The organism is Dyadobacter sp. CY312 (assembly GCF_021390535.1).
Classification (GTDB): domain Bacteria; phylum Bacteroidota; class Bacteroidia; order Cytophagales; family Spirosomataceae; genus Dyadobacter.
The window spans coordinates 230,685-288,355 of sequence record NZ_JAJUXG010000007.1; the positions used below are offsets into that span (position 1 = coordinate 230,685).

At 42.9% G+C, this 57,671-nt stretch carries 45 protein-coding genes and 1 riboswitch (2 of these 46 cut by a window edge); of the genes, 33 read left to right on the forward strand and 12 right to left on the reverse strand.

Translation table 11 applies throughout. The features are described from left to right. Positions 1-954, forward strand: the 3' portion of a protein-coding gene (locus LZG71_RS10685; RefSeq protein WP_233820257.1) for an aminotransferase class I/II-fold pyridoxal phosphate-dependent enzyme. The gene continues 69 nt to the left of window position 1, outside the view; the window shows 954 of its 1,023 coding nt (coding positions 70-1,023); its start codon lies beyond the left edge, outside the window; it ends in the stop codon at positions 952-954. Continuing rightward, the gene (gene cbiB, locus LZG71_RS10690) at positions 933-1,895 is read left to right on the forward strand and encodes an adenosylcobinamide-phosphate synthase CbiB (RefSeq protein ID WP_233820263.1); all 963 of its coding nucleotides are present in this window, start codon (positions 933-935) and stop codon (positions 1,893-1,895) included. Before LZG71_RS10685 ends, cbiB begins: the two co-directional genes overlap by 22 nt. Here the strand turns inward: cbiB and LZG71_RS10695 are convergent. Then, entirely contained in the window at positions 1,864-2,064 is a 201-nt protein-coding gene (locus LZG71_RS10695; RefSeq protein WP_233820265.1) for a hypothetical protein, read from the reverse strand. The two genes, cbiB and LZG71_RS10695, sit on opposite strands and share 32 nt — an antisense overlap. 173 nt (positions 2,065-2,237) lie before the next feature. Here LZG71_RS10695 and LZG71_RS10700 point away from each other — a divergent pair, with 173 nt between their 5' ends. The 7 genes from LZG71_RS10700 to cobC all read left to right on the forward strand — a co-directional run bounded on the left by LZG71_RS10700 (position 2,238) and on the right by cobC (position 8,133). Further along, complete coding sequence (locus LZG71_RS10700; RefSeq protein ID WP_233820266.1) at positions 2,238-2,777, forward strand: AAA family ATPase; 540 nt, start codon at positions 2,238-2,240, stop codon at positions 2,775-2,777. Between the two features lie 242 nt (positions 2,778-3,019). Further along, a riboswitch (cobalamin riboswitch) is annotated at positions 3,020-3,298 on the forward strand. Between the two features lie 26 nt (positions 3,299-3,324). Continuing rightward, positions 3,325-4,530 (forward strand): ABC transporter substrate-binding protein, encoded by a 1,206-nt coding sequence (locus LZG71_RS10705; RefSeq protein ID WP_233820268.1) that lies wholly within the window; start codon positions 3,325-3,327, stop codon positions 4,528-4,530. 77 nt (positions 4,531-4,607) lie between these two features. After that, positions 4,608-5,192 (forward strand): cob(I)yrinic acid a,c-diamide adenosyltransferase, encoded by a 585-nt coding sequence (locus LZG71_RS10710; RefSeq protein ID WP_233820270.1) that lies wholly within the window; start codon positions 4,608-4,610, stop codon positions 5,190-5,192. Further along, on the forward strand, positions 5,189-5,692 hold the full coding sequence (locus tag LZG71_RS10715) for a bifunctional adenosylcobinamide kinase/adenosylcobinamide-phosphate guanylyltransferase (protein WP_233820272.1): 504 nt from the start codon (positions 5,189-5,191) through the stop codon (positions 5,690-5,692). The genes LZG71_RS10710 and LZG71_RS10715 overlap by 4 nt, the downstream gene beginning before the upstream one ends. Before the next feature lie 124 nt (positions 5,693-5,816). Then, positions 5,817-6,839 (forward strand): nicotinate-nucleotide--dimethylbenzimidazole phosphoribosyltransferase, encoded by a 1,023-nt coding sequence (gene cobT / locus LZG71_RS10720; RefSeq protein ID WP_233820275.1) that lies wholly within the window; start codon positions 5,817-5,819, stop codon positions 6,837-6,839. Beyond that, the gene (locus LZG71_RS10725; RefSeq protein ID WP_233820277.1) at positions 6,836-7,627 is read left to right on the forward strand and encodes an adenosylcobinamide-GDP ribazoletransferase; all 792 of its coding nucleotides are present in this window, start codon (positions 6,836-6,838) and stop codon (positions 7,625-7,627) included. The genes cobT and LZG71_RS10725 overlap by 4 nt, the downstream gene beginning before the upstream one ends. Continuing rightward, positions 7,612-8,133, forward strand: coding sequence for an alpha-ribazole phosphatase (gene cobC / locus LZG71_RS10730; protein WP_233820279.1), 522 nt, complete (start codon positions 7,612-7,614; stop codon positions 8,131-8,133). Before LZG71_RS10725 ends, cobC begins: the two co-directional genes overlap by 16 nt. A 27-nt stretch (positions 8,134-8,160) precedes the next feature. On the opposite strand, the gene LZG71_RS10735 is transcribed toward cobC, so the two are convergent. Then, positions 8,161-9,042 (reverse strand): SDR family oxidoreductase, encoded by an 882-nt coding sequence (locus LZG71_RS10735; protein WP_233820281.1) that lies wholly within the window; start codon positions 9,040-9,042, stop codon positions 8,161-8,163. 107 nt (positions 9,043-9,149) lie between these two features. Between LZG71_RS10735 and LZG71_RS10740 the strand changes: the two genes are divergently transcribed. The 3 genes from LZG71_RS10740 to LZG71_RS10750 all read left to right on the forward strand — a co-directional run bounded on the left by LZG71_RS10740 (position 9,150) and on the right by LZG71_RS10750 (position 12,045). After that, a complete protein-coding gene (locus LZG71_RS10740; RefSeq protein WP_233820283.1) occupies positions 9,150-9,992 on the forward strand; it encodes a helix-turn-helix domain-containing protein in 843 nt (280 codons plus the stop codon). Positions 9,993-10,074: 82 nt separating this feature from the next. Beyond that, a complete protein-coding gene (locus LZG71_RS10745; RefSeq protein WP_233820285.1) occupies positions 10,075-11,493 on the forward strand; it encodes an enolase C-terminal domain-like protein in 1,419 nt (472 codons plus the stop codon). A gap of 108 nt (positions 11,494-11,601) precedes the next feature. Then, positions 11,602-12,045: a hypothetical protein gene (locus LZG71_RS10750; RefSeq protein WP_233820287.1), complete on the forward strand. Its 444-nt coding sequence runs from the start codon at positions 11,602-11,604 to the stop codon at positions 12,043-12,045. A 190-nt stretch (positions 12,046-12,235) separates the two neighbouring features. Here the strand turns inward: LZG71_RS10750 and LZG71_RS10755 are convergent, their stop codons facing one another. Next, complete coding sequence (locus tag LZG71_RS10755) at positions 12,236-14,689, reverse strand: outer membrane beta-barrel protein (RefSeq protein ID WP_233820290.1); 2,454 nt, start codon at positions 14,687-14,689, stop codon at positions 12,236-12,238. 1,002 nt (positions 14,690-15,691) lie between these two features. Here LZG71_RS10755 and LZG71_RS10760 point away from each other — a divergent pair. Together LZG71_RS10760 and LZG71_RS10765 are read left to right on the forward strand one after the other, a co-directional pair. Next, positions 15,692-18,961 (forward strand): SusC/RagA family TonB-linked outer membrane protein, encoded by a 3,270-nt coding sequence (locus LZG71_RS10760; protein WP_233820291.1) that lies wholly within the window; start codon positions 15,692-15,694, stop codon positions 18,959-18,961. A gap of 28 nt (positions 18,962-18,989) precedes the next feature. Next, positions 18,990-20,489: a SusD/RagB family nutrient-binding outer membrane lipoprotein gene (locus LZG71_RS10765; protein ID WP_233820292.1), complete on the forward strand. Its 1,500-nt coding sequence runs from the start codon at positions 18,990-18,992 to the stop codon at positions 20,487-20,489. Between the two features lie 159 nt (positions 20,490-20,648). Here LZG71_RS10765 and LZG71_RS10770 read toward each other — a convergent pair whose 3' ends face one another. The 3 genes from LZG71_RS10770 to LZG71_RS10780 form a co-directional block, all read right to left on the reverse strand. Next, positions 20,649-20,915, reverse strand: a complete 267-nt coding sequence (locus LZG71_RS10770; RefSeq protein ID WP_233820294.1) for a helix-turn-helix domain-containing protein — start codon at positions 20,913-20,915, stop codon at positions 20,649-20,651. A gap of 349 nt (positions 20,916-21,264) precedes the next feature. Beyond that, positions 21,265-21,675 carry a hypothetical protein gene (locus tag LZG71_RS10775; protein WP_233820295.1) on the reverse strand — a complete coding sequence of 137 codons (411 nt, stop codon included), beginning with the start codon at positions 21,673-21,675 and terminating at the stop codon, positions 21,265-21,267. 410 nt (positions 21,676-22,085) lie between these two features. Further along, positions 22,086-23,924, reverse strand: a complete 1,839-nt coding sequence (locus tag LZG71_RS10780) for a MutS-related protein (protein ID WP_233820296.1) — start codon at positions 23,922-23,924, stop codon at positions 22,086-22,088. Positions 23,925-24,183: 259 nt separating this feature from the next. Between LZG71_RS10780 and LZG71_RS10785 the strand changes: the two genes are divergently transcribed. Together LZG71_RS10785 and LZG71_RS10790 are read left to right on the forward strand one after the other, a co-directional pair. Beyond that, entirely contained in the window at positions 24,184-25,647 is a 1,464-nt protein-coding gene (locus tag LZG71_RS10785) for a nicotinate phosphoribosyltransferase (RefSeq protein ID WP_233820297.1), read from the forward strand. Positions 25,648-25,692: 45 nt separating this feature from the next. After that, positions 25,693-25,929, forward strand: a complete 237-nt coding sequence (locus LZG71_RS10790) for a DUF3820 family protein (protein ID WP_233820298.1) — start codon at positions 25,693-25,695, stop codon at positions 25,927-25,929. Between the two features lie 71 nt (positions 25,930-26,000). Here LZG71_RS10790 and LZG71_RS10795 read toward each other — a convergent pair whose 3' ends face one another. The 3 genes from LZG71_RS10795 to LZG71_RS10805 form a co-directional block, all read right to left on the reverse strand. Further along, positions 26,001-26,837, reverse strand: a complete 837-nt coding sequence (locus LZG71_RS10795; RefSeq protein ID WP_233820299.1) for a hypothetical protein — start codon at positions 26,835-26,837, stop codon at positions 26,001-26,003. A 604-nt stretch (positions 26,838-27,441) separates the two neighbouring features. Further along, entirely contained in the window at positions 27,442-28,479 is a 1,038-nt protein-coding gene (locus LZG71_RS10800) for a Gfo/Idh/MocA family oxidoreductase (protein WP_233820301.1), read from the reverse strand. Between the two features lie 107 nt (positions 28,480-28,586). Next, complete coding sequence (locus tag LZG71_RS10805) at positions 28,587-29,540, reverse strand: sugar phosphate isomerase/epimerase (protein WP_233820302.1); 954 nt, start codon at positions 29,538-29,540, stop codon at positions 28,587-28,589. A gap of 220 nt (positions 29,541-29,760) precedes the next feature. Between LZG71_RS10805 and LZG71_RS10810 the strand changes: the two genes are divergently transcribed. The 12 genes from LZG71_RS10810 to LZG71_RS10865 all read left to right on the forward strand — a co-directional run bounded on the left by LZG71_RS10810 (position 29,761) and on the right by LZG71_RS10865 (position 47,321). After that, positions 29,761-31,053 carry a Gfo/Idh/MocA family protein gene (locus LZG71_RS10810; protein ID WP_233820303.1) on the forward strand — a complete coding sequence of 431 codons (1,293 nt, stop codon included), beginning with the start codon at positions 29,761-29,763 and terminating at the stop codon, positions 31,051-31,053. 273 nt (positions 31,054-31,326) lie between these two features. Next, positions 31,327-31,770, forward strand: coding sequence for a tRNA (adenosine(37)-N6)-threonylcarbamoyltransferase complex ATPase subunit type 1 TsaE (gene tsaE / locus LZG71_RS10815; RefSeq protein WP_233820305.1), 444 nt, complete (start codon positions 31,327-31,329; stop codon positions 31,768-31,770). A gap of 54 nt (positions 31,771-31,824) precedes the next feature. Then, positions 31,825-33,051: an alanine dehydrogenase gene (locus LZG71_RS10820; RefSeq protein ID WP_233820306.1), complete on the forward strand. Its 1,227-nt coding sequence runs from the start codon at positions 31,825-31,827 to the stop codon at positions 33,049-33,051. Between the two features lie 128 nt (positions 33,052-33,179). Further along, positions 33,180-33,584, forward strand: a complete 405-nt coding sequence (locus tag LZG71_RS10825; protein WP_233820307.1) for a hypothetical protein — start codon at positions 33,180-33,182, stop codon at positions 33,582-33,584. Between the two features lie 100 nt (positions 33,585-33,684). After that, positions 33,685-34,122: a hypothetical protein gene (locus tag LZG71_RS10830; protein WP_233820308.1), complete on the forward strand. Its 438-nt coding sequence runs from the start codon at positions 33,685-33,687 to the stop codon at positions 34,120-34,122. A gap of 216 nt (positions 34,123-34,338) precedes the next feature. Then, positions 34,339-35,253 carry an ABC transporter ATP-binding protein gene (locus LZG71_RS10835; RefSeq protein WP_233820311.1) on the forward strand — a complete coding sequence of 305 codons (915 nt, stop codon included), beginning with the start codon at positions 34,339-34,341 and terminating at the stop codon, positions 35,251-35,253. 109 nt (positions 35,254-35,362) lie between these two features. Beyond that, the gene (locus tag LZG71_RS10840; RefSeq protein WP_233820312.1) at positions 35,363-36,676 is read left to right on the forward strand and encodes an ABC transporter permease; all 1,314 of its coding nucleotides are present in this window, start codon (positions 35,363-35,365) and stop codon (positions 36,674-36,676) included. Between the two features lie 502 nt (positions 36,677-37,178). Beyond that, complete coding sequence (locus LZG71_RS10845) at positions 37,179-40,151, forward strand: DUF2723 domain-containing protein (RefSeq protein WP_233820313.1); 2,973 nt, start codon at positions 37,179-37,181, stop codon at positions 40,149-40,151. Between the two features lie 269 nt (positions 40,152-40,420). Next, complete coding sequence (porV, locus tag LZG71_RS10850; RefSeq protein WP_233820315.1) at positions 40,421-41,566, forward strand: type IX secretion system outer membrane channel protein PorV; 1,146 nt, start codon at positions 40,421-40,423, stop codon at positions 41,564-41,566. A gap of 236 nt (positions 41,567-41,802) precedes the next feature. Continuing rightward, complete coding sequence (locus tag LZG71_RS10855; protein ID WP_233820316.1) at positions 41,803-44,880, forward strand: SusC/RagA family TonB-linked outer membrane protein; 3,078 nt, start codon at positions 41,803-41,805, stop codon at positions 44,878-44,880. Positions 44,881-44,922: 42 nt separating this feature from the next. Next, positions 44,923-46,551, forward strand: coding sequence for a SusD/RagB family nutrient-binding outer membrane lipoprotein (locus LZG71_RS10860; RefSeq protein ID WP_233820317.1), 1,629 nt, complete (start codon positions 44,923-44,925; stop codon positions 46,549-46,551). Between the two features lie 227 nt (positions 46,552-46,778). After that, positions 46,779-47,321 carry a GNAT family N-acetyltransferase gene (locus LZG71_RS10865; protein WP_233820318.1) on the forward strand — a complete coding sequence of 181 codons (543 nt, stop codon included), beginning with the start codon at positions 46,779-46,781 and terminating at the stop codon, positions 47,319-47,321. A 72-nt stretch (positions 47,322-47,393) separates the two neighbouring features. Here the strand turns inward: LZG71_RS10865 and LZG71_RS10870 are convergent, their stop codons facing one another. From LZG71_RS10870 to LZG71_RS10880, 3 genes are all read right to left on the reverse strand, one after another. Further along, entirely contained in the window at positions 47,394-48,575 is a 1,182-nt protein-coding gene (locus LZG71_RS10870) for an endonuclease/exonuclease/phosphatase family protein (RefSeq protein ID WP_233820319.1), read from the reverse strand. Between the two features lie 150 nt (positions 48,576-48,725). Then, positions 48,726-49,892, reverse strand: a complete 1,167-nt coding sequence (gene dnaJ / locus LZG71_RS10875) for a molecular chaperone DnaJ (protein WP_233820320.1) — start codon at positions 49,890-49,892, stop codon at positions 48,726-48,728. A 112-nt stretch (positions 49,893-50,004) separates the two neighbouring features. Next, positions 50,005-50,625 (reverse strand): nucleotide exchange factor GrpE, encoded by a 621-nt coding sequence (locus tag LZG71_RS10880; RefSeq protein ID WP_233820321.1) that lies wholly within the window; start codon positions 50,623-50,625, stop codon positions 50,005-50,007. A 112-nt stretch (positions 50,626-50,737) separates the two neighbouring features. On the opposite strand from LZG71_RS10880, the gene queG reads away from it, so the two are divergent. From queG to LZG71_RS10905, 5 genes are all read left to right on the forward strand, one after another. Continuing rightward, the gene (gene queG, locus LZG71_RS10885; protein WP_233820322.1) at positions 50,738-51,685 is read left to right on the forward strand and encodes a tRNA epoxyqueuosine(34) reductase QueG; all 948 of its coding nucleotides are present in this window, start codon (positions 50,738-50,740) and stop codon (positions 51,683-51,685) included. 77 nt (positions 51,686-51,762) lie between these two features. Beyond that, positions 51,763-52,176: a DUF1761 domain-containing protein gene (locus LZG71_RS10890; RefSeq protein WP_233820323.1), complete on the forward strand. Its 414-nt coding sequence runs from the start codon at positions 51,763-51,765 to the stop codon at positions 52,174-52,176. 136 nt (positions 52,177-52,312) lie between these two features. Then, on the forward strand, positions 52,313-53,251 hold the full coding sequence (locus LZG71_RS10895) for a hypothetical protein (protein ID WP_233820324.1): 939 nt from the start codon (positions 52,313-52,315) through the stop codon (positions 53,249-53,251). Positions 53,252-53,564: 313 nt separating this feature from the next. Beyond that, entirely contained in the window at positions 53,565-54,440 is an 876-nt protein-coding gene (locus LZG71_RS10900) for a ThuA domain-containing protein (protein WP_233820326.1), read from the forward strand. An 82-nt stretch (positions 54,441-54,522) separates the two neighbouring features. Then, on the forward strand, positions 54,523-57,671 hold the 5' portion of the coding sequence (locus LZG71_RS10905) for a PVC-type heme-binding CxxCH protein (RefSeq protein ID WP_233820327.1). It continues 22 nt past the right edge of the window; 3,149 of the gene's 3,171 nt are visible here — the first part of the coding sequence; its start codon is at positions 54,523-54,525; the stop codon falls past the right edge of the window.

Sequence of the window (57,671 nt, forward strand, 5' to 3'; positions counted from 1 at the left end):
GTTTGGTATGGCGGAGAACCTGCGGGGTTAAAGGAACATGTTTTCGAACATTGGGAAAAAATTAACCGTTATCCGGAGGTAATCGGGGAGAGTCTCCGTGTTAAAATTGCGAATCACGAGCAACTTCCTGCTGAACAGATATTGGTAAGCAGCGGAACTACTGAAAGCATTTATCTGATTGCACAATTGTTTGCCGGAAAAAGAACAACAATTGTAACGCCTGCTTTTTCAGAATATGAAGATGCCTGCAACATGTACGATCATCAGCTTTCATTTTTATCGTGGCAGGAAGCGCTGGAACAACCACGCCTGAAAAGTGATCTGGTTTTTATTTGTTCCCCCAACAACCCTACTGGAAAAACTTTCCCGGATCTGGAATTCTGGATGCGGCTAAACCGGCAATGTGTATTTGTAATAGATGAAGCGTTTATTGATTTTACGCTAACTGCGTCATCCTATATTTCGCTGATCGAGCAATTTTCAAATCTGATCATCATGCGTTCACTGACCAAAGCGTATGCCATTCCCGGATTGCGGCTTGGCTTTATGGCTGGTCATTCAGATATGATGGAAAGGTTGATCAGCATCAAACAACCCTGGACAGTAAACACAATTGCACTTGCCGCAGGGGAATTTATTTATGATCATTATGAGAAAAATCAATTGCCTTTACAGCAGTTATTGGCTGACAAAATTGATTTTGTTGAAAAATTGAAATTGAACGAAGTCATTCAAATAGAAGAAAGTGAAACGCATTTTTTTCTTGCCAAAACATTGATCCGCAATGCTGCGCAGCTTAAACTTTTTCTGATCGAAAATCATGGGATTCTGATCCGCGATGCAAGCAATTTTCGAAATCTCACCCGTCAGCATTTTCGGCTGGCTACGCTTAGTCCGGATAAAAATCAATTACTGATAAACGCCCTTGAAGAATGGAAAAAGCTATACTACTGATAGCACCATTGCTGATAGGGTATGTTCTGGATTTACTGATTGGCGATCCGGACAACTGGCCGCATCCCGTTCGGGTTTTCGGGAATCTGATTGCGTATTTTGAAAAGAAGCTGAATCGTAACTCCGGCCGTTTCATGAAAGGAGCAGTACTTGCTATTGCGCTTGTGTTGGTTGTTTTTTCTTTTTTTACACTTATAAATCTTTGGCTGATAAACTTAGAATGGCCTTTTATGATTGTCAATGGCGTTTTTGTCTGGTACGGTCTGGCCAACAAAAGCTTGATTACTGAAGGCAAAAATGTATTTCTTGCATTGGAAAGTGGAGGGATAGAGGCAGGGCGAAAACGGCTTTCAAGAATCGTAGGGCGGGATACCTCGCAACTCACTCCACAGCAAATCCATATAGCAGTTCTGGAAACCATGTCAGAAAACCTGAGTGATGGTGTGATCGCCCCGTTGTTTTTTTTCGCGATCGGTGGGGTTCCCGGAATGATGGCTTACAAGATGATCAATACAATGGATTCCATGCTCGGTTATAGAAACGAACGTTATGAAAAATTTGGCAAATTCGCTGCGAGACTGGATGACGTAGCAAATTTTATCCCATCAAGATTGACCGCATTTTTAATGGTTTTAGTAACGTTTAGCAGGAAGGGATTTCAATTCATATTTCGTTACGGACACAAACATAAAAGTCCGAATGCCGGTTATCCGGAAGCAGCTTTGGCAGGCATTTTAGGCTGCCGTTTCGGCGGACCAAATATTTATCACGGAGTTGTTGTCGACAAACCGTTTATCGGTGAAACTGATCGGGATATAAAACCGGACGAAATACGTCAGGTAATTTCTATTAATCACAAGGTGTGTTTTGTGATGGTAATTATCTTAGTGATCAGCTTTTGCTGCTATGTTAAAATTCCATTTTGGATTTTACCTCTGTGACAAAATCTTCCGAGACACCTACCAAGTCTGCAATTTTCTCGATAGAAAAATTTGTGTGTTTTAATAGAGATTGCGTGAAGGCTATATTTTTTTTCACTTTCTCTTCTTTTGCACCTTTTTCAATACCTTGTTTCTCTGCCCTATCCAGCAAAAACTCTTCCAGTCCCATTGTTTGTTTATTTTGTGTGATGAAATCTAACTCTTTTTCAAATTTAACTCCCGTTTCACTGTTTTCAAAACGAATATAGAGTGGCGGAGGGAGCTCTTATTTGTCCAAAATAATAGAGAAAGTCTGTTTTGGAATTAGGTTTGCATCTTTGACGTGATGAAATACAAAATGTAATGCAAAAAATAATTATCACTGGCGGACCCGGCTCCGGGAAATCGACATTGCTGGATGCGTTGGCTGCGAATGGATACCATTGTGTACCAGAGGTTTCGAGATCGTTAATTCAGGAACAAGTTGCCGCCGAAAGCGATTGCCTTCCCTGGAAAGACTTGAATTGCTTTGCAACCCTGGCTTTGGATAGAATGCTTGCAGATTACAAGCAGGCAATAGGTAATAATCAAACTTCATTTTTTGACCGTGGAATTCCGGACATTATAGCCTATCTGAAAGTGGGTGGATTGGAAGTGAATTCTCGATTTTACAGTATAGCAAATGAGCATCGTTACGCTAAGGATGTTTTCATTACACCACCCTGGAAGGAAATTTATGTCAATGATACCGAGCGCTGGCAAACCTTCGATGAAGCCTGTGTTTTACATGAGACGCTGGTTTCTGTTTATTCAGATTTAGGCTATAATTTGAAGTTTGTCCCTTGTCTTTCAGTGCAGGATCGGGTTGATTATATTGTTAGAGAATTGAGTGAGGGAATTTAACTTGAGAATGGGGGAGGATATTTCGGTGCGCTGCACCTGTTTAGCGGTAATTTTTAAGGATTGGTAAAAGTTGTGGCCGCCAGTTTTGACTTTGTTATGATATATATCAGGTGCGGATAACCGAAATATTTGTAGAACAATGGTGTGCGCACATACCAAGGTGCATCGCACCGAAATAAAAATAATGCCTGTTTTTCCTTCAAATAAAAGCTTCTACAAACACTTCACACACCAAATCTTCGTACTTTCGTACCACATAAGGTTCGCGCCCTGGCGTGATTAAAAGGGAATACCGGTGTAAATCCGGAACAGTCTCCGCTGCTGTAAGTTCAGAAAAAAAGTTTTGGCAAAAAGCCACTGGGAAGGGAATTAGAGAATGATAGACCGGGTCGCCGGTGCGATGATAGAATATCCATCCAAATGGTATTCACTCATTCACCAATTCGCTCATTCAAAATTACCTCCGGGAAGGCGTCAGAATTGGACGAGTCAGAAGACCTGCCTTCAAACATAATCCTATGGCTTTCGGAAGAAAAGCCCAAGACCAATGATTCTGAAACAAACCACTTCTGGTGGTAAACAGGCATCCTGTTTACTCCTTTCCATTTTGCTGCTCTGCTGGTTGCTAATCTCATGCAGCAGCTCGTCTTCTCTTTACGATAAAACCGAATCTCAGTTTACGGGTAAGGCTCTTTTCAACGACAAAGTTAAAATAAGGCACGCCAAAGGCTTCACGATTGATTATTACGATCACTATAAAGTGGTTAAAATATTAAGTCCCTTCGAAAAGAGTACTGATACGATGAGCTACGTGTTGTTGCAGCGCGGTACGCCACGGCCGAAAGAGTTCGCTGAAAATCAGGTGATTGAAATACCGATACGCAGTCTGGTTGTGATGTCATCTTTGCATATTGGCCTGGTTGGTTTTCTCGAAGCGGAGGATATTCTTACCGGAATGGGAAATCTGAAATATGTCTCTTCTCCAAAAGTAATTGAAAGAATCAAATCAGGTAAAATCGCTGAAGTTGGTAAAGATCAGGGTATTAATGAGGAGTTACTCATCACCATGCGCCCCGACCTTATGATGGCTATTGGTAGTCCTGTTTCTAAAATAAATCGCTACCAGTCGCTTCGGCAGGCAGGAATTCCGGTGATGATCAATTCGGAATGGATTGAGACAACACCACTTGCCAGAGCGGAATGGGTGAAGCTGATGGGCGCATTGCTCAACAAAGAGGAGCTTGTAAACAGGAAATTTCAGGTGGTTGAAGAGCAGTACAACAGACTCGCCGGATTGGCTAAAAAGGCGAAGAGTAAGCCGAGTGTCATCACCGGGATGAACTCGAAAGATTCCTGGTTTGTGCCTAATGGGAATAGCTATGTAAGCAAGTTTTTGCAAGATGCAGGAGGTTCATATCATTGGATTAATACGAAGTCTACTGGCAGTTTGCCACTGAGTTTTGAAGCTGTTTATCCCGTAGCGCTAAAAGCTGATTACTGGCTCAATGTGAGTATTACCAACGTCAAGTCCAGAGAAAATATTCTGTCAAAGGATATTCGTTATGCTGACTTTGAGTCATTTAAATCCGGACAAATTTACAGCTACAATAAACGTTTCAACAGCAATGGCGCCAACGACTATTGGGAATCGGGAGCGGTAAATCCGGACAAAGTTCTTGCCGATTTGATCCGGATTCTTCATCCTGAATTGCTTCCGGATCATGATCTGGTTTATTACAAGAAAATTAATTGAAAATTTAATAAGTATCTATTAGTCAAAGTATTATAAAATATAAATGCTAGTAGCCAACAGCTATAAGCTCAAAAAAGATGAAAATATATACCAAAAAAGGAGACAAGGGAACAACAGGTTTGTTTGGAGGAAGTCGGGTTGATAAGGACGACGTGCGTATTGAATGCATCGGTACGTTGGACGAGGCGAATTCTACAATCGGTTTGCTGCGGGTGAAACTTGGTACAGACCATGAGTGGCAGCCGAATTTGCATAAAATACAGAAAGATCTGATGGATATGATGTCGCATCTGGCCAGACCGTCTGACGCAAAAAAAGAAAATAAAAACCCGATGCCCGTTGATGGAGCGCTATTCTGTGAAGAGTGGATTGATGCGCTGGAAACTGCCATGACTTCGCCTTCAGACTATTTTTTGCTTCCCGGAGGAAATGAAGTTTCGGCGTTGTGTCATGTTGCACGTACACAGATGCGGAGAGGTGAGCGGCGACTGGTTTCGTTGATCAAAACGGATGAGGTGCATGAAGCCGTTCCGGCCTATATCAACCGTTTGTCTGACTTGTTTTTTACACTCGCCCGTGCCGAAATGGACAAAGCCGGTGTCGCCGAGGAGAAATGGCAACTGTTTTTATACAAACGTTTTAAGGCTCCCGAAGAGAAATGATCATATACATTTCAGGTGGCACGAGAAGCGGGAAAAGCAGTTACGCACAGAAATTGACGCTGGAAAAATCTGATAGTCCGGTTTATGTGGCGACTGCAAAGATTTGGGACGAAGATTTTGCTGCACGTGTGGAAAGACATAAGGCAGAACGCGGACCGGAATGGAGGTTGTTTGAAAGTGAAACAAATATTCATCTCCTTCCCATTGAAAACGAAGTGGTTGTGGTTGATTGTGTCACGCTTTGGCTAACGAACATTTTTATGGAGTATCGAGAAGATATTGAAAAATCGTTAAATGCTTTTAAAATGCAAGTGGACGAATTGCGGCGCAAAGATGGAACTTTCATTATTATTTCAAATGAGATCGGAATGGGCCTGCATGCTGAAACTTCTTTGGGGAGAAAATTTACGGATCTGCAAGGTTGGGCGAATCAATATGTAGCCTCAATTGCTGATGAAGCCATTTTTATGGTGTCGGGATTGGCCTTGCGGTTGAAATAATTTCTCACGCAAAGTATAGAAGTTAAAGAGCAGAGATCGCAAATGAAAACTTAGTGCTCCTTGCAAATATCTTACCTGCTTTGCGCGGTAGGCGTTCCGATGAAACCTAAATTTTAAGAACAAAATGAATACCCCACTTTACCAACAAATTCAAGACAAAATCAACAACAAAACCAAGCCGCTCGGCGCATTGGGATTGTTGGAAAAACTTGCTTTTCAAGTTGCTTCCATTCAAAACACACTTACTCCCGAGCTCGTAAAACCTAATATCATAGTTTTTGCAGGAAGTCATGGGATTGCGAGTGATGGCGTAAGCGCTTATCCGTCAGAAGTGACGCCACAGATGGTTTTGAATTTTATCAATGGCGGTGCGGCTATTAATGTTTTCACCCGACAAAATCAGATTGAACTTTTGCTGGTGGATGCAGGGGTGGATTACGCATTTGAACCAAATGAAAAACTCATTGATGCCAAAGTAAATCATGGTACCAAAAGTTTTCTGCGGGAATCTGCGATGACGGAATTAGAATACAAAACCTGTATGGAAAAAGGCGCATCACTGGTTCGTGAAGTAAAAACAGGTGGCTGTAATGTGATTGGTTTTGGTGAAATGGGGATCGGAAATACATCTTCGGCATCCGTGATTATGAGTAAGTTGTTGAATCTTCCAATTGAAGTCTGTGTAGGGAAGGGGACCGGATTGGATGATAATCAATTGATTAAAAAGATTGAAATACTGCAAAAGGCATTGCAAAACCATAATAATGTAAATGATAATCCGGAAGTTGTTATGCAGACTTTCGGAGGATTTGAAATGGGCATGATGTGTGGTGCGATGCTCGAAGCAGCCAGGCAGGAAATGATTATTTTGGTTGACGGCTTTATTGCTTCTGTGGTTTATTTGTGTGCTTTGAAGATTGATAAAACAGTAAAAGACTTTGCGATTTTCTGTCATCAGTCTGGTGAAAAAGGACATAAATTACTTCTGAAATATCTGGAAGCTGAGCCATTGTTGCAATTGGAAATGCGGCTGGGTGAGGGGACGGGCTGCGCTGTTGCTTATCCTTTGCTGCAAAGTGCAGTGGCTTTTATGAATGAAATGGCAAGTTTTGAAAGTGCAGGAGTGAGCCAAAAAAATGAGCTATGAAGCAACAAGCCAACCTTTTCTTTACTGCATTGCAATTTTACACCCGCTTCCCCGCACCGAAATGGCTGGAATACAAGCCTGAAAATCTCAGTCTTGCCACAAAATATTTACCTCTAATAGGCTGGATCGTGGGTCTGATTGTCGGTCTGGTTTGGGTGGGTGGAATATATCTGACGGATGTTCCAATCGGGTTGTTACTTTCAATTGGTGCTGGAATTCTCACTACCGGAGCCTTTCATGAAGATGGTTTTGCGGATGTTTGCGACGGCTTCGGCGGAGGTTGGTCCAGGGAGAAAATCCTGGAAATTATGAAGGATAGCCGCGTCGGAACATACGGTTCGGTGGGACTGATAGTTATCCTGGCTTTTAAATTCTACCTTCTACAATACCTGGCCAATTTTGCAAATGCAGATATACTGACTTTGATTCTCGTATTGATAACAGGTCATTCCGTTAGCCGTTTTATGCCTGTTTTGGTCATTGCTACTCAAAATTATGCTCGCGACACAAACGACAGTAAAGCCAAACCCGTTGCTGAGAAAACAGATTTTAGCACAGCAATCTGGGCTTTTGTGTTTGCCATAATTCCACTTTTGGTTCTGATTTATCTTGTCAAACAACCACTATTGATTTTTTCAATCGCCTTTCTATTACTACTAACTTTTTTCCTGAACAGGTATTTTAACAAATGGATCGGCGGCTACACAGGTGATTGTCTGGGTGCCATTCAACAGGTTTGTGAAGTTGGTTTTTACTTTTATCTGGCGATATTATGGAAGTTTATCTGATTCGTCATACCACACCGCATTTTGAAAAAGGTCTCATTTACGGACAGTTAGATTTAAATCTGGCAGATTCTTTTCCGGAAGAATTTGAATTGATCAAACAAAAGCTTCCCGGAAAGTTTGATAAAGTATATTCCAGTCCCTCCAAACGCTGTACCCAATTGGCTCATTTTTTGAACCCATCTTTTGAAACAGACTCACGTTTGATGGAGCTCAATTTTGGTGAATGGGAAGGCAAAACCTGGGATACAGTGGATCAGGATCAGTTGCAAATCTGGATGGATGATTTTGTAAATATCCTTGTTCCGGGTGGTGAAAGTATGTTGCAAATGTCTGAGCGTGTGAAGGAGTTTTGGCAGGAAATGTCACTTTTGTCAGTTGAAAAAATCGCTATCGTCACACATGCGGGCGTGATCCGAATCATACTTGGCATTGTCAGAAAATTGGAATTGAATACTTTGTTTGAGATAAAAGTGGAGTATGGCGAATTGGTGGTGGTGCGTTTGTGAGCAGTTGTCGCAACTTGATTGATCCTTTTAGATTTTTACCCCAAATAATTCGGCATGATCCTTTGCAAAATCTGCAAAATTGCGTGCAGGTTTGCCAGTCAGTTTTTCTACATCGGGTGAGATTTCCGAAGCTTCGCCCAGCTTGTAATGTGCATAGTCCTCAACCAAACCTTTTGCCTGCCATTCGGGAAAACCGACACCAAGCAACATGTTTTGCAACATTTCAGATGTAACATCTACAAAAGTGATTTGACGGCCCAATTCAGACGATAGCATTTCGGCCATTTCATAGTGCGAAATTGATTCCGGACCAGTGATGTTGTAAAATTTATTTTTGTGACCGCCTTCTGTCATTGAAACTACTGCTACCTCCGCAATGTCACGAATGTCAACAATACTTATTTGTGAATCACCCACTGCGCCAAAGAATTGGTTTTGTTTAATAATCGTTTCACGAAAGCCCAACAATCCCTGCATGAATAGGTTTGGACGTAGAAAGGTGTACTCTATTCCTGATTCTTTGATGAAATTTTCGACTACGGCATGGTATTTCAGAAAACGAACGGGAGAATGGACATCAGCAGCCCATTGCGAAAGTTTGACAATGTGTTTAACACCAGCTTTTTTGGCTGCTTTTACAAAATTAATTTGTTGTATTTCGGCATTTTCTGATGAATTTGTTAGCAAAAAGGCTTTCTCAATCCCTATTAGAGTATTTTCAACGGAAGCGACATTGTCGAAGTTTCCTTCAATTAATTCTGCTTGAGGCAATCTCGCCAGTTCCTTAGCAGCGTCAATAGATCTTACCATGGCTCGAAACGGAACGTTCTTTTCTGCCAGGTGTTTGGTTAATTCTTTGCCAATCGTTCCGGTAGCTCCGGTAATCAGTATATTAGGTGAAAGTGACATGTTATTAAGATGTTTTGTTCTGAGATCAATTGTCTGTTACAAAAGTATTGTCCAGGATTTTTAGGAAATTGTAAGAAAACGAAATGGCTAATTAAGGTATCGTATCAATGGAATCAATTGGAAAGCATTTTGAAGTCTCTGCGCCTTTGGATGAAATAATCAGGCATTTTTACTGCATTCGAACTTCTCCGGATTTTGAAAAAATTGATAAGCATTTGTTGCCGAATCTTGAAATGATGTTGGTCTTCAATTTTGGAAAATCTTTAAGGTTGTCTTTTGCGGATCAGCCTTATGACGGCTTTTACGTAAACAACGTGGCAGTGATTGGACCTTTAAGGAAAATGTTGAATTATGAAGTGCTCCCAGACGCTGATTTGATCATAGCTGAATTTAATGTGGATGGGTTTTATCGTTTGTTTCAGTTGCCGATGAGCGAAAGGGCTGGTGAGGAAATTTGGAATCCGGATGAAATTTTAAAAGCGGGGTTTCACGAATTGTGGGATACGCTGAAAGATATTCCTTTGCAAACGGAACGGCTTGAGTTGTTAAAAGATTTCATGTTGGCTATTATTCAGGATTCGGATGATTGCTTGAAACCTCTGTTTAACGGCATTTCATATTTGAACAATCCATTGATTCAACCTGTACGGGCAATGGCGCTGGATTCTGAATTCTCAGAACGAACGATACAGAACAGGTTTAAAAAGTACCTGGGTTATTCTCCGAAAGAGCTTTTACGGTTTCTCCGTTTCAAACAGGTCATAGCCGCTATACAACAACAGGAACGCCTGGAAGTGGATTGGTACAGGCTTATTGAAGAATTTGGCTATCATGATCAAAGCCATTTAATTAAAGATTTTCATCATTATCTGGGCATCACGCCCAAGAAATTTGTGAAGGAAATTATCGGTAAGAAATTTTGCGTGAGCAAGCCTGGTAAATTTTATTAATGGAATCCTGACGATAGATAGGATAGAAGTAAACCACTTTGACCTTATAAATGCGTAGTTGTTTAATTTTTTTCTATAGCAGATGAATAACCAGTCAACCGGAACTAGCGGATTAGATCGTCGTGAATTTGTCAAGTATTCAGGCGCCATTATTGCTTTGGGCATGACAGGTTTGAGTACAAAAGCATCAGAAATTTCGCAGCAAAATAGGAAGCCATCCCCCATCCGCATCAAAAACGTCAGCTCCAATTTTGAGCGTGAAGAATTGAACCCGTATCGTTTCAAAGGCAGTCAGATCACCGATAGCTGGCAAACTGCGGCTTTACTTGAATCAGAATCGGGAATTAAAAAAGTTGGCCTGGCAACACAGGGTGTTCTTTGGTCTGACTCCCGCGTTGCTGCTGGCCATTCGCAAAGTGCAGGAAATGCGCTGATGTATGCCATGAGTGAGCGGGCGTTGCAGATCATGAAGGGCAATTCATTCAAGGATCCTATAACTTTATTGGACGACCTGTTGCCAGAGGTTTTGGCCTACGGGAAAAAAATCACAGGCATCCCGGACCTGCGCGAAACGTTTGCTTTAAATGCACTTGTGGGTGTTGATAACGCCGCCTGGCTGTTGTACGCCGCCGAAAATAAAATGAAGAATTTTGATGAAATGATCCCCGCTGCTTATAAGCCCAGCTTGTCTTACAAACATGATAAAGTCGCAAGTATTCCCTCTTTTCCGGTTGGGACGGATCTTGCCAAAATAAAAACAGCGGCGGACGAAGGTTATTTTATCATGAAGTTGAAAACCGGATCGGCAGGCTCGCAATCGGAAATGCTGGAAAAAGACATGGCATTTATGACTGCCGTTCACAAAACGATCGGACATTATGAAACGCCGTACACAACCAATGGGAAAATTCCCTATTACATTGACCCGAACGGACGATACGAAAAGAAGGAGACGCTTTTGCGGTTTATCGATCATGTTAAAAAAATAGGTGCACTGGACCAGATCGCGGTTATTGAAGAACCATTGGGAGAAGATAACGAAGCTTTTGTAGGGGACGTAGGTGTGAGAATAGGAGCGGACGAAAGTGCGCATACCGTGGCAGACGCAGCGAAAAGGATTGAGCAGGGATATTCGGTCATGATCGTAAAGGCGATTGCCAAAACACTGAGCATGACGATGAAAATCACCCAACTTGCACATGAAAAGAAGATTCCATGTTTCTGTGCCGATCTGACTGTAAATCCAATTCTCGTAGACTGGAATAAATCTGTGGCCGCCCGACTTGCACCATTTCCAAATGTTTCCATCGGTTTGCAGGAAACGAATGGCCATCAATATTATAAGAATTGGGACCGGCTGATGTCATATCATCCAAGAGCAGGAGCCAGTTGGACAAAGACACAAAAGGGCGTTTACCTGACAGATCGGTCGTTTTTTGAGCAGAGCGGCGGGATTATGGAGTCTTCTGTGCATTATGATGGGCTGTTTGAGGAAAAGTAATTCTACATTATGCGAGGGAAGGTCACAATTCACATGCTTAAAGGCATTTTGGCGACGGCATGGTTTTTGCGTATATAGATTTAATTGTTTCACTAAGTCATTTCAAACATGAAAAAGTATTGGATTATAAATACCCTGGCAATCATGCTGTTGTCTTTAACAGTTTCAGCACAGGTTGTCTCGAAAGATTCTATCAACAATTTAAAACAGGAAAAAAGCACGCTGGAACTCAGTAAGAAGCTGAACGACAACAAACTTGAACTTGCTAAACTTGAAAATGAATTAGCTGCTAAAACGGCAGACGTTGCTAAAACGGCAGAACGTGCACAAAAGTCGGCTGACGAAAATGGTAAGGCTGCTGCCAAGCTGGCAAATGATGCGCAGGATAAAAGCTTATCAAAAAAAGCCAGCAAGGCTGCCAGCAGAGCTAGAAAAGATGCCAAAAGTGCACGGAAAGCGTCTGACAATCTGGATAAGCTGAACAAAAACATTGAATCGCTTAAAAAGAAAATAGCTGACGACGAATCGAAACTGGGTGTGAACCAGGGTTAAAATTCGGTTATTGGAAGAGCATGAACGAGGACTTGTACCATTCAATTTGGTGCAAGTCTTTTTTATTGGCAAAGAAGAAATTGAAGTTTTGCACCAAATAAGAAATCCACCACGCAAAGGCGTGGTGGATTTTCTGCATAACAAACCTAACTAATTTATGAATAAAGCCCATGCGGACTGGTATTCCTTCTTAATTGCCGCCACTAGCCCGTTTCTGAAGATCGTCAGAGCCGGTATTGCGCTGGCGGGCGCCTTTTACATTCTGGTTACCAAAGCTGTATGTGAATGTAAGTCTTGCCTGTCTGCTTGGCCATTCTGACCGTACCCGGAAGTCAATGTCTTTGTAAAGAGCTGTTCCGCGGAAGCGGTTTGTCCAGAACAAGTCGTTCACATTGAGACGAATCGTACCTTTTTTGTTCCAGATACTTTTCTGAATTCCCACATTTACCATTCCCATTGGTTTGGCTGCATATAGGCCATAAAATGCACGGCTGTTGTACCAACCTGAAAGTTCTGCTGACCAACCCTTTTTTAGTGTAAACTGGTTGTTGGCGTACATGTTCCAGGATGCTTGCTTGATCTCCAGCTTCTCCTCCAGGTAGATCGAATTGTAATGGTTGTACACACCGGTAAAGTTGGTTTGCAGGTTCCACCACTTTCTGATCGGAATTGGTACAGAAATTGTTAAACTGAAATTGTCCTGATTGTCAAGGTTATCAGACGTTACAAATGTTTTGTTCTCCGATGCGATCTGCTGCGGAAGTTCGTCAGCGATCATATCCTTGATCCGGCTATAGGCAAGTGTTGTATTCAGGAAATTTTTGTAAACGTGAACCAGTTGGAACGAGTTGGTATACTGTGGTTTAAGGTTCGGATTTCCTCTTTGGAATGTATATGGATCCAGATAAAATTCAAACGGGTTCAGCGACTGATAATTAGGTCGGTCTATCCGACGGCTGTATGAAAGATTGACTACGTTGTTGGTATCGAGCTGATTGGATAAAAACACACTTGGGAAAACGTTTACATAGTTGCGATCACGTTTCTGATTCAGGGTAACTGAGTTGCCGATCGAATGGGTATGTTCACCGCGAAGACCAACCTGATATTTTACTTTTTTTGAAATATTTCCTGCATAATTCAGATACGCAGCATTCACGTTTTCGGTGTATTTAAACTGGTTGGAGCGTAGTGGATCCAGCGTCCATTCATCGATCTTGGTTTCAAAAACCATATTATTATCCGAAGCCACGTAACTGGCTTTCAGTCCTGTCTCAAACTTTCCTTTCCAGAGAGTCTGAGTATAATCAAGTTTGGCTACGCCAATATTGATCTCCGAAGGCATGTTATTGCGAACCAGTTCCGGGTTTCCGTCGGGTGTGCCGTTCGGATTGCTGTAAAGCGTGTTGAGCTCACTTCTGTTTTTACCACTATATCTTACATAATCTGCATCCACAGTTAATTCTTTACCCTTGTCGTCAAACTGATGTTTAAAGTTAAGGTTGGTGCTGACATTGTTCATTTTCCCTCCGTTGAAAACATCGGTGCGGAATGTACGTTGCAGGCTGAGGTCTTCATTTAAAATCCGGGTATTGGTCTGCCCGAATGGATTGCTGTAATCATTTTTAAAACCTGATACCAGGATTCCAAATGTCGATTTATCTGTTGCGAAGTAATCGAGACCTGCACGCACATTGTGATATTGCGACTTGTTTATGCGCTCCGTTTTTTGGTCAAAAATGGTCACTTTATCCTCAAATGGGATGACACGGTAAATGTCATTATTGTTGAAACCTTTATTCCAGAAAGTTCCTGCACTCACAAAAGTGCTGATCTTACCTGCGCGGTGATTAATGGTGCCGGTTGCATTGGCACGGCCATATTTTGCATAGGCAGTACCAAGGTTGATGTTCCCGTTGGTGCCATAATTCTTATTGCGCTTCATCTTTATGTTGATGATCCCGGAGTTTCCGGCAGCGTCATATTTGGCAGAAGGATTGGTGATCAGTTCAATTTTTTCAATGTTGTCGCTCGGAGTGTTTCGAAGCAAGGTCATGAGTTCCTGCTGGGACAGAAACGTCTGCTTTCCATCAATCTGAACCACAACACCTTCTTTACCACGCAGTTTAAGCTGATCGTTTTGTTGATCAACGGTTACTCCGGGAGCGCGTTCCAAAACTTCCAGAGCAGTAGCTCCGGCGGAAACAATGCTATTTTCAACATTGAGCACAGTGCGGTCTATTTGTTGCTCAATGAAAGGTTTTTTTGCTACGACCGTCACTTCGTTTAATGATTTCGTGTCCGGTTTCAGAGTCGTTGCCGGAAGTGCAACCAGTGCGTTGGTAACTTTAAATACTTTGCTGTATTCTTTCTGATAGCCAACCATCGAAACCATGGTCATATACTGGCCTTCTGAAATTTGTTCGAAGAGAAATTTTCCGTTGTCATCAGAAGCAAGGCCTTTCACGAGCACGGAATCTTTTGCATTCAAAAGAAGAACATTGACAAACGGAAAGGGCTGCGCCTTTTCGTCAAGAATCTCTCCTGAGACTTTCCCGGTAGCGGGAATTGAACTGGAAGTTTGGGCGTATGCAAAGCTTGCGCTAAGCACGAGTGCCGCTGTTAGGTTTGTTAAGAATTTCATGGCTAATAGATATTTTGGGTTGTTCTAAAAAGTTTGAAGAATGATGCAAAACGAATTTTGTAACTGACTTCTTAACTTCTAGTACATTGCAAAGATAAGTACTTGGTATAACATAGAACCATTATTATTATGAATGGTTTTTATCTGTGTTGAATGGAAGTGGCCTCTTTGCAGTCCCGAATCATAGATGCAAAGAGAATCAAGAATGTTGCACGAAGCCAGAAAAAAAGTTTGAGCGGCAGAAATGGGGAGGTGAGTGAATGGAGGAATGAGGCATAGTGCTGGCTCTGACTTGGATCATGTTGTGCCGTGGTTTGGGTCCTCACAAACGACATACACCTCCCAATCGATCCAGATTATTGTTCTTAAAGCGTTTGAAACAATAACCTCTCAGAGATCCGTTTGTGGAGACACAAACGGAGGCGGTGCAATTGACCGACACCTATTCTCTGCCGTGGTTTGTGTCCTCACAAACGACATACACCCCCCAATCGATCCAGATTATTGTTTTAAAGCGCTTGCAACAATGCTTTCTCAGAGAGCCGTTTGTGGAGACACAAACGGAGGCGGTGCAATTGACCGACACCTATTCTCTGCCGTCGTTTGTGTCTTCACAAGCGACATACACCTCAAAATCGATCCAGATTATTGTTTTAAAGCGCTTGCAACAATAACCTCTCTGAGATCCGTTTGTGGAGACACAAACGGAGGCGGTGCAATTGACCGACACCTATTCTCTGCCGTGGTTTGTGTCCTCACAAACGACATACACCTCCCAATCGATCTAGATTATTGTTTTAAAGCGCTTGCAACAATGCTTTCTCAGAGATCCGTTTGTAGAGACACAAACGGAGGCGGCTTGTAAACTTCTACAAAAGTTCTCGTCATGTAACCGTAACTTATTTACATACCCTATGTACCTTTAGGACGGCAAGTTTTGAAAGAATTCACGTTACTTTGCCAGGTAAATTTTAACCACTTATTATCAAAATCACACCAATTATGAGGAAGAATTACTGTTCAGTATTTTTCCGGAAGATGGCATTTGTTATTGTGCTGTGTTGTCTTGCCGGAATCACTTATGCGCAACAGACCGTTAGGGGAACTGTTGTGGATGCCAAAGGCGAGGCGCTCATTGGCGTCAGCGTGTTGGTGAAAGGTACCACCAGAGGGAGTGCGACGGATGTTGCCGGTAAGTATGAAATTGAAGCAGAAGGAGCCAGCGCTACATTGGTTTTTTCGTTTGTTGGTTATGTACGTAAGGAAGTGGCGGTAGGAAATCAGTCGGAGATCAATGTTACACTAGCTGAGGATACGCAAAATTTATCGGAAGTGGTGGTTACCGCACTTGGTATCAAACGCGATAAACGGGCTTTGGGTTACTCGGTGCAGGAGATTGGCGGAGAAGCCATTTCTACTGCTAAGGAAGCCAATCTTGCCAATTCTCTCGCAGGGAAAATGGCGGGCGTTCAGGTCACGCGTTCGGCGAATGGTGCCGGTGGTTCTTCCCGCGTAGTAATCCGCGGATCCAATTCATTGGTAGGCAACAGCCAGCCATTATATGTGATCGATGGCATTCCGATGGACAATAGCAACCCAAACTCGCCGGGAAGCAGCGGTGGTATTGATTATGGTGATGGTATTTCCAACATCAATCCGGAAGATATCGAATCGATGTCGGTTTTGAAAGGACCGAATGCTGCGGCACTATACGGTCAGCGTGGTAGCAATGGCGTGGTTTTGATCACGACCAAATCAGGAAAATCGCGTAAGGGGATTGGTATAAAGTATGGTATCGATTACTCATCGGGAAATGCATTGGTGTTACCAGATTTTCAGGATGAATATGGTCAGGGTTTGGACGGAACATTCACCCATTTGAAAGGAAATGATGGCAAGATTTATACCTGGGCAGCGGCTCAGGCAGGTAACGTACAAGGTATTCCTAAAACCAGCGGTGGCCGTGACCGTTTCACACGTTCGAGCTGGGGAGCTAAAATGGAAGGACAACAGTATGAAGATCAATGGGGTAACATGCTTAATTTTTCACCTCAGCCAAACACTTTTCAAAAGTATTTCAATTCCGAAAAACAGGTGATCAATAACATCAGCCTGGAAGGCGGAAACGATAACATCAATTACCGTTTGTCATATGGAAACACATATATTGACGGGTACACTCCAGGAAATACACTGAAACGTAACAACGTCAACCTGAGAACCATTGCAAAACTGACCAGCAAACTGGAACTGGACGTGAAAGCGAACTACATTGGTCAGGCAGGTAAAAACAGACCTACTGTATCGGATGCAAGTGATAATCCTGCGTATATATTTATCAGTCAGCCACGTAGCATTCCAATGAGTATATTGGCCAACTCGGCATGGACAGCGGAGGACATCAGCAAGCAGCTCGGCTATGGTACAGTGCCGACTGTTGGTATGGAAAAAACCTACGCAACCAATTCTTCAACAGCGAATCCGTACTGGACAAAAGACCACACTCTTAATTCTGACGATCGCCAGCGCTTGTTGGGACTTATCAAATTGAGTTATCAGTTCAACGACTGGATCCGCCTGACTGCCAAAACCGGTACCGACTTCTATACCGACCAGCGTTTCCGTTACCGTGAAAAAGGAACCTATCAGAGCGCAAACCGCAATGGGGATTTGACAGAACAAGTGACACGCGTACGTGAAGACAATAGCGACATTTTGCTCTCTTTAACACCACAAATCACAAAAGACATTTCATTGGGGCTGAATTTTGGAGCAAACCATCAGAAGTTTTTCTCCCGAACCACAGGTAATGCAGGCAGCGAATTTATCGCGCCAAATCTGTATACCATAACAAATACACTTACACAGTCATCTGTTTTTGGATTGACAGAATCATCGATTAATTCGGTGTATTTGTCCGGACAGGTGGGTTACAAAGAGTTTTTGTTCCTTGATTTTTCTGCAAGAAATGACTGGTCGTCGACACTTTCTCCAGCTAACAATTCCTTTTTCTACCCGGCTGTTAGCGCGAGTTTTGTAGTTACCGATGCACTTAATATCCAGAGCGATGTGCTTAGCTTCCTGAAACTGAGAGCTTCTGTGGCGCAGGCAGGAAGTTCGGGTTCGCCATATCAGTTAACTGGAAATTATTCCATTGATGCAATTTCACATGGTGGAATACCTTTGGCGACATATACTTCCACCATTCCTGACCCAAACCTTAAAAATGAACTGACCACTTCCTCCGAATTTGGTGTTGAAGCCCGTTTCTTTAAGAATCGTGCAGGACTTGCTTTCTCATATTATAATGCTGCAACCCGTAATCAGATATTGGACGTTCCGTTGCCGCCGTCAAGCACATTTGCTTCACGTCGTATCAATGCTGGTGAAATCCGCAACCATGGTATAGAGTTGACTTTGAACGGAACGCCAGTTAAAACGGACGGAGGTTTTACCTGGGATGCGACATTCAATTTTTCAAGAAACCGTAATGAAGTTGTTTCCCTTGCCGAAGGTGTTGACCTGTATACTTTGGGAACTGACCGGGGTGTTAACGTAATTGCTTCACCGGGAAAACCTTTCGGAACAATCATCGGGAATGGTTTCCAGTGGCTGCGCGACGATGCAGGTAACAGGCTTATTGATCCTGTAACTGGTTTACCTTTAAAGTCGAATGGTAAAGTGCTTTACGAACTTGGAAATGCATTGCCAAAGTGGATAGGAGGATTTAATAACACTTTCCGTTACAAAGGAATTTCTCTTTCAGGGCTGGTTGACATCAGTCAGGGAGGGAAAATATATTCACAAAGTATGCGTGAAGAACTTGTGTACGGTACAATCAAGAAGACTTTACCAGGACGTGATGGTACTTATGTTGCAGAAGGTGTAGTAGCTTCCAAATCCGCTGATGGAACGTGGACAGGCACAGGACAGGCAAATACAAAACAGGTTCGTGCGCAGGATTACTGGAACGTGGTAGCGCCGGATAAAGACAACGTGATTCCGGAAGAAATGCTTAATGATGCGAGCTACGTCATGTTCCGCGAGCTGACTTTGAACTATTCACTTCCTGCAAAATTGGTCAGCCGTACTCCGTTCAAAGGAATGCGTGCCGGTGTGTATGGACGTAACCTGTTTTACCTGCAACGCAAAACAGAAGGTTTTGCTCCGGAAGCATCTTCATTCAACGTGAGCAATTCATCGCTTGGACTTGAATCTACCGCCTTGCCTTTGATGCGCTATTTCGGTGTGAGCTTAAATGTGGAGTTGTAATTGTATCAAACAGACATTATTTATCAAAATGAAACATATATTTAAATCAATCGTATTAACGGGCGCGGTTTGCTTCCTTCAGGCTTGTACAGGCGACTTCGAAAAACTGAATACGCCGCCAAACTCCGTTACAACTATCGACCCGGGACTATTGCTGTCAAGAGTTCAGAGAGATGGCGCTTTTGTGGAAGGCGTGGAATACCCCAACAATCAATACGGATCCTGGATACAGCAATGGGCAGGTGGGGTACTTATTTCGAGTTCACGCTATATTGAACAGGCTGACAACAGTACCTGGGAATCGCATTACAACCTGATCAAAAACGTCAGCCAGATCAGAAACGAGATATTGAAAGGGCAGGAAAACGATCCGGCAGCAAGAACCAAACTCGCTATTGCGCGCGTGGTAGAAATTGCTGTTTGGCAACGCCTTACAGATCTTTTTGGTGATGTTCCGTATTCGCAAAGCGCAATGGGACCTACTCAGGTTACCAACAAGCCGGTGTTTGACACCCAGGAATCCATCTACAAGTCGCTTATCAATGATATTGATGTTGCCATTTCACAGCTAACAGTTGGTGACGCGAGTTACGGAACTGCGGATTTTTATTACAAAGGTGATGTAGCCAAATGGAAGAAATATGCCAATTCGCTAAAACTTCGCCTGGGAATGCGTATTCGTTATGCTGATCCTGCTTTGGCACAAAAGACTGTAACAGCTGCAATGGGACAACCTTTGCTGGAAAGTAATGCGGACAATGCAACGGTTCCGACTTTCAACAATGCGACCAATGCCAACGTGCATCCGATATTGAACCACTTCCTGGCCGGAAGCCCGGATCTGAAATATCTTGCAGATGCTTTTGTAAATCAGTTGGTTTCAACCAATGATCCAAGGTTGCCGCGTATTGCTCAGCCAAGCGTGAATTCTGTTAAAGCTGGAACGCCCGCCTACAAAGGAATCGGGGTAGCACTTACCGACGAAATCCTGAAAACCATCATCAAAGATGATTATTCAACTGCTTCAACGGCTACATTCTTCAACCGTGCTTACAGTCCTGCAATTCCGTGCATCGTGATGTCGTTCTCCGATGTTTCGTTTTATAAAGCTGAGGCAGCTTTGGAGGGTTGGGGTGCAACAGCGGATCAGGCCGAAGGATTTTACAAGGCTGGTGTTCAGGCTGCTCTTGCCCAAGATCCCTACAATGTAACCACGGTTCCTGCCAACTTTGCAGATCAGTTGTCTTTCACCGGATTGACCAAAGAGCAAAAGCTTGAGAAAATCGGTACACAAAAATGGATTCAGCTTTTTGGCCGTTCTTATGAAGCATTTATTGAATGGAGAAGAATGGGATATCCGACTTTGAAAGCAGGACCGTTTGCCGGTTCAACCAACGGGACTATTCCTCGTCGTACCATTTATTCGTCGAGAGAGGCATTGTTAAATGAAGACAACTATAAGGCTGCTGCTGCAAGGCTTTCTAATGGAGATACTTATATTTCCAAGGTTTGGTGGGATAAGCGATAGTCTGATTTGATTGATATGTAAAAGGGCGGAAATCACCGGGTTGGTTTTCGCCCTTTTACGTTTTTCAAAACACCGGCTTGTTTGCGTCAGAGGAGGGAAGGACAGACGCCGGAAACGTGTCGTGTGCCCCATAAACCGAAAGGGAGGATTACGAAAATCTTAGTTCTTAACCTGGCTTGTATGGAGGCGTACCAGATCTTCACTGGTGCTGGTGAGCAGGTCAATAGCGTCTACCTCGAGTATGTGCGATATCTGTATCAAACGCTCTACGGTGATGCGGGTGTAAGCGAGCTCTATTTTACTGTAAGCATTCTGAGAAATCCCAAGTTTCATTGCCAGATATTCCTGTGTGTAGTCTCTGAACTCCCTTATTTTCCTGATATTGGATGCCACCGTTCTGATTCTCTCTTCTATGTTTTCAGTCATACGCGTATTCAATTTTAGACAGTAACAATATAAAATTGACTTTATATACGGTAAAGTTTGTCCTTGAGATTTATCCGTTAGAATAAAAAATGATTACTCCCAGAGTTGACCTTCATTCGGTAAGCATAAGGTGTGTAGTAACCGGTTTGGTGAACTGTTTTCCGATTGCCAGCGGGATAAAAATTCTCGGACGTTGCCCAATGGGTATGAAGGCAAACTTAAAAAGGTAATGACCTTGCAGGCCGGAATTCGAGCCCGATAAGATCGTTGCAATTTGTCAGAAGCCTGATAATATGAAATTTCTTGAAAACCTTCCCAGCAGTTTCCGGCTCTTGAAAGTGTGAATTAGTTATCTGATATAAGGTCGCGCGGCCAACGGGGAAAATGGCCAGGGAATGGCAATGAAAATGATGATCAGCGCAATGGTAAACCAAACCAACATGGTTCCGAACTTCTCAGGATCGGCAACTTTTCTTTTTGACAAAGCGGATCCAATTGTGATTATCATAATGGCGGTAAACATCAATGTGATGTGAACGAGGCCGAAAAAGGAGACATTTACGTCGCTGAGCGCTTCCTTAAAATTGCCCCAAAAATATTTGATAAGAGGGCTTTGGAAGTAGATAACCATACCGATCGTTAACTGAATGTGTGCAATTGTTGTAGTCCAATATCTTACAGCATTGTCGGTTTTGGTAAAAGGGGATTTGGAAGTATATCCTTTGTAAGCTCTGAAAATGGCATACAGTAAACTGACCAAGACAAGCCAGCGAAAAATTGTGTGACAAATTAATAGTGACGAATACATGGCCTAAAATTACGTCGCAAAAATACCAAAAACATATAAATAATCGGATTAACGTTTGTGAGGACACAAACGGAGGCGATCCGGCTAACAAAGCCCATTTCTGGCATTAAGCCATTGTTTGTGTCCTCACAATCAATTCGTCCTTAGCAACGAACCTAAATTCTAACAACTATGATTCCGGCAAACCAATCGGATTCCGTTTGTGGGGACACAAACGGAGGCGGCTAAGGTTCCATTTATTGGATATCGGACAAAGAGTAATATCGTTATGTCGCGTAAGCAAAAGTGAGTATCCTGGAAAGACACACCTTCTTACTGGTATTTTATTGCAAAATTGTTTTACTCCGTTTAAGCATCCTTTTTCAAATAATTTTGATTCCACTTTTCTTCATCAGTTCACTTGCATTAAAGTCAGTACAGATCCCTTCGGTCAGTTTATAATTAAAGATAATTTCACCTTCCTGAATAATACTATTGAAACTAAAATTGGCGACAGAGCCAGTGTCCACAGTCAAATTCGCAAGTTCCAGATCATGCGTTGAAATAATCCCGAATGCATTCAGTTCATTCAATTGTTTGATAAGCGAGGCGCCACCCCGGTAACGGTCCTGTGAATTGGTTCCTTTGAACATTTCGTCCAGCAAAAAGAAAATCTGTTCGCCGCTTTCGATCAGTTTTAAAAGTTGTTCTATTCTCTTTAATTCTGCATAAAAAGAAGAAATTCCTTCTTCCAGATTGTCCTGCGTCCGCATGCTCGTAAATATCTTCATATGTGATACCCGTCCATGAGCCGCACAACATGGCGCGCCCATTAAAGCAAGCACCAGGTTCACGCCTACGGTTCTGAGAAAGGTACTTTTTCCGGCCATGTTGGAACCTGTGATCATCGCTATCTCACCTCTTCCGGTTAAATTAAAATCATTGGACACTCTCCTTTGCGTACTGATCAACGGATGCCCGAGTTCGCGAAAATCAATCACATAAGGTTCATCTACAATTTCAGGAAAAGTGAACGTAGAATTTGCATAGGAGAATCCGGCCAAACTGCTCAATTCTTCCACTTCACTGATTGCCGAAACCCAGGATTTGAGATATTGACTATTCTTGTTTTTCCATTTTTCCGTCAGGATGATCAGATGGATATCGAATAGCCAGAAATTGTTAAAAATGGGGTAAAATTGATGCTTGAAATTACCTTTTGTGCCACGGTTCTGAAATATCTCCAAAATTCTTTTCAGAACATTGATCTCACCCGACGCTGAGTAACTGCCATTACGGAATACAGATTGTAGTGTTTTAAGTATTTCTGATTCAAATGGTTCGGATTCAATTTTTGCTATCAGCGAGTAATATCCTGCCAAAATTTTCACATTGTGCTGGGTATCCCGTACGGTTTCTTCTGCAATGGATCTTACTGTTTTAAGAAACCGGGAATTGACAATTAAACTGACAGCCAGTGGCAGCATTGACCAAAAAGAATAATTCTGATTAAAACGCAAAACTTCCACAAGATGCTTTCCATAATAAATAAGACTAGCCGTGGAAATCGCCGACAGGATAATGGAAATGATCAGATATTTGGATTGCCTTGGAAGCAGATCCACAGGTTTTTCAATCCAGGCTAAAAGTTTGTTGTAATCACTCTTTGCATTCTGATGGTGCATTCCGGATGCTTGAAAATTCTGTCTCCAATCCAGTTTCGCTGACAGTTCTTTTATGGCTTTTTGCCTTTCAAGAATCACAGTTTCAGGCGCAGGTTCCGACAGCCATCTTGCAAGAAGCTGGTCAGCCGATTCCGTGGTACTTCGGTTAATCAACTGAAAAAGAGAATGCGATCCGAATATGTCAAAATCAGAGGCGTAGTCATGATTTCGATCGATGAATCTCTCGCCGGTTGGAAAGCCGGAGAATTTATTTTGCTGTCGCAGCAGTTCATTCTCATTGATTTGCTTTAAAAATTCAATGTGTTTTTTCTGAAAAGAAAGCTTTTGAAAATATTTGATAAGCCATGTGAAGCCTAGCAAAAATAGTGGAATGAGTAGCAAAACCGGAACCACGAATCTCTTATTGGCGAGGAAAACGACTAGGCCAAAAGAGAGGATAAAAACGATCAATCGTATCAAAGAAAGTTTGGACAAAACGCTGCCCAGCTTTGCGAGCTCTGAACCGTACTTCTCAATCTTATTCTGAAAAATGTGCATTTAAGAATTTCTTTTTGTGGAGGTTTTCAATCACCGATTAACTCTGCTCACCCCGATTTGAAATCGGATTGTCGCTTGTTGAGCGTTTGTAACGCCACACCCCGGCAAAATGCATCGTGAATCAAAAGCTATACAACCTAACGAATGACTGCCAATTGTAAATTGGAGTGGGCAAGTTATCGAAATCTACACCTTCGTGATTCGAAATAGCCGGGAATTTTTAGTAAATAGGCACTTTGTTTATTCTAATTCATAACACATGATCAACCGGCTTTACGATACTTCTCTTGGTTTACTGACCGACCTTTACCAGCTTACAATGGCTTATGGTTACTGGAAATCGGGCAAAGCAGAACAGGAAGCCGTATTTAATCTTTATTTTCGAAAACATCCTTTTGAGGGAGGTTTCACTATTGCCTGCGGTTTGAGCAGTGTGATTGACTATCTGAATGAATATCGTTTCGACGAGGATGATCTCGAATACATAGCTTCGCTCACAGGCAATGACGGCGAAAAATTGTTTGAGCCTGAGTTCCTGGATTACCTCCGGAAAATGGAATTGAAATGCAGTGTAGACGCGGTACCCGAAGGTACTGTTGTATTCCCCAACGAGCCACTTCTCAGGATTCAGGGACCGATTTTACAGTGTCAGTTGCTCGAAACTCCGCTTCTGACCCTGATCAATTTCCAGTCACTTATTGCTACAAAAGCGGCCCGCATGCGTTTGGTAGCCAAGGAAGACACATTACTGGAGTTTGGTTTAAGACGTGCGCAGGGCCCCGATGGTGGAATGACCGCCAGCCGCGCTGCTTACATAGGAGGTTGCGATGCGACTTCAAATGTGCTGGCGGGAAAACTGTACGGTATTCCGGTGAAAGGAACCCATGCCCACAGCTGGGTGATGTCGTTTGACAGCGAGCTGGAAGCCTTCGAAACCTACGCCAGATATATGCCCAATAATGTGACGCTACTGGTCGACACCTATGATTCATTGGAAGGTGTAGAACATGCCATTGTAGTCGGGAATCAGCTGCGGGAGCGTGGATATGATCTTGGGGCAATTCGTCTGGATTCGGGCGATTTGGCTTACCTGAGTATTGAAGCACGCAAACTTCTGGATGAAGCTGGTTTTGAAAAAACAGGTATCGTAGCCAGTAACGACCTGGATGAATACATCATGGATAGTTTAAAAATCCAGGGAGCGCGCATCAATATCTGGGGAATTGGCACCAAACTGGTTACTGCATTTGATCAGCCTGCATTGGGTGGCGTTTTTAAACTGGCGGCAATCAAAAATGAAGCTGATGAATGGGACTATAAATTGAAGCTTTCGGAGCAAGCTATTAAGGTTTCCACGCCGGGTATACAGCAGGTGCGCCGTTACAAAGATGGTAAGGGATATATCTCCGATATGATTTTTAACATTGAAACGCCGCTGGTTGGAAAGTCGACGATGGTGGATCCGTATGATTTTACCAGAAACCGATCCTTTTCGGACACAGCATCCTATGAGGATTTGCTGGTACCGGTTTTTGCTGACGGACAGTTGATTTATACCCTTCCTTCGATTCACGAAACGAGAGATCGTGTTCAGGAGCAATTGTCTCATTTTCATAAAGGTACCAAGCGATTTGTAAATCCCCACACTTATCCTGTCGGTCTGGAAAAACAATTGTTTGATCTGAAAACGGAGCTCATTGTGAAGCTAAGAGCAGGGGAGTAACACGGGTCTGACTACCTTTGTAAATATTTTGAAATCAAACATTGAATGAACAATATACCACCGGTTAATTCCGAAATATTAAAAGAGTTGATCACCTACCGAATGCCTTTTGGAAAACACAAAGGCCAACTGATTATCGACCTACCGGTTTCGTATCTGGAATGGTTTGAGCGGGAAGGTTTGCCTCAGGGAAAACTGGGGATTATGCTCAATACGATGTACGAAATCCGTCTGAATGACCTCATGTTTTTGGTCGACGGTTTGAAGGAGCGATTTCGCTGAACGCACAAATCCACCACAAAAAAGCACACTGTTTACTTTTAGTAAATGTCTTTTGTGGTGGATTTTTTTACTTAAAATTTAAAGATTACACCCGCATTTGCATTTGCCTGTGCAAAAAAGAAATGCTGTGAGGCACGGTCGCCTTCAAAATTGGTGGTCAGGATATCGGGCATGTTTATGTAGCCGCCTTTTACTTCACCCTGTATAAAAAAGTGCTTGAAGAATGTAAAATTCAAGCCAGCAATCAGGTTTACGCCGTAACCGGCTACATGCCACTGGTCGTTCCTATCGTAATTCATCAGTTTTACATCCGACTTGGGATACATGAGCCCCGCGCCAATTCCTTCCACAAAGTTGACGTCAATATTTTTAATCCTCAGTACTCTTTGATCCAGAATGTTATCCATTCTTCGTATTTCAAGATTGAGGTAATTGAGACCATTGGTATGTTCCAGTTGCAGGAAATCGTTGGTGAGCTGTATCGGATCGTTGTCATAAACACCATCGTGAATCGCATTATTACCCGCTATGGTTCCGCTTATTTTGACCGTCTGATCCTGCTGCATAACATACTTCATGTGATCAAAACCAAATGAAATACTGTATTTGGGATTGAAGAAATATCCTATTCTGAAATTGTACTGCGGAATTGTCATTTTCGTAGGATTAAAATACCGCATCGTGAACGGTGTCTGGCGGTCTTTTGCTATTACACTTTTTAATTTAAAGTTGTATTCCTCACCCTTAAAACTGATGTCGGATTTGGTGTAAGCAGCCCGGTTCCATCCCCAGGATACAAATATTTTGCCTTTGTTATTGTGTGCAGGATTGGTACTAATAATTTGAGAGAAACCGCTGGTAACCTGGATAGCCATGAGGATACCAAGCAATAGTGCTTTAATTTTCATGTTGATGAAGCTTTGTAATCATGAGCGGAATCAGTGCCGCCAGAATGGTAATTTAATAAATGAATATGTAGACTGATCTCTAAAAAAGGGCTTCTTAAATGGCAGGAGCGGTGTATTTAGATAAACAGGATTCATTTAATAGGTGCAACAAGTCCCAATTTGTTCCCGAAATTAGAATAATTATACTATTCGGTCAGGAATTTATACATGTCACGGAAAACTATATACGGAAAAAGCGATAGACGGGAATTGTGCTCCCAAGTCTATCGCTTTCAGGATATGATTTTGACTCTATATGAAATATGGTCGGTGAAGAAATTTTAAGTCTATTTTTTTTCAAGACCGGCCTTATGCAGATTAGGGAATTGGATTGTTCAGAGCCCATAAAAACAAAAAACTGTTTGACGACGCCAGGAGGAGTTTTTTTTGTTTGGGCTCTGGATGATTCAATTCCCGTTAAGATCTGCGTACAGCCTTGACTTTTTTTGTTACTTTTTTGTGTTAAGACAAAAAAGTAAAATACCCGTTCGAGCCGGAAAGTCGCTTGATTTACAGACTTTAAGTTACACCCTACAAATCATATGGAACCATAAGTATTTTATTTTCAATAAGTCATTACCGCTTTTTTACTACTACTTTCGAAAGCAAGATCAATAACACGACACGTTCTCAGGATTTCCTCCGGTTTCACGGCAAGTTCAGCTCCGTTTGTAATTGCGTCGTATACATTTTGGTAAAATGGCGCATAATCACCTGCTTCACTTTCTATGATTCCACTGAAATCCTCGCTGTACAATTTGCCCCAACGATCTTCCGGTTCACGCCCCCAAGGCTGAGTGGTTGGCAATACGTTCTTGCGCAAAGTTTCTTCCTGAGGATCCAGTCCGCCTTTTATGAACGAGCCTTTTGTACCGTGTAGATTATACCGAAGGAAATTTTCGTAAACCATCAGGCTGGATTTTACAATAACCAGCTTGTCTGCGTATCCCAGTCTTACATCAAAATAATCATCTATTTCACTATTTGGTCTCACTGAGCGTATTTCAGCAGTAACGGTTTCCGGTTCACCAAAAAGAACAAGTGCCTGATCGATCAAATGCGGCCCTAGGTTGTACAGGTTTCCACCTACCGGAACGCTTTTTTCTTTCCATGATTCTGTCGGAACCACGGGTCTGAAACGATCGTAGCGGCATTCATATTCAACAATATCGCCAAGTTTGTCTTCGGTAATCAGTTTTTGAATGGTCAGAAAGTCAGAATCCCAGCGTCGGTTCTGGTATGCGGTCAATATCAGACCTTTTTCTTTGGCGAGTGCAACGAGCTGCTTTGCTTCTGCTTCTGTTGCGGAAAAAGGTTTCTCTATCACCACATGTTTGCCATTTTCCAAAGCATCCATGGCGTAGGAAAAATGGGTATCATTAGGCGTACATATAAATACAAGGTCAATAGCAGGATCACTCAAAAGCTCATCCACCGACCGGGCATTTTCGATTGTAGGATCAAATTCCTGAGCTTCATTTTTACTTCTTTCTACAACGGTTTTAAGCTTGAAGTTTGGATTTGTAGAGAGAAACGGAGAATGAAAATATCTTCCGGAAAGTCCGAATCCTATTAAACCGACATTGAGAATTTTTGATGACATGTGATAATAAAAATGATGAACAATTATTTTGAAATCTTATAAAGGTATATCAAAAGGCTGTTTTGAACGCGATAATATGTCCTGAGGTTATTTTCAGGACAACATCATCAGGCTTTTTCCCAGAGTTCTTTTGCTTTTGCCAAATCTCGCTTCATAGCGTCGAAAACAACTTTTTTGTCAATTGTCAAAGTTTTAGCGCCTTGGTCTGCTCCGCCAAGAGGATATTCGAGATGCAGGCAAACCGGTACCTGAATATTGTTTTGTTTTATGAATTTGAAGTAGGTGTCGAAGTCGACCATCCCCTGGCCAAGCGGTACATTGTGTAGCGTACATTTGCCATTTTTGTTTTCCCAGGTGGTGTCTTTTAGCACAATGGTTTTAATGTGTGGCTGTATCAGGTTAAGCCCGGTCTGCCAGGAGAGCCCTCCTTCCACCGTCGCATGGCGAATGTCATATTGTGTTCCCATATGCTTCAAATCAGCTTTTTGAAGTATTTGCCATATTTCAAACATGGAAGCTCCCACCATCTTCCCTGCATGGTTTTGGTAACATCCGGTTAGTCCCAGTTTTTTATTCAGCTGACTCAGTCCTGCCATTTTGTTAGTGAATTCATCCAGTGCCTTTGGAATGGATTTGGGGTCGTTGTATCGGTACCAGTTCATGCGGTAATACTGAAAACCCAGTTTGGCAGCCGTTTCAAGCAGTTTTTTATCTACAGAATTGGTCGCGTCTTCCACAGCTGTGCAAAAAAGCGACGGCGAAAAGCCTACCTTTTTCATTGCTTCCACTGCCAATGGTAAATCGTTTTCTACTTTCTCCGGCAACACATGTCCCTGTGGGCGAATCGTCAGGTCGATACCATCAAAACCCAACTCTTTAGCAACCTCCGACATATCCTGATAATTAAGGAAATGCAGATGTTTGGAGAAAATATGGATTTTAGGAAATTTCATATCCGAACCTGCCGTTTGGGCAAAAGAACCGGCAGAAACAAAAGGAAGTATGCTTCCGGTAACTGCTGTATGACGCAGGAAATCGCGCCGGGAAATTGGTTCAGGCATATTGCTGACTGTTTATATTTTTATTTAATGACGAGTTATACCGCTCAATAACCTGATTAATTGAATTACGGATTTTGAAAATCAGAATATGAGGTTTTATATAAAGAGAAATGTTTCCGCTGATTTACTTGGAATATGTAAAATCAAAAGCTGGAACTGAAAGTAGAATTGAGATGCCGGTTCTTTATAATCATCAGAATATGAACTCTTAATCAACCCTATGGAATCTTTGGTAAAAATAAAAAGGCGGGATTTTCTGAAAGCAGGTGCCGTCATTTCTTCGTTTTTTATTGTACCCCGACATGTGCTGGGAGGGCCCGGATATCTGGCTCCCAGTGATAAAATCAGTTTGGGATTTATAGGATGCGGGCGTCAAAGCGGTGGTTTGCGAAACCGTTTTCTGGATACGAAGGAAGCACAAATCGTTGCTGCTTCGGACGTCTATCGGATCAAACAGGAAACTTTCGTAAATGCAACAAACAAATGGTACGCCGATAAAGCTGAAAAAGGAAGCTATAAATCTGCTGTTGGTATTGAAGATTTTCGTGAGTTGCTGAATAGTAAAGATATAGATGCAGTCGTCATTGCTTCGCCGGATCATTGGCACGCGGCTATGGCGGTGCGTGCGGCGGAGGCGGGGAAGGATATATACTGCGAAAAACCGCTTTCACTGACTGTGAAAGAAGGTAGAGCGATGGTGAATGCAACCAGAAAGCACAACCGCGTCTTTCAGACGGGAAGTATGCAACGGTCTGCGAAGGAGTTCCGGCAGGCCGTGGAGCTGGTAAGAAGCGGGGCGATTGGTGAGGTGAAAACGGTTTATGTAAATGTGGGTGGTCCTCCAAAGGAATGGGATTTACAGGAGGAAACGCTGCCAGACGGACTTAAATGGGATCTGTGGATGGGACCTAACAGCGGGCGGCCATACAACAACGAACTTGCGCCGGCAATGAATGCTACCTTTTGGCCGAAGTGGAGAAATTACCGAGAATTTGGCGGGGGCGGTATGACAGACTGGGGCGCTCATATGTTTGACATTGCGCAATGGGGATTGGACATGGATAGCAGCGGACCTGTGGAGCTGGTATATTCAGAGCCGGGAAAGGGTTTGGTTTATAAATACGCGAACGGGATTGAGGTCGTTCACCGGCCTATGGAAGGCAGCAAGCAGCATTGTCATTTTGTGGGTACGAATGGGGAAGTGTGGGTTGCACGTGGAGAGCTTAAAACGACGCCCGAGTCTCTGAAAGATAAAGTTTTTAAGGATGGATCTTCAAATGTATATGCCAGCGACAATCATTACGCCGACTTTCTGAATGCCATTAAAACCAGAAAACCGCCGATCTGCGATGTAGAAACAGGTCATCGTACTGCATCCGTTTGTAACATTGGAAATATAGCCTATCAGTTGCAGCGGTCGCTCAAATGGGATCCTGCAAAGGAAACTTTTGTCAAAGATAAAGAGGCAGACAAGTTGCTGGGACGCGACATGAAGAAGGAGTGGAAAGTGTGAGGTCGCTTGTATACTGATATTGCCGGAGCGGTCGTAAAGCGGCGTTCCGGCAATGCAAACAATCATTTTACAAGAAAGGATAAGCCCATTCGCACGTAGTTTTATAATGAGAACTTACTAGTAGTTAACCGTCAATTCAGAACTAATTTTTTAATTTCTGAACGCCATTTGAAATTAGACTTTCGCCATGAGCTGCCGGCGAATAATCGAGCCTTCAATAATTGTGAAGGCCTCAATGCATTTACTGTTTCTAAAATATGGTATTTTTGTATCATGAGTGCAGCAACCACCGTCCTACGTTTTAGAGAACTAACCGAGTTAGAATCGGTATCCGCGAGGATTCTTGAATTTGGAAAACACATACCAATCTGGCTTTTTCAGGGTCACATGGGTGCGGGGAAAACCACGTTGATCAGGAGTTTGTGCAAGACTCTCGGAGTAACATCTTCGGTTCACAGCCCTACATTTTCGTTGGTGAATGAATACATCAGTGCCGACAAAAAGGTTATCTATCATTTCGATTTTTACAGGATTAAGAATGAAGTGGAAGCATTGGATATCGGCGTGGAAGAGTATTTTGATTCCGGCGATTTTTGTTTTGTAGAGTGGCCTTCCAAAATAGAAGGCTTATGGCCCGAGCATTATTTGCTGATTAATCTCAGTTTGCAGGAAAACGGGGTAAGAGTATTGGAAGCAGAGGAAATAGGGAAACTCTGACTTATCCGATCATTATTATTTCAAACAACATAATTGAATATTCATCAATAACAAATGGCGCAACCTCAGATCACCGGTTTCAAAGAGCTCGCAAAACAATCTGAACTCTATCCCCAGGAATCATTACTGGCAGTTAAAAAGGATCAGAATTCATTGTTGATTGGTTTGCCAAGAGAGGTGTCATTACAGGAAAACCGGATTGCGCTCACGCCGGATGCGGTGGGTATTCTGGTTCGTAACGGGCATGAAGTTTGGGTTGAAAAGGATGCCGGGAAAGGAGCCAATTTGTCGGATCATGAATATAGCGAAGCGGGTGCGCGCATTGTACACAGTCCGGAGGAAGTGTATAAGGCCAATCTGATATTGAAAGTGGAACCGCTTGTAGACGAAGAGTTTGGATACATCAGGCCGGGAACAACACTCATATCTGTTCTTAATTTACCCGCACTCGAAAAAAGTTATTTTGAAAAACTCAATCAGGCAAAAATAACAGGAATTGGTTATGAGCTTATTGAAGATAAGGTAGGAGGGAAACCTATTATCCGTGCCATGGGCGAAATTGCAGGAAGTACGGTTTTACTCATCGCCGCCGAGTACCTGTCTACGCCAAATGGAGGTCGTGGCATTATTCTGGGAGGTATTACAGGCGTGCCGCCAACCAAGATCGTTATTCTGGGAGCCGGAACAGTTGCCGAATACGCAACCCGTGCTGCCATTAGTGTGGGAGCCGATATCAAAGTTTTTGACAAACACATATACCGGCTGCAACGCTTAAAATACGCGATCGGGCAAAATCTTTACACTTCCATTATTGATTCCGATACGCTGGGAGAGGCAATAAGTAGGGCAGATGTGGTGATTGGAACCATGAGAGCCGAAAATGGGATCAGTCCGTTGGTGGTTACCAAAGAAATGGTATCTCAAATGAAACCCGGTTCTGTGATTATCGATGTGAGCATCGACCAGGGTGGTTCTTTTGAAACGTCTAAAATGACCACTCACAAAGATCCGATATTCAAATACAATGATGTGATTCATTACTGTGTGCCCAATATTCCATCCCGCGTAGCACATACAGCGAGCACGGCTTTGAGTAATGTTTTCCTTCCATTTTTACTGCAAACGGGAACAATTGGTGGTATTGAGGAAATGATTTATGCCAATCGTTGGTTTATGAAAGGGGTGTACTGCCACAAAGGAACGCTGACCAACTCGCACATCGCCAGAAGTTTTAATATGCGTTATAAAGATCTGACACTTTTGCTTGCAGCTAGAATGTAGATGGCTGTGAGCTGTTAGCTTGCGTATTGCCAAAAATAAGGTTTTGCTAACGCTAGCAGACAGCGGATTACAGGAATTTTTAAAACAAACGGGCTCACAGCTGATAGCTGAAAGCCGAAAGCCAAAAAATGATTAACAATAGCAATGAAAATTCCCTGATGGATGATGCCAACTCTCCGGAGTTGAACAGACAGATGATGGGGCTGGTTTCGGAAGATTTTGTCAAGATTTCGGATCAGTTAAAAGAAGCATCTTATCAGATTCGGAAACGCGGTTTTTCTGATTATCCTATTTTTATACTGGCTTATACCGAAGTGGAGCTGGGCGCATTATTGATTGGTGCGGGCGAGCTGACCAACCGTTACAGCTACCGCGCTTCCTTTATGCAGGAATTTGTCGATCGGAAACTGATCGGAGCGGAATCGGCAGAGGCATTTATAGAAAACTATAAAAATGCCGACGAGTACTGCTGCCTGTTTACGCTGCTTGGAGACTTTTCAGGTTTTATTTACGTGCCATATCCGGAAGATTAGTTTCCGATGAATAATTAAGAAGTGTTGGCTTGATACTAATTGATAGTAAAGTGTTTATATTTAGGCTGTTTGTAAATTGCCAAATCAATCAACCGCTTCTATGGAACCTAAATTATTACTTGAAAAAGAACTCGAACCTATCTTCCTTGAAAAACTGCCTGCCTTTCCTGAGAACGTGAAGGAGCCTATTGCCCAATATGGTCCGTATGTGATGCTTGTACTCGCTATTATCGGTCTTTTTGGACTATTAACAGCTTTCGGCATTGGTACGGCGGCAATAGGAGTTGGCGTTGCCGCATATGGCGGAGGTTTTAATTTTTACATTGGCATCGCCTTTGCTGCGCTTACAATGGTACTTTACCTGATGGCATTTACACCGTTACGCGCTCGTAAAAGAGCAGGTTGGAACCTGATTTATTATGCAACTCTTTTGAATCTGGTCGGAAGTATTTTGCAGCTCAATATCTTGGGAGCACTTATCGGCGCCTTCATTGGTTTCTGGATTTTGTTTCAGGTAAGAGATAAGTTTGTTGCCTGATTTTTCATAAAAAAATGGCATTATGTGAAAGCGAGTGGATTGTCCGCTCGCTTTTTGTTTTATACCATTAATCCGCCACAAACCGCTTTTGTACCACTTATTTTGGCGAAACATGAGATCCTTCGCATCTTTGAGTTAGGCTAATTGCCGTACACTCCCAATTTTGAAAGATCGAACCTATATTTTACCATCATCAGTTCTCTTTAAGTTAGTGATATGAATATTATTGAAGTGCAACATGTTTCCAAGGAATACGCCAATCACAAAGCGCTGGATGACGTCAGTATCAATATTCCGAAAGGTTGTATTTTCGGTCTACTCGGACCTAATGGTGCGGGAAAAACTTCTCTGATCCGCATCATCAACCAGATCACCGGTCCGGATTCAGGCCAAATCCTGTTCGATGGGCAGCCTCTGAACCAAAAGCACATTTCCAGAATCGGCTATTTGCCTGAGGAACGCGGTCTTTACAAAAAAATGAAAGTGGGCGAACAGCTCCTTTACCTTGCGCAACTGAAAGGACTTTCACAGAAAGAAGCGATGGAAAAGCTGAAAATCTGGTTTGTGAAATTTGACATTAAAACCTGGTGGGACAAAACTGTTTCCGATCTTTCCAAAGGGATGCAGCAAAAGGTGCAATTCGTTTCAACGGTAATGCATGAGCCGGATCTGATTATTCTGGATGAGCCGTTTTCAGGATTTGACCCGATCAACGCGAACCTTATTCGTGACGAGATTCTGGAACTTAAACAGAAAGGAAGTACCATTATTTTCTCAACCCACCGGATGGAAACTGTGGAAGAACTTTGCGATAACATAGCATTGATTCACAAAGCGAAAAAAGTATTGGACGGACCAAAACGCCAGATTAAGGAAGAATTTAAAACCAATACTTTTTTTGTTGAATACCGTGGTCAGCTTGTTGTGAATACAGATCTGTATTCGTTGGAACCATCGAAAGAACTGGATGAAGGATATAAAAGAACAAGCATTCACTTGCCAGCCGGAATCACGCCCAATCAGTTGCTGGGTGACTTAGTGAATCAGGTTGAGATCCGCTCCTTCGGAGAAAATATTCCTACTATGAGTGATATTTTTATGAGGGCTGTAAACGAGGTGCCAGAAGGATAACTGGTCTGAGAATCCGGTCTGCAAGCCTTTTTAGGCTGGCTGAACGGGAAATAGCCTGCAAGCTCAAACAATAAAATGTCGACATTCAAAACATTAATCAAACCTACTAATGCGTAATATTTTCCTGGTTATTAGAAGAGAGTATATGGTAAGGGTCAAGAAAAAATCTTTCCTGATCATGACCATTCTGGGGCCGCTTCTCTTTGCTGCATTTTACGCAGCGGTGATATGGATCTCCATCGGTTCTGTTGAACTAAAAACGGTTCAGGTTGTGGATGAAAGCAGTATGTTCAAAGACAAATTCAAGGATAGTGAGTCGCTGAAATTCTCTTATTTGTCGTCTCCGATCGATTCTGCCAAAAAAGGTTTTCAGAAAAGCGGAGCTAACGCACTGGTATACATTCCTAAAAATGTAATTAAAGAACCCAAAAGCGTACGGATTTACGCTGCCAAGAACGTCAGTATGGAGCTAAAATCCGGCATTGAGGATGTGATTGAAAAACAGATTGAAGAAATAAAACTTTCGGAAGCAGGCATTACACACAAGATACTGGAAGATTCCCGCGTCAATGTAAAATCTGAAACAATCAGCCTGAGCGAAGAAGGTGAAAAAACGAGCAGTTCAGGCGCAGCTACGGTAATTGGCGGTATTTGCGCTTTCCTGATCTATATGTCGGTATTCATTTACGGCACGCAGGTTATGAGAGGCATTACGGAAGAGAAAACAAACCGGATCGTTGAGGTTATTATTTCGTCGGTAAAACCTTATCAGTTGATGATGGGTAAAATCATAGGTGTGGCTCTGGTTGGATTAACCCAGTTTGTACTCTGGATTTTCCTGACGGCTTCACTTTCATCCGTTGCAACAAAGGTGATGGGGGACAAGCTGTCCAAGGAAGCGAAAGCCGTAACCGAAATGCAGCAAGGTGTGCAGAACAACTCAGTGCCGGGAGGAAATGTTCAGAATCCTGTCGCGGAAGTAATGGGTGCCATCAGCAGTCTCAATATTCCACTTATCGTGTCGTGCTTCCTGTTTTATTATTTGGGAGGATATTTGTTGTATAGCGCACTTTTTGGCGCCGTTGGAGCAGCGGTAGACAATGATGCCGATACCCAGCAGTTTATGCTGCCCATCACATTGCCTATTATATTCTCATTTATTTTCGCGCAATTCGTACTTCGTGATCCCGACGGTAGTCTGGCATTCTGGACGTCGATTATCCCGTTCACATCACCCATTATTATGATGGTGCGTATACCATTTGGTGTACCTGCCTGGGAGTTGGCACTGTCGATGGTGTTGCTTGTCCTTGGTTTTATGGGCACAATCTGGTTCGCCGCCAGAATTTACCGTGTTGGTATTTTGATGTACGGTAAAAAAGTTACGTACAAGGAATTAGCGAAGTGGATATTTTATAAGTAAGGAGTTAAGAAATAAGGAGTTAAAGAAGTTATAAAAATAGAAGTTAAGGAGTTAGAAAGGAGTTGAGGATAAGCGCTGGTCGTGATGTCTTGACTCCCTTTTTGTGTCAGCTACCTTTAGTATGGACTGGCTGTTCAAGACTACTGTAACTTCCCTAAATCTTCTGCTTCCCCACAGTTTAGCCTGCTAAAGAGCGTTCAGACCGGGACCTCTTCATCCTTGCGAAGGTAACTTCCCTTAACTCCTGTAACTTCCCATAACTTCTCCCTTCCTCCGTTCAGCCCGGCCAGCGTGGCCCGCTAAAGAGCGTTCAGACCGGAATGGATCCTAACTTCTCCAACTTCCCTTAACTTCTCACCTAGTTAACACTTTTTAAGAGCCCGTAAACCTTGCGGTTGAGGTTATTTTGCTAATTTTGACCCGACCATTGAAAATACGTTTCAGATTACGTATCCATTTGTGTTCTTATGCAATTCAAATTTTACATTTTATATTTAATTAAATGACCCGATTCAGTCGTGCCAACAACCTTACGGGTTGGATTGTCTTCGCCATTGCACTCATTACATACACGCTCACCGTCGAAAGGACGGCCAGCTTTTGGGATTGCGGCGAATTTATTGCCTGTGCATTTAAGTTGCAGGTTCCTCACCCTCCGGGAGCACCGTTTTTCCTCCTTGTAGGACGAATTTTCGCCCTTTTCGCTTTTGGTGATCTTACCAATGTGGCATACTGGGTCAATATGGTTTCTGTGCTCAGTTCGGCATTTACAATCCTTTTCCTCTTCTGGACCATCACCTTGCTTGCAAGAAAAATAATCGGTAAAGCCGATGAAGATCTTACTCCTGGCGATGTAATCCTACTGATGGGTTCTGGTATCATTGGAGCGCTGGCTTATACCTGGTCCGATTCATTCTGGTTTTCAGCTGTTGAAGCGGAAGTTTATGGGATGTCGTCTTTCTTTACAGCAATCGTAATCTGGGCTGTTTTTAAATGGGAACGCATTCAGGATCCTGCTGCTGAGAATCGTTATCTGATCTTTATCGCCTATCTGGTAGGTATTTCTATCGGTGTCCATTTGCTTAACCTGGTAACTATTCCTGCGTTGGCATTGGTATATTATTTCAAGAAATACAAGAATCCAAACCTTTTTGGAGGTATCATAGCCTTCGGTTGCGGACTCATTGTGTTGGCAATCATCAACTCAGCCATCATTCCTGGTTTACCGAGCGTGGCAGGAAAGTTTGAGATATTCTTCGTGAATAGCCTGGGTATGCCTTACAAATCCGGGGTAATTTTCTTCATCATCATATTCATTGGAGCGCTTATCTGGGGTATTCGCTATTCGCAGCAGAAGAGCAAAGTATTGCTTAATACAGGTTTGCTTTCTCTTGCATTTGTATTGGTTGGTTACGCCAGTTATCTGATGGTATTGGTTCGTGCAGAGTACAATCCGCCAATCAATGAAAACAATCCTGACGATGTACTAAGCTTTGTTTCTTATCTGAAAAGAGAGCAGTATGGTAGTCGTCCACTTCTTTACGGGCCATCGTTTGTAACCCGCCCGGTAAGCCAGAAACGTGGCGCGCCTATGTACCGCAAGCAAGATGGCAAATATGTAATTTATGACTACCGTCCTGAATATGAATATGAGCCGGGAAGCAGCATGTTGTTGCCACGTATGTACAGTACGCAGGCAGGGCACCCGCAGCTTTACCAGCAAATGACAGGATTGGCAGAAGGCCAGAAACCGACAATGGGACACAATTTGTCGTTTATGTTCTCGTATCAGATCGGACACATGTACTGGCGATACTTCCTCTGGAACTTTGTAGGACGTGAAAGTGACGAGGAAGGAGCAGGTAATCTGCTTCCTTGGGATGCAGGCAAAAAATATCCTTCTCCAATTGCTAACAACAAGGCGCATGACAACTACTTCATGCTTCCATTTATTCTGGGTTTGCTGGGAATTGTTGTGGCATACGCAAGACAAAAGAAGGATTTGTTAATACTCGGTTTACTCTTTGTGCTAACAGGAGTTGCTCTGGTGGTATACCTGAACTCACCTCCCACAGAACCCCGTGAACGTGACTATATTTATGTCGGATCATTCTATATCTTCTGTATCTGGATTGGTTTTGGCGTGATTGCGATTGCAGACGGTATCGGGAAGTTTGTCAAAAATGCTTCTACGCGAGCTGGTGTTGCAACGGCATTATGTCTTGTTGTTCCTGTTATGATGGGTGCCAAAGGCTGGAATAATCACAATAGAAACCACAGATACCATTCAGTTGATTTTGCTAAAAACTTGCTGAACTCCTGTGCGCCAAACGCGATCCTGTTTACCGGTGGTGATAATGATACATTCCCATTGTGGTATGTACAGGAAGTAGAAGGTTTCCGTACCGACGTACGTGTATGTAACCTGAGCTTACTGGGTACCGATTGGTATATCGATCAGATGAAGCGTAAAACATATCTTTCAGAGGCATTACCGATTTCATTGGATAAAGGAAATTATGCTTTTGGTAAAAACGATATCGTTCCGTTTTATGAAATCCCAAGTGTAAAGGGAGGAATTAACCTGAAAGAATATCTTTCACTTGTTAAGACCGAGAACAAAGCGATTCAGGTTCCACTTACAAGTGGTGACATGACTTCAATCCTGCCATCTTCTGTACTGTTCCTTCCTGTGGATGCAGATGCGATTAGAAAAATGAATATCGTGAAAGCTGACCTTGCTCCATTTATTGGTGATTCGATTAGCTGGACAATTGGTAAAGGAGATCTTTATAAATCGGATCTGATCATGCTGGATATCATTTCCACCAACGAATGGAAACGACCGATCTATTTCTCATCAACATTGGGCGGTTCAAGTTATCTCAATTTGAAAGAATACATGCAGCTTGAAGGCTACGCATACCGACTATTGCCTGTACGTGTACCGGGTGCTCAGGATGGTTATGTGAATTCGGATGTGATGTACAAAAACCTGATGACGAAAATGGAGTGGAGAGAACTGGACAACCCTAATACGTATTACGACAATACCTATCTTGGATCTCCTGTTGCCACTGCGCGTATTGCGTTCCTTCGGTTGGCAGGACAACTTCTGTCTGACGGACGTAAGGATGAGGCGAAAAAAGCAATAGAAAGATCATTGTCTACCATGCCTGACAAGAGCATTCCATACGATAACTTCTCAGCAAATTTTATCGGGATATTGTTTGAATTGGGAGAAACTAAGAAAGCACTTGAAATTGCCGAAACAATGGCGACCCGTGCTGACGAAGTGTTGACATGGGCAAAAGACAACGGTACTACCAAACGTCGTGACAGCAACCTGTATTTATACATCATGCAGACGATCGTTCAGGAATGCCGCGAAGCCAAACAGGAAGCAGCAGCGAAGAAATACGAAGCTATTTTCCAGAAACATCTTGCAGCTTTTAATATGTACGGAGGTCAGTAAGCCGAAGTAGATTGAATTAATAACGACGGAGATTGTAGCGATACAGTCTCCGTTTTTTGTGCGGATCTCTTAAAATATAGCCGGCGAAAGAATTAGTATCTGTAAGTAACATAAAAGTATAAATCGGTATACTAACGCATGATCAGCTGGCGTTCACATTTTTGACGACGGGAGAATGGTAATCAGGAGAAAGTGGAAGTCATGAAACAATAGCTGAGCGTTGAATACTTGTCAATATACAATTGTTTTTCACCCTAAATTCTCCTGCAATGAAACTCCTTCCAAGATTAGTAATGTTATTCACCACAACGGCGTTTTGTGTTTGCAATACGATGGCTCAAACTGTTATGTCTCCTTCGCCGTATGGTTCATCATCTTTCCTACGTATTGCCCCGGATGCCCGTAGTGCTGGTTTGGGCGATGCGGGCGTTGCATTGAGTCCCGATGCTAATTCTATCTACTGGAATGCTTCCAAAAACGCATTCTCGGATCGTGATTTTGGCGCGTCCGTATCCTATGGTTCCTGGCTTCGCAGTATCAGGGATGATGTTTGGCATGGCACTGCGAGTGTGTATAAGAAGCTGGGTGACAAGCAGGCGTTAGCTGCATCAATTACACATTTTAATTGGGGGACAGATTCTCTGTACGATATGAGCGCTAGTCCGGTTAGTATTGGCGCACGACGTTTAACAGATAATGCGTTCAGCCTGGCCTATTCCAGAAAGCTGGGACAAAATTTTTCAATGGGGTTAACCTTGAAATACATCCGATCGTTTTCCCCAAATGTTATTTCAGCAGATGCGAGGGATCTTAAAGCTGTCGGCGTTGTAGCCGGGGATATCAGTGCGTATTACAGAAAAGAACATTACAATACAACCACGGGTAGGAACTTGACCTGGTCGCTGGGGGCTGTTTTGGCTAATATTGGAGATAAGTTTGATTACAGTAGCTCCGCAGCCGCGCCGTTTGCGTTTCTTCCGACCACATTCAAACTAGGTGGTGGATTGTCGTTCACGAGGAACGGTAACCATAAAATTAACCTCATTGTCGATGCCAGTAAATTAGTTACACCCACACCTGTTAATGGTGTAAATCCATCAGGAATATCGCCATGGGATGCCATTTGGAAATCTTTTTCAGATGCACCCGGAGGATTCAAGGAAGAAATGCAGGAAGTTATCTTGTCGGGCGGAGCGGAGTACTGGTACAAAAATAAACTTGCTTTGCGAGGCGGCTATTTCGGCGAACACAAATACAAAGGAGATGTGAAATATTTCACAACTGGCGCAGGTGTTCGCTTTTGTAAAAATTATGGAGTGGATTTGTCATATCTAATTCCAGTCAGAAAAAACAGCCCCATAGCTCAAACGTATAGAGTGAGTTTGTTGGTCGATTTTGGAGGTAGAATGATTTAGTTGTATTAAACCGTTTTCGGTTAAATTTCCTGAAAAGCCCTATGCAGAACTAGTCCTGCATAGGGCTTTTGTTTTGTGCAACTAGTTACTGGTGCTGGATTTGGCTATTTAATTATATTTTGATTTAATTATATTTTTTAAAATATTATAGCTCCATTATTGATTTATTTAAAAATTAAATTGTCATTTACGAGTTAATTATGAATGAATTATAACTCAACCAAAACCTAACTGTGATGAAAAAGTGTTTATTTATTTGGTTTCTTACCTTCATTGTAGGAACCATTTCTGTTGTGCCAGCCCAAGCACAGGATCGACAACTTACGGGTAAGGTAAGCGATGAAAAAGCGGAAGGTCTTCCCGGTGTCAACATTCTGATCAAAGGAACAACACGTGGAACCAACAGCGATGGAGAAGGAAAGTTTAGTCTTTCCGTACCGGCTTCGGGCATTTTGATTTTTTCTTCGGTAGGATATACTTCCAAAGAAGTGTCGTTTAATTCATCCATGACTAACGTGGATATTGATCTCGTTCCTGATTCACGCAATCTCGACGAGGTAGTGGTAACAGCTTTGGGTATAGAACGCAAAGCAGAAAGTCTTACGTATTCCACTCAGGCTATTAAAGGAGCTGAGTTAACCCGCGCAAAAGACCCTAATCCGATGAACAATCTTGTCGGAAAAATATCGGGTTTACAAATTAACAGAAGCTCTTCCGGGATTGGCGGATCTGTTAATATTACACTAAGGGGACTTAAATCCAACAGAAGTAACCAGCCCTTATATGTTGTCGACGGATTACCGATTACCAACACTGCCGGTAGCGGATCAGAAGGATCATTTGGCGGCGGAACCGATAGAGGTGATATTTTGAGTACGCTTAATGCGGACGATATAACAAGCATTAACGTACTGAAAGGAGCCTCGGCTTCGGCTTTGTATGGAAGTCAGGGTGCAAATGGTGCCATTATGATCACTACAAAAAAAGGAACTTCTGGTCGCACGCGTATTGATTTTTCGAGCAGCGCTACATTCGACAAGGCTTTTTACATGCCGAAATTACAATACAGCTATGGTCAAACACCGAGTGCCGATGGAGGAACCTCTTATTCTGAGGAGAGCTGGGGCGCTAAGGGAAACTATCAGGACAATACAAAAGGATTTCTTAACACAGGTTCGACGTTGATAAACAGCATCGGGCTAAGCGGAGGAACAGACAAAGTGCAGAATTACTTTTCCTATGCCAATACAACAAACAAGGGGATTTTGCCAACCAACAAGTTTAATCAGCATACCCTATCTTTTCGGAATTCAACCAAATTTTTTGGCGATGCGCTATCATTTGATGGCAACCTGATGTACTCAACCCAGAAGATCCATAATCGTCCGAGCTCTGGTCTTTACTTTGGTGTACTTCCGGGCGTTTACATGTTTCCCCGTGGTTTGGATTTTGACAAGTACAAGCAATATGAATACATGTCGCCTACAAGAAATCTTTATCTGCAGGATTGGTATAACATTAATTATGACAAAGGGCAGGGTGGTACGCACCATCAGCAAAATCCTTACTGGGTGTTGAACAGAAATGCAACAGATCAGACAAGAAACAACATCATTGGAGCAGCTAATCTTAAATATACCTTTACCGACTGGTTGAGTCTTAGTGTGAGAGGAACGCTGAATCAGCAGTGGAACAAATTTGAGAGGAAAGTGTATGCAGGAACACAGGGAATTATTTCAGGAGAAACGATTGCTGGGGTTTTAAATGACAACGGAAGATATCAGCGTGAAGAGGGAAGCGGTACTACCAAGTATGGAGATATACTTTTGATAGGAAATAAGAACCTCAACGAAAACCTGGAACTAAACTTTACGTTGGGGGGATCTATCAACGACATCAAGAGTTCCAACTGGGCGCTGGATGCCAGAAAGCTAAAAACAGCTAACGCCTTTCTCCTGAATAATCTTTACAGAGATGCGCCGATAAATTCCTTGAAGGAAACATTTGTAAGACGTCAGATACAATCTGTTTTTGCTTCTGCGAATCTTGGCATCAACAAATACCTGTATGTGGATTTGACTGCCAGAAACGACTGGGCATCTACGTTGGCCAATACGCCAAGTGCTAAGTCGGGTTACTTCTACTATTCCGCAGGTATTACCACTGTTCTTGGTGAGATGTTCAAATTACCGGAATGGAATAATTACAGCAAGTTGCGGTTCTCGTATGCACAGGTAGGTAACGATGTGAGCGAGTTTGTGACTCAGATTCCATCGGCCAAATTTGGCAGCGGTCTTCTTGAAATCAACAATTCAGGCGTGTTTGAAGGTGTACCATTGAAACCAGAAATCAGCGGTAGTTTTGAGCTGGGTTATGAAGCGCGATTTATCAATAACCGGCTGAACCTGGATGTTGCTTTGTATAAGACCAATACTAAAAACCAGTATTTCTCTTTTGATGGTCCATTGGGTATGCTTAATACAAAAGTGCTGCTTAATGCCGGTGATGTGGAAAACAAAGGGATAGAAATTTCTCTTGGTTATGATGTTATCGATACGGATAAATTTAGCTGGAAAACCGGTCTGAATTATACTGCTAACCGTAACAAGGTTTTAAAACTGCATCCTCAATTGGCTCAAACCTATCCAATTGGAGGGAACTTCAATGTGTTGAGACTGAATGGATCTTTCGGAGATTTTTGGGGTAAAACTTTCCTGAGAGATGAAGCGGGCAAAATGATGGTAAGCACCAAGGATAGCATTCCTCTTTCTGGTCCGGATGGTTACATAGGCAACAGTAATCCAAAGGCACTCATTGGCTGGAACAACACAATAACTTACGGTAACCTGTCATTGAATTTTACGATTGACGGAAGGTTTGGCGGACAGGTTATCAGCATTACGGAAGGATATCTCAATTCTTTTGGTGTGAGCCAGGCCAGTGCTGATGCACGTGACAATGGAGGAGTAGTGATTGATGCCGTGAACGAAGACGGGCAGGCCATTACCAAAATCTCAGCGAAAAAGTATTATGCAGCTGTTGGTAACCGGGATGGAATCATTGAAGGGGAAGTTTACAACGCTACCAACATCAGAATGCGCGAAATCTCTCTGTACTACAATTTGCCTATCAAAAGTAAGTTGATTAGCAATGCCAGCATCGGTTTGGTTGGGCGTAATCTGTTTTTCTTCAGAAATGATGCACCGTATGATCCTGAGCTAAATACTACAACAGGCGTAGGAGGGCAGGGGTTGGATATTTTTGGGCTGCCGACAACGCGCAGCATGGGAGTAAATCTTAAACTATCCTTCTAGTCGCATTCAAATAGTTCTGAAAAAACATTAACCAGATTTAAAATGAATAAGCTAAAATATATATCCAAATGCGTATGCACTGCCCTTGTACTGGTGGCATTAATACCTGGCTGTACTGCTAATTTTGAGGACCTGAATACTGATCCGCTTGGACTAACAGATGAGCAGGCGGGAAGTGACTTTGAGTTGGTAGCGGCATTTCTACAACAGGCGCAGAGAGCCGTAATACCGGAAGACGTTGGGACTTACCAACTGACGGAAAATCTGATAAGTGACTGTTACAGCGGTTACATGGCAGCGCAAGCTCCATTTCGATCCAATTCCAATAACCTTACTTACGAGCTGGTCGATGGCTGGAACTCCAATGTCTGGATTTATCGGTACGTGAACGTGATGAATCCCACTTATAAGGTAATGGAGTTGGCCAAAAGTAACACCAACTTCAAGGATTTGGATGCTCTGGCGCGCATTATTAAAGTGTCTGCAATGGCGCGGGTTAGTGAAAAAATAGGACCGATCATTTACAGTAAGTACAATGTATCGGAGGCAGATGGGAGTATTTCTTACGATGAGCAAAAGGATATTTATCCATTGTTTTTTGCTGATTTGGAAAAGGCAATTACCAGTTTGAAGGAGCTTAAAACGGTTGCCACTTCGCCACAGATGAAAAAGGCTGATCTGGCCTATACAGCCAATAATTACGACAATTGGTTGAGATATGCCAATACACTTCGGCTTAGATTGGCTTTGCGTATTGTGAAAGTAGCGCCGGCCCTTGCTAAAACTCAGGGTGAGGCAGCTTTGGATCCTCAGAATGGAGGGCTTTTGGAAGCCAACAGTCAAAACTGTTTCATTACAACAAGTGTTACGCATCCGCTCAACATCATCACCAGTCCGACAGACTGGAGTGATACCCGTATGGGCGCCCCCATGGAGTCCATTATGGGTGGATACAATGATCCTCGTATTGGTAAGTATTTTGTGCCTGCAAAAGATCCGGCTGTTTTGAATCAGTTCAAAGGAATTCGCAGTGGTATTGATATCAAAGACAAAGCTACGTACAATGGCTATTCTGAACTTGTTCGTTTTCCTCAAAAAATGCAGCTTATGGTAGCGGCGGAATCCTGGTTTTTAAAAGCAGAAGCTGCGTTAAGAGGATGGACAAATGCAGGTGTTGCCAAAACCAACTACGAAACGGGAATTGACCGTTCGATGGAAATGCACGGTGCAAGTGCTCAGGCAGCTGCATATAAAAATGATGCAACCAGCAAGCCAAAACCGTATGTCGATCCCAAGGCGCTTACCGCTGGTCAGAATGACGTTGCGGCTACATCGCCCTATCTGAGCACGATCACAATAAAATGGGATGATGCTGCGACTAATGACAAAAAGCTGGAAAGAATCATTACACAGAAATGGATTGCTCTTTTCCCGGATGGTGAAGAAGCATGGGCTGAATACCGCAGAACAGGATATCCTGTTTTGTTTCCGGTGGTAGTGAATTTAAGTGCGGGAAGAATCCCAACCATACCTGGGGTAAGACGTATTCAAATACCAATTCGGGAATACAATACCAATGGTCCTGCTGCAAATGCTGCCGCCGCTAAACTAGGCGGAGCCGATACGGGAGCGACCAGACTTTGGTGGGATGTTGCTGATAAGAGTTTTTAAGTCCTGAGAAGAAATCAGACTCGAAATCGTATAGTTGAATTGTAACTGAACCGGGCAGCTGTGAAATCACTTTCAGATTTCACAGCTGCCCGGTTTTCTATCTTATCAGTAACTAGACAGGAGTAGATAATTTTATCATGAAAAGTGCTTTTTTACTACAAAACTTACTATTTAGTATTTTTAGAGCTAATACTTAAATTAACCAGATAAAAGTTGAGCTAAACGAAATGGAGGAAACAAGATATTTGATCAGAAAGGCGATTTATACGGATTGGATTCAAATTTTTGAGCTGTACAAATCAGTGAGTTCCGTTTTAGGTGGGCTGGCTCGGAACAATGAAGAAATTACGGAAGAATATGTAAAGAACTTTGTAAGTAAGTCATACCAAAATGGAGTTCAGTTTGTGGTCTTGGACAGAGATGAAAATGAAAGGGTGGTGGCAGAGGTACATTGTTACAAATTGGATCCAAAAGTATTCAGTCACGTATTGAGCGAACTCACAATAGCTATTGATCCGGATTATCAGGGAATGGGTTTGGGAAAACAACTCTTTGAATCTTTACTTACATATGTTCAAAAAGAAAGAAAAGGTATATATAGGATTGAGTTGATTGCCCGTGAGAGCAATCGAAAAGCTATAACGCTTTATGAAAAGTTAGGGTTTAAAAAAGAAGGAAGAATGGAAGGGCGAATCAAAAATCACTTGGGAGAATTCGAAGCAGACATTCCAATGGCGTGGTTCAATCCGAATTTTGCTGACTTTCAATAATTTAGAAGACGGTTCCGATGCGGGCAATCAAGCATCGAAACCGTCCAGCTTTTTAGCTACAATCACGGTTTATCACTCCAATCCAACCTTCACCCATACCAACCTGTGATCCGAGCTGGATTCTCTTTTCTCTACAAGCTCTGACATTGGTTCTCCTTTGGCTGGCCAAAAAACGCCGCCGTCTTTTACTTTGAAACCTATTTTCGATGGCAAAACGTAATCGGCTCTCATGCGCCAGAATGCGGTGTGATTTTTGGCAAATGCATTATCAGGACTGTGTTGTGCTCCGCCTTTGCTTTCCGGTGTGGTTTCACTGTTGATTTTTGGATGAGCTAATAGCGACCTGATTCCATCCGTTATGGCGTTTCCTTCATCTGGTGAAGCATTTTGGTCTCCCATTATTACGAAAGGGACATCGTTACTCAAGCCGCCTTTTTTGCCTTGATCATCATAAATGTAGGTTCCCGTATCGCCTGAAATATAATCCCGCCAGAAACGGATCTCGTCGAAATTTCTTTTGCCATTTCTGTCTTCGGCTCCGTCGAAAGTAGGAGGAGTGGGGTGGCTGGCCAATACATGGATTGTTTTGCCGCCAACCTGAACAGGAACATCCCAGTGTGATTTGGACGACAACGGAAACTGTGCCCATGCTTCCGGACTATACCAGTCGCTGCCGTCGGCTTTTGTAATTTTATGCGCACCTGGCATATCTTTCCATTTAAAGTGTTGGAAAGTACGTACGTTCTTCGAATCAATAGGATATTTAGATAAGACAACCATTGCATACTGTCCCGGATAGTTTCCGAATCCCCAGGCATCGTTTCCGAACCGATCCATTTTGCCATCATTGTTCAGGTCAAAAGGTGAGGGTTGGCCTGTGTTTACAGTGGAATAAAAATAATACGGGTAGTCAATGGCTTTTGCTCCATTCTGACTTCTCATCAGGTAATTTTTTACAAAGGCTTTTACCCCAAGCTCAGGGTCCTGGATGTAATCAAACTCATTAAGCAGGATCACATCCGGCCTCACAGTTTGGATAATAGAAGCGATATTTTTGATCTGTGCATTGGAGCCCGAAGCCAGTTCTTTGATCAATACCTGCTCGGAATTCCCTTTTGTACCTCTTGGAACATAATTTTCGGCTTCCATACTTACGTTGTATGTAGCGAATGTGAGTTCGGTAACTTTTTTCTTGGTTTGAGAGAATAGAATCCCGGGAGAAAGCATGGTCAGGATTAATAATATTTTTTTCATAAAAACGCCTTGTTCATAGTTTGTACGCGAAGATAGGAATCTTATCCCGCAGCACTAAGCAAGTTATATTACCTTTTCAGTTGATGAGACAAAAAAAGAGCTGCCACATAAGGTGACAGCTCAAAAGACATAAAACGGACTTTGTCCGTGTCAATGAAAGAAGTCTTTCATTTTATCAAAAAAACCTTTTTCGTTTTTGCCTGGTTTCGGCTGAAAATTCGGAGAATGACGAAGCGATTCCAATGTTTCGCGTTCGTCGGATGACAATTGCTGGGGCGTCCATACATTAATGTGCACCAGCTGGTCACCTTTTCCGTATCCGTTCAGGTCCTTAATACCTTTACCTTTCAGACGAAGTATTTTACCAGCCTGCGTTCCCGCTTCAACGTTGATACGTGCTTTCCCGTCGATCGTTGGTATTTCTGTTGAGGTTCCCAATGCTGCATCTACAAAGCTAAGGTGCATGTCGAATACAACATTGTTACCGTCGCGTTTCAGTTGTGCATCTTCTTCTTCTTCAATCACGATCAGCAGATCTCCTGCAACACCGCCACGCGAAGGAACATTTCCTTTACCCGACATAGATAGTTGCATACCTTCTGCCACACCACCCGGAATGTTCAGCGTGATCAGGTCATCTTGTAACAACCTTCCTTCGCCCGCACATGAATCACAGCGTTCGCTGATGATCTTGCCATCTCCGTTACAGGTTGGGCAGGTGCTGGTCGATACCATTTGTCCAAGCATGGTGCTCACCACTTTACGAACCTGACCTGTACCATTACAGCTTCCGCAGTTGGTAAGAGAAGTTCCGTTTTTGGCACCGTTTCCACCGCAGGTATTACAGCTCACATGGCGTTTTACCTTGATTTTTTTCTCAACACCGTTGGCAACTTCTTCCAGATTCAATTTCAGTTTGATACGAAGATCAGAGCCTTTACGAACCCGGCGTCCATTTCCACCGCCGCCACCGCGGCCAAAAATATCACCGAACGGGCTGCTATCACCAAATATGTCTCCGAACTGAGAGAAAATATCGTCCATAGAGAAACCTCCTCCTGCACCGTAGCCACCTCCACCGGAAGGACCACCTACGCCAGCATGTCCGAACTGATCGTAACGGGCGCGTTTGTTCTCATCGCTCAGAATGCTGTAAGCTTCTGCTGCTTCTTTAAACTTGTCTTCCGCAGTTGGATCGTCCGGATTTTTGTCCGGGTGAAATTTAATTGCCAGCTTTCGGTAAGCCTTTTTTATCTCGTCGGCAGCAGCACCACGCTCCACACCCAATATTTCGTAATAATCTCTTTTCTTAGCCATTTTTTAATGTCGTATGTATCATGTAAATCTGTCCTCCGGCGTGCCAGCTGATTTTTCAGAATCAATGTCGGATGCCTTTGGTTATTACACATCATACATGTCTTGATTGATATTAAGCGCCAACGATCACTTTTGCGTAGCGTATCACTTTGTCATTCAGATAATAACCTTTTTCAATCTCGTCGATAACCTTTCCTTTAAGATCGTCCGATGCCGCGGGGAACTGTGCAATTGATTCATGAATTTCTGCGTCAAAAGTTTCTCCTTTTGCCTCCATTGGCTTCAAACCTTTTGCTTCCAGGGTTTTGAACAACTTGTTATAAATCAGGTCAACTCCCTCTTTTAATGCCACAATGTCGGTAGATGAATCAAATGACACTTTTGCGCGTTCGAAATCATCCACAACCGGCAGGATTGTTTTTACAACGTCCGCTCCCGCAGTAGACAAAAGTTCCAGTTTTTCTTTGGAAGTACGTCTGCGGAAATTTTCAAAATCGGCGTATAACCTTAAATATTTGTCTTTTAATTCTGCAACTTCTTGTTTTGCAGCATCTAATGGATCAATTTCATGCACTTGCTGTGCATCTTCGCTGATCTCCTGACCAGCATTGTCCATAGGTACGGCATTGGCCGACTCTTCCTTAGCGAAGTTTTCCGTTTCCGGGACTGAATTCTCCTCGTTCATTTCGTTTGTGATATCTTGATCTATGTTGTACTCTTTGTCGTTCGGCATAGTAATGGGTACTTTTATGACTTTTGTATTGATTTGACACCCCTAAATTACTTTGCCAGAAGCAAAATACTGACAAGATGACATTTTTAGTTTGTATTTGTAACTTTGCAGTATGACTACAACCGACTTAATAGCGCAGGAAAGAAGCAAGTTTATAAAATTGAAGGCACAGGAAAATGGCTTCGATTTTTGCGGAATTTCCCGTGCTGATTTTCTGGAAGCAGAAGCGCCCAGGTTGGAAAACTGGCTGAACCGGAATCACAACGGAGCCATGGCTTACATGGCCAATCACTTCGATAAACGGCTTGATCCCAGAAAACTGGTTGATGGAGCCAAAAGTGTCATATCCGTTTTGCTCAATTATTACCCGGAGGAGAGACTGCCCGAAGGGAAGGATGATCTGAAAATCTCCAAATATGCCTATGGAAAGGATTATCATTTTGTATTAAAAGAAAAACTTGGTGCGTTATTAACATCCATACGGGAGGAGATTGGTGATGTGGACGCGAGGATTTTTGTGGATTCAGCACCGGTGATGGATAAGGCATGGGCAGCGAAAAGTGGTTTGGGATGGGTGGGTAAACATTCCAACTTGCTTAACCGTGACATGGGTAGTTTCTTTTTTATCGGCGAAATCATTTGCGATCTGGAACTGGCATATGACGGAGCAACCGGCGATTATTGCGGAACCTGCACCCGGTGTGTAGACGCCTGCCCGACTGACGCCATAACAGAAGCCTATGTGGTAGATGGCAGCAAGTGTATCAGCTATTATACCATTGAACTTAAAGAAGCCATTCCGACCGATGTTCGCGGGAAATTTGAGAACTGGATATTCGGCTGTGACATTTGCCAGGATGTTTGCCCATGGAACCGTTTTTCGAAAACCAACACCACTCCGGAATTTTCAATTCAGCCGGGAATGACCGATCTGTCGGCAAACGACTGGGCAGAAATTACGGAAGAGGTTTTCCGTGAGGTGTTTAGAAAGTCGCCTTTGAAACGGACTAAGTTTGAAGGCCTCAAAAGAAACATTGAATTTGTGAGGCCGGATAAATAAAAAGGACTATTAATTCTCAAACCTCTTATATTTGGCTTTGGTAGTACCTTTTGATGGCTGAACAAATACTCTGTTTTATGAGAAAACAATCTGTCAATCTTTGGGCGGTGCTTGTGTGTGTGGTAATTTCACAAATAGTGCCTGCATTGTGGTATGGAGCATTTTCTGAAACCTGGATTGCCTTAAACGGCTTTACTATGGATCAGATCAAAGCTGCAAACAGTCCCACTCCTTACCTGGCCAGTATCGTCTCATCTTCTTTTACAGCTTACACCATAGCCTGGATATTCACAAAAATTCCTGTAAAATCTGTGATAACAGGTTTCCTGACAGGGTTGCTTTTTGGAGTTGTTTTTGTCCTTTTCGAGATCATTGTAAAAGACATGTTTTCACTAAGACCTTTGATGCTCTCACTGATTGATGGCGGACCACGTGTGCTCGTTTACAGCATCACAGGTGCCATATTGGGTATCTGGCGAAAATACGAATAGACGCGCTCGCAAATCAGGCATTTAGTTGATATTGTTCAAAGTCGTATATTTGACCATTGTTTATCAGATTGTTAAAATAAACTATTCGGTTTGGCCGCAGTGGAAATGACATAACGATCTGTATGTTAACGCATCAATGAGAAAATACCTTTACATCATAACACTTCTTTCCGGTCTCGTTTTTCACAATTCTCATGCGCAGGATTTGATTGTTACCAATGTGGGCGACTCCATCTCCTGCGTCATTGTACTTGAAACAAGTACAGTGGTACAGTTCTCCTACGCCAAATACAATCAGAAAATGGTGAGGGAATTTGGAAAGGATCGTGTCAGTTCCATCGTTTACCGGTTTTACACTGAAAGAGATTCGTTGCGTGCCATTGCCGCTTTACAAAATGTTCCCGTAACGCCAGAGGTCATCGAATCAGATACGATAAAACAGGTGGTGGAGCCAACAGTTGTGGATGTTGCTAATGTACAGCAGGAGACTTCGCCATGGGGGAAATGGCAATTTGGTGTGGATGGAGGTTATGGCTATCGTTTATTCAGATCCAGGGTAAAAGCGACTTCTTATGAACGTGAATATACCGACAAGTTAAAAGCCGGGTATTCTTTTGGTGCTAACGTATTTTACTTTCCATGGAAAAATGTGGGCTTTGGTGTTAAGTATAACATTTACAGAAGCAAAACAGAGAGAGATATTCGCACTCGCGATGACGTGACGATTCAATTTTTAGGCTTGTCGGTAGCTCACCGCAAGATTTTTTCAAACGATAAAACTTCTATATTAAGTGCATTCTGGGCTGGCTACCAACCTTATAAAAATGTCGCCAGGCACATTGGGCAGGATTATACAATGAAGGCAAACACAATGGGCTGGGGTATAAGTGTTGGAATTGAGCAACGTATCTCACCGCAATTCGCATTAAGTCTTACTGGTTCGGGTTACATGGGCAATATTTACAAATACAAAAGAGACTCTAAAGGACGAACCGAAACAATTAAGTTCTCTTATGACGAGTTCGAAGACCTTTCCCGTGCGGAAATCACATTAGGTCTGAAATTTTTGCACTAGAATTCACTGCTTTGTATTTGTGAGCCAGTTTTTTGTTTTCCCAAAACATCAGAAATGGGGACGTTAAATTTCTTAGTGTCTTCGAGTCTTCGTGGCAAAATCATTCAACAATTTACCTGAGTATATTGAGTACTGCATTCTAACGTTTATAAATTGATTTTATAATAAAGTAAGGGATAATTAGGATTTTTTAGTCTTGGTTTTACTATGCCTTTGCAGGTCTCTCACAAAATGAGCGCGGCAATGGTAGATTGAACACTTTCTCGTCTTCAAATTAGTACAAAGCTTTTTTAATCATTTTTAAACCAAAAGAATGAACGCCAATTGCCTGTCTGTATTCCGGAAGTTTTTCCTGATTGCATCTTTTTCTGTCGCTCTCACAACCATTGTCGTTGCCCAGACTACCAAATCATCTAAACCTTTGGTTGTATTTGTCACCGGCGACCATGAATACAGCGGTGAAGAAACATTACCAATTATTGCCACTGAACTGGAAAAAAACTACGGAATGCGAGCAGTGGTTTTGAAAGCCAATCCGGATCACAATTCAGAGAAAAATATTCCCGGCCTGGAAATCCTTCGTGAGGCCGATCTTGCCGTTTTCTATCTACGCTGGCGTCAGCTACCTCAGGATCAGCTTGACCATATAGAGGCTTACCTAAAAACTGGAAAACCGGTGATGGGTTTTCGCACTACCACACATGCCTTCAATTATCCGAAGGGGGATGAACGTATAAAATGGAACGCGTTCGGTGAGTTTGCACTCAATTCACCTCCGGGATGGGGTGGAAAAGCGGGGCATACGCATTACGGTCACAAAAGCAGTACAGATGTGACCGTTGTTCCTGAACAGGCAAAAAATCCAATATTGACAGGCGTTGATCCGTCTTTCCATGTGCGTTCGTGGCTGTATAGAGTGTTGCCGGATTATCCTATAAAAGGCTCCACGTGGCTATTGATGGGAAAAGCTGTGGATCCTGACAAGGAAGCAATTGAAAATCCGGTTGCCTGGACGGGCACCAACTCTTTTGGAGGAAAAGTATTCATGACCACTCTCGGACATCCTGAGGATTTTAGACTTGAATCTTTTCAAAGGCTGATTGTAAATGCCATTCACTGGGAACTAGGCAAAAAGGTGCCAAAAACCTGGAAGGGAAAAATGGACATTCAGGTGCCATATCGCGAATAATTAAAACTGAAAAGTGTAATCACTTTTCACCCAATACACCCAATATCCTTTACCCGTAAATCGAAGATAATTCACCTTTACCATGACTAAACCCAAAAAAAGAAGTATTGCCGGTTTGCTTATTGCAATCGGTCTGGCTATTGTGGCGTTCAGTGCTTTTCAGTTCAGCCAGTCGCAAACCATCAAAGTGCAAAAGGACTCGCGGATTGTTCTCCTGGGTAACAACCTGGGATCAAGAATGATGAATTACGGGCATTTTGAAACCGAAATGCAGCTACGTTATCCCGACTATTCCTTGTTCATCCGTAACATGTGCGATGGAGGAGATACACCAGGATTTCGTCCACATTCCAGCAGGAACTTACCCTGGGCATTTCCAGGTGCTGAAAAATTTCAGACAGAACTGGCGAAGAATTCGGGTAGCGAGGGACATTTCGATTCGCCGGATCAGTGGCTTACACGACTGAAAGCAGATGTAATCATTGCGTTTTTTGGTTACAATGAATCGTTCGCTGGAAAGGCGGGTTTGGCCAACTACAAAGCTGAACTGGATGCGTTTGTGAAACATACACTTGCACAGAAATACAACGGAGCTTCGGTACCGCAACTTGCTTTGGTATCGCCCATCGCTTTCGAGGATCTTTCTGCAAAGTTTGACCTTCCAAACGGCAAAAAGGAAAATGTGAACATTGCTCTTTATGCTAATGCAATGAAAGAGGTGGCGAATCAGAACAAAGTATTGTATGTGGATGCTTTCACACCTTCGCAGCAATGGTATGCTGCAACCAAAGAAGATTTGACTATTGATGGCTCTCAGCTAAACGATGAAGGTTACAAAAAGTTGGCGACTTTACTTTCTGATGAGATTTTTGGAAAAGGAAAGGCAAAAAACGAAGCGAACCGCAAACTGGTCAATGAAGCCGTAGTTGAGAAAAACTGGATGTGGCACAACGATATTAAAATCCCGAATGGCGTACATGCATACGGTCGTCGTTATAATCCTTTTGGCCCGGACAATTATCCAGCAGAAATTGAAAAAATAAGACAGCTGACCGCCATCAGAGATACAGCGATATGGCTGGCAGCATCAAAGGGTGAAAAACTGGATCTGAAACTGGCCGATAAAAACACAACTGTGTTGCCACCGGTGAAAACGAACTTCAATCCTGAGAAAAACGGTAGTCTGGAATACCTTTACGGCAACGATGCGCTGGCAAAACTTAAAGTGCCAGACGGTTATAAAATTGAGCTATTTGCTTCCGAAGAGCAATTCCCCGACCTGGCAAAACCAATGCAGATGTCTTTTGATAATAAAGGCCGTTTGTGGGTTGCTACTATGCCAAGTTATCCGCACTACAAACCAGGCGACTCCAAACCGAACGACAAGATTATCATTCTGGAAGATACAAACGGAGACGGAAAAGCAGACAAACAAACTGTTTTTGCAGACGGATTACACCTGCCGGTAGGATTTGAAATTGCACCTGAGGGTGTATATGTTTCTCAGGGGACTAATTTTAAATTGTATGTCGATACCGACGGTGACGACAAGGCGGATAAGAGCGAAATATTGTTGAGCGGTTACGACGACCACGATACGCATCACAATAGCCATGCTTTTACGGTGGATCCATCGGGAGCGATTTATTCGGGAGAAGGGGTGTTTTTGCATACCAATATAGAAACTTCGTATGGACCTGTACGTGCAACCAACGGTGGTTTTTATCGTTACAGTCCGCAATTGCGTAAGCTAGAACGCACTGCGCAGCTCTCCATTCCTAATCCGTGGGGAATTGCATTTGATGATTGGGGACAGCCTTTTTTTGCGGAAACATCCAGTCCGGATGTACGCTGGATGATGCCGGGAACGGTATTGCCACGTTATGGAGAAGCTACACATAAATCGGTTCAGTTGATTGAAAAGGCACATTTGGTACGGCCAACCTCTGGTTTGGAATTTGTGTCGAGCCGTCATTTTCCTGAGGAATTACAAGGTGATTTATTGATTAACAACACAATTGGTTTTCTTGGAACGAAGGAGCATACATTAAAAGATGATGGAACAGGTTACAAGAGTTCTCATCGCATGGACCTGGTTGTGAGTGAAGACAGAAACTTCCGTCCTGTGGATATGGAATTTGCCCCGGACGGTTCGCTTTATGTGATCGACTGGCACAATATCCTGATCGGGCACATGCAGCACAATGCCCGTGATCCACTGCGTGATCACTCCCATGGCAGGGTTTACCGGATTACATATCCATCCCGTCCTTTGGTGAAACCGGCGAAAGTAGACGGTGCCAGTATTTCTGAACTTCTGGATAATCTTAAATTACCTGAATACCGTACCCGCTACCGTACCCGCCGCGAACTGCGTGGAAGAGATGTGAATCAAGTACTTGCAGGAGTTACTAAATGGGTAGCTGGTCTGGATAAAAATGATCCAAAATACGAGCACAATGTATTGGAAGCACTGTGGGTAACATGGGGAATGAACAAAGTAGATCAGAAGCTTTTAAACCAAATGCTAAAAGCAAAAGACTACCATGCAAGAGCTGCGGCAGTGAATGTGGTCAGATATACAGGGCATCAGGTTGCCAACCAGGCGGATTTACTGATGCAGGCTGCGAAAGATGAAAACGGACGTGTACGTCTGGAAGCGATAGTGTCTGCCTCATGGCTGCCAAAAGAAAAAGGTTTGCCGATTTTGGCAGAAGCAAAAAAGAAAGAGCTGGATGAATGGATGATCCACGCTTATGATGCAGCCGTTGCGCATCTCAGCGGAGTAGCAGTAAAAAAGGAGAAAGAAGCTGTGGTGAAAACGGGCCTGAAAGGAAAGGAACTGGAATTATTTAATAAAGGCAAAGAGATATATGCCAAAGAAGGATATTGCTCAACCTGCCATCAGCCAGATGGAAACGGATTGGGGTCATCAGGCTTTCCGCCGCTAACTCCAAACAAATGGGTAACGGGAAGTGACGACAGGCTCATTAAACTGGTGTTGAAAGGATTGTTGGGACCAATTGATGTGGCAGGTAAAAAATATCCGGGCCAGGTTCCTATGACACCATTCGGAGGGTTATTAAACGACGAAGAAGTGGCGTCAGTGCTGACTTACGTCCGGAATTCCTTCGGCAACCAGGGAACAGCCATAACAGCCGATAAAGTCAAAAAAGTAAGGGCCGCAACAGCAAGTAAAAAGGATTTTTACTCACCAGATCAATTGCTGAA

Coding starts and splice junctions, on each gene's coding strand:
- cbiB (WP_233820263.1), top strand. CDS start 933: ATGGAAAAAGCTATACTACTGATAGCACCATTGCTGATAGGGTATGTT.
- LZG71_RS10695 (WP_233820265.1), bottom strand. CDS start 2,064: ATGGGACTGGAAGAGTTTTTGCTGGATAGGGCAGAGAAACAAGGTATT.
- LZG71_RS10700 (WP_233820266.1), top strand. CDS start 2,238: ATGCAAAAAATAATTATCACTGGCGGACCCGGCTCCGGGAAATCGACA.
- LZG71_RS10705 (WP_233820268.1), top strand. CDS start 3,325: ATGATTCTGAAACAAACCACTTCTGGTGGTAAACAGGCATCCTGTTTA.
- LZG71_RS10710 (WP_233820270.1), top strand. CDS start 4,608: ATGAAAATATATACCAAAAAAGGAGACAAGGGAACAACAGGTTTGTTT.
- LZG71_RS10715 (WP_233820272.1), top strand. CDS start 5,189: ATGATCATATACATTTCAGGTGGCACGAGAAGCGGGAAAAGCAGTTAC.
- cobT (WP_233820275.1), top strand. CDS start 5,817: ATGAATACCCCACTTTACCAACAAATTCAAGACAAAATCAACAACAAA.
- LZG71_RS10725 (WP_233820277.1), top strand. CDS start 6,836: ATGAAGCAACAAGCCAACCTTTTCTTTACTGCATTGCAATTTTACACC.
- cobC (WP_233820279.1), top strand. CDS start 7,612: ATGGAAGTTTATCTGATTCGTCATACCACACCGCATTTTGAAAAAGGT.
- LZG71_RS10735 (WP_233820281.1), bottom strand. CDS start 9,042: ATGTCACTTTCACCTAATATACTGATTACCGGAGCTACCGGAACGATT.
- LZG71_RS10740 (WP_233820283.1), top strand. CDS start 9,150: ATGGAATCAATTGGAAAGCATTTTGAAGTCTCTGCGCCTTTGGATGAA.
- LZG71_RS10745 (WP_233820285.1), top strand. CDS start 10,075: ATGAATAACCAGTCAACCGGAACTAGCGGATTAGATCGTCGTGAATTT.
- LZG71_RS10750 (WP_233820287.1), top strand. CDS start 11,602: ATGAAAAAGTATTGGATTATAAATACCCTGGCAATCATGCTGTTGTCT.
- LZG71_RS10755 (WP_233820290.1), bottom strand. CDS start 14,689: ATGAAATTCTTAACAAACCTAACAGCGGCACTCGTGCTTAGCGCAAGC.
- LZG71_RS10760 (WP_233820291.1), top strand. CDS start 15,692: ATGAGGAAGAATTACTGTTCAGTATTTTTCCGGAAGATGGCATTTGTT.
- LZG71_RS10765 (WP_233820292.1), top strand. CDS start 18,990: ATGAAACATATATTTAAATCAATCGTATTAACGGGCGCGGTTTGCTTC.
- LZG71_RS10770 (WP_233820294.1), bottom strand. CDS start 20,915: ATGACTGAAAACATAGAAGAGAGAATCAGAACGGTGGCATCCAATATC.
- LZG71_RS10780 (WP_233820296.1), bottom strand. CDS start 23,924: ATGCACATTTTTCAGAATAAGATTGAGAAGTACGGTTCAGAGCTCGCA.
- LZG71_RS10785 (WP_233820297.1), top strand. CDS start 24,184: ATGATCAACCGGCTTTACGATACTTCTCTTGGTTTACTGACCGACCTT.
- LZG71_RS10790 (WP_233820298.1), top strand. CDS start 25,693: ATGAACAATATACCACCGGTTAATTCCGAAATATTAAAAGAGTTGATC.
- LZG71_RS10795 (WP_233820299.1), bottom strand. CDS start 26,837: ATGAAAATTAAAGCACTATTGCTTGGTATCCTCATGGCTATCCAGGTT.
- LZG71_RS10800 (WP_233820301.1), bottom strand. CDS start 28,479: ATGTCATCAAAAATTCTCAATGTCGGTTTAATAGGATTCGGACTTTCC.
- LZG71_RS10805 (WP_233820302.1), bottom strand. CDS start 29,540: ATGCCTGAACCAATTTCCCGGCGCGATTTCCTGCGTCATACAGCAGTT.
- LZG71_RS10810 (WP_233820303.1), top strand. CDS start 29,761: ATGGAATCTTTGGTAAAAATAAAAAGGCGGGATTTTCTGAAAGCAGGT.
- tsaE (WP_233820305.1), top strand. CDS start 31,327: ATGAGTGCAGCAACCACCGTCCTACGTTTTAGAGAACTAACCGAGTTA.
- LZG71_RS10820 (WP_233820306.1), top strand. CDS start 31,825: ATGGCGCAACCTCAGATCACCGGTTTCAAAGAGCTCGCAAAACAATCT.
- LZG71_RS10825 (WP_233820307.1), top strand. CDS start 33,180: ATGATTAACAATAGCAATGAAAATTCCCTGATGGATGATGCCAACTCT.
- LZG71_RS10830 (WP_233820308.1), top strand. CDS start 33,685: ATGGAACCTAAATTATTACTTGAAAAAGAACTCGAACCTATCTTCCTT.
- LZG71_RS10835 (WP_233820311.1), top strand. CDS start 34,339: ATGAATATTATTGAAGTGCAACATGTTTCCAAGGAATACGCCAATCAC.
- LZG71_RS10840 (WP_233820312.1), top strand. CDS start 35,363: ATGCGTAATATTTTCCTGGTTATTAGAAGAGAGTATATGGTAAGGGTC.
- LZG71_RS10845 (WP_233820313.1), top strand. CDS start 37,179: ATGACCCGATTCAGTCGTGCCAACAACCTTACGGGTTGGATTGTCTTC.
- porV (WP_233820315.1), top strand. CDS start 40,421: ATGAAACTCCTTCCAAGATTAGTAATGTTATTCACCACAACGGCGTTT.
- LZG71_RS10855 (WP_233820316.1), top strand. CDS start 41,803: ATGAAAAAGTGTTTATTTATTTGGTTTCTTACCTTCATTGTAGGAACC.
- LZG71_RS10860 (WP_233820317.1), top strand. CDS start 44,923: ATGAATAAGCTAAAATATATATCCAAATGCGTATGCACTGCCCTTGTA.
- LZG71_RS10865 (WP_233820318.1), top strand. CDS start 46,779: ATGGAGGAAACAAGATATTTGATCAGAAAGGCGATTTATACGGATTGG.
- LZG71_RS10870 (WP_233820319.1), bottom strand. CDS start 48,575: ATGAAAAAAATATTATTAATCCTGACCATGCTTTCTCCCGGGATTCTA.
- dnaJ (WP_233820320.1), bottom strand. CDS start 49,892: ATGGCTAAGAAAAGAGATTATTACGAAATATTGGGTGTGGAGCGTGGT.
- LZG71_RS10880 (WP_233820321.1), bottom strand. CDS start 50,625: ATGCCGAACGACAAAGAGTACAACATAGATCAAGATATCACAAACGAA.
- queG (WP_233820322.1), top strand. CDS start 50,738: ATGACTACAACCGACTTAATAGCGCAGGAAAGAAGCAAGTTTATAAAA.
- LZG71_RS10890 (WP_233820323.1), top strand. CDS start 51,763: ATGAGAAAACAATCTGTCAATCTTTGGGCGGTGCTTGTGTGTGTGGTA.
- LZG71_RS10895 (WP_233820324.1), top strand. CDS start 52,313: ATGAGAAAATACCTTTACATCATAACACTTCTTTCCGGTCTCGTTTTT.
- LZG71_RS10900 (WP_233820326.1), top strand. CDS start 53,565: ATGAACGCCAATTGCCTGTCTGTATTCCGGAAGTTTTTCCTGATTGCA.